Origin of the sequence: Chamaesiphon sp. VAR_48_metabat_135_sub (assembly GCF_031418915.1) — a bacterium.
Taxonomy (GTDB): Bacteria; Cyanobacteriota; Cyanobacteriia; order Cyanobacteriales; family Chamaesiphonaceae; genus Chamaesiphon.
Genome location: NZ_JANOJV010000212.1, coordinates 1 through 53,240, shown reverse-complemented (window position 1 = coordinate 53,240; position 53,240 = coordinate 1). Strand labels below are relative to the sequence as shown.

The 53,240-nt window shown below is 45.0% G+C and carries 40 protein-coding genes; 21 read left to right on the top strand and 19 right to left on the bottom strand.

All coding sequences use genetic code 11. The features are described from left to right. Positions 1-83: 83 nt before the first annotated feature. The 3 genes from RMO55_RS15490 to pgeF all read right to left on the bottom strand — a co-directional run bounded on the left by RMO55_RS15490 (position 84) and on the right by pgeF (position 2,553). Entirely contained in the window at positions 84-689 is a 606-nt protein-coding gene (locus RMO55_RS15490; protein ID WP_310427883.1) for a VWA domain-containing protein, read from the bottom strand. 292 nt (positions 690-981) lie between these two features. Then, positions 982-1,587, bottom strand: coding sequence for a VWA domain-containing protein (locus RMO55_RS15485; protein ID WP_310427881.1), 606 nt, complete (start codon positions 1,585-1,587; stop codon positions 982-984). Between the two features lie 186 nt (positions 1,588-1,773). Beyond that, positions 1,774-2,553 (bottom strand): peptidoglycan editing factor PgeF, encoded by a 780-nt coding sequence (gene pgeF / locus RMO55_RS15480; RefSeq protein ID WP_310427880.1) that lies wholly within the window; start codon positions 2,551-2,553, stop codon positions 1,774-1,776. A gap of 144 nt (positions 2,554-2,697) precedes the next feature. Here pgeF and RMO55_RS15475 point away from each other — a divergent pair, with 144 nt between their 5' ends. Further along, positions 2,698-3,684: an alpha/beta hydrolase gene (locus RMO55_RS15475; protein ID WP_310427878.1), complete on the top strand. Its 987-nt coding sequence runs from the start codon at positions 2,698-2,700 to the stop codon at positions 3,682-3,684. A 118-nt stretch (positions 3,685-3,802) separates the two neighbouring features. Here the strand turns inward: RMO55_RS15475 and RMO55_RS15470 are convergent, their stop codons facing one another. Further along, a complete protein-coding gene (locus tag RMO55_RS15470; RefSeq protein ID WP_310427877.1) occupies positions 3,803-4,426 on the bottom strand; it encodes a CPP1-like family protein in 624 nt (207 codons plus the stop codon). A gap of 259 nt (positions 4,427-4,685) precedes the next feature. Continuing rightward, positions 4,686-5,264, bottom strand: coding sequence for a phosphatase PAP2 family protein (locus RMO55_RS15465; protein WP_310427876.1), 579 nt, complete (start codon positions 5,262-5,264; stop codon positions 4,686-4,688). A 151-nt stretch (positions 5,265-5,415) separates the two neighbouring features. Here RMO55_RS15465 and RMO55_RS15460 point away from each other — a divergent pair, with 151 nt between their 5' ends. Continuing rightward, positions 5,416-5,949 (top strand): tetratricopeptide repeat protein, encoded by a 534-nt coding sequence (locus RMO55_RS15460; RefSeq protein ID WP_310427874.1) that lies wholly within the window; start codon positions 5,416-5,418, stop codon positions 5,947-5,949. Between the two features lie 135 nt (positions 5,950-6,084). On the opposite strand, the gene hemC is transcribed toward RMO55_RS15460, so the two are convergent. Next, positions 6,085-7,086: a hydroxymethylbilane synthase gene (gene hemC, locus RMO55_RS15455; RefSeq protein WP_310427872.1), complete on the bottom strand. Its 1,002-nt coding sequence runs from the start codon at positions 7,084-7,086 to the stop codon at positions 6,085-6,087. A gap of 207 nt (positions 7,087-7,293) precedes the next feature. On the opposite strand from hemC, the gene RMO55_RS15450 reads away from it, so the two are divergent. Continuing rightward, the gene (locus tag RMO55_RS15450) at positions 7,294-8,610 is read left to right on the top strand and encodes an ATP-binding protein (protein ID WP_310427869.1); all 1,317 of its coding nucleotides are present in this window, start codon (positions 7,294-7,296) and stop codon (positions 8,608-8,610) included. A gap of 290 nt (positions 8,611-8,900) precedes the next feature. Beyond that, positions 8,901-10,505, top strand: a complete 1,605-nt coding sequence (locus RMO55_RS15445) for a B12-binding domain-containing radical SAM protein (protein WP_310427868.1) — start codon at positions 8,901-8,903, stop codon at positions 10,503-10,505. Between the two features lie 386 nt (positions 10,506-10,891). Here the strand turns inward: RMO55_RS15445 and RMO55_RS15440 are convergent, their stop codons facing one another. Further along, positions 10,892-14,299, bottom strand: a complete 3,408-nt coding sequence (locus tag RMO55_RS15440; RefSeq protein ID WP_310427865.1) for a filamentous hemagglutinin N-terminal domain-containing protein — start codon at positions 14,297-14,299, stop codon at positions 10,892-10,894. Positions 14,300-14,740: 441 nt separating this feature from the next. Between RMO55_RS15440 and RMO55_RS15435 the strand changes: the two genes are divergently transcribed. The 3 genes from RMO55_RS15435 (at position 14,741) to cobQ (ending at position 20,365) form a co-directional block, all read left to right on the top strand. After that, entirely contained in the window at positions 14,741-17,194 is a 2,454-nt protein-coding gene (locus tag RMO55_RS15435; protein ID WP_310427864.1) for a DUF1574 family protein, read from the top strand. 81 nt (positions 17,195-17,275) lie between these two features. Next, positions 17,276-18,802, top strand: coding sequence for an MBOAT family O-acyltransferase (locus RMO55_RS15430; protein WP_310427862.1), 1,527 nt, complete (start codon positions 17,276-17,278; stop codon positions 18,800-18,802). Positions 18,803-18,889: 87 nt separating this feature from the next. Further along, positions 18,890-20,365: a cobyric acid synthase CobQ gene (gene cobQ / locus RMO55_RS15425; protein ID WP_310427888.1), complete on the top strand. Its 1,476-nt coding sequence runs from the start codon at positions 18,890-18,892 to the stop codon at positions 20,363-20,365. A 282-nt stretch (positions 20,366-20,647) separates the two neighbouring features. Here the strand turns inward: cobQ and clpB are convergent, their stop codons facing one another. The 4 genes from clpB to cobS all read right to left on the bottom strand — a co-directional run bounded on the left by clpB (position 20,648) and on the right by cobS (position 26,453). Then, positions 20,648-23,350 carry an ATP-dependent chaperone ClpB gene (clpB, locus tag RMO55_RS15420; protein WP_310427860.1) on the bottom strand — a complete coding sequence of 901 codons (2,703 nt, stop codon included), beginning with the start codon at positions 23,348-23,350 and terminating at the stop codon, positions 20,648-20,650. A gap of 141 nt (positions 23,351-23,491) precedes the next feature. Beyond that, the gene (gene tsf / locus RMO55_RS15415; RefSeq protein ID WP_310427859.1) at positions 23,492-24,436 is read right to left on the bottom strand and encodes a translation elongation factor Ts; all 945 of its coding nucleotides are present in this window, start codon (positions 24,434-24,436) and stop codon (positions 23,492-23,494) included. Between the two features lie 184 nt (positions 24,437-24,620). Continuing rightward, a complete protein-coding gene (gene rpsB / locus RMO55_RS15410) occupies positions 24,621-25,412 on the bottom strand; it encodes a 30S ribosomal protein S2 (RefSeq protein ID WP_310427857.1) in 792 nt (263 codons plus the stop codon). Between the two features lie 276 nt (positions 25,413-25,688). Next, positions 25,689-26,453, bottom strand: a complete 765-nt coding sequence (gene cobS, locus RMO55_RS15405; RefSeq protein WP_310427855.1) for an adenosylcobinamide-GDP ribazoletransferase — start codon at positions 26,451-26,453, stop codon at positions 25,689-25,691. A gap of 159 nt (positions 26,454-26,612) precedes the next feature. Between cobS and rsmA the strand changes: the two genes are divergently transcribed. The 3 genes from rsmA (at position 26,613) to RMO55_RS15390 (ending at position 28,995) form a co-directional block, all read left to right on the top strand. Continuing rightward, entirely contained in the window at positions 26,613-27,443 is an 831-nt protein-coding gene (gene rsmA / locus RMO55_RS15400; protein ID WP_310427854.1) for a 16S rRNA (adenine(1518)-N(6)/adenine(1519)-N(6))-dimethyltransferase RsmA, read from the top strand. Between the two features lie 243 nt (positions 27,444-27,686). Beyond that, positions 27,687-28,634 (top strand): 4-(cytidine 5'-diphospho)-2-C-methyl-D-erythritol kinase, encoded by a 948-nt coding sequence (gene ispE / locus RMO55_RS15395; protein ID WP_310427852.1) that lies wholly within the window; start codon positions 27,687-27,689, stop codon positions 28,632-28,634. Between the two features lie 61 nt (positions 28,635-28,695). Continuing rightward, positions 28,696-28,995, top strand: coding sequence for a DUF3082 domain-containing protein (locus RMO55_RS15390; protein ID WP_310427851.1), 300 nt, complete (start codon positions 28,696-28,698; stop codon positions 28,993-28,995). A gap of 28 nt (positions 28,996-29,023) precedes the next feature. Here RMO55_RS15390 and RMO55_RS15385 read toward each other — a convergent pair whose 3' ends face one another. Both RMO55_RS15385 and RMO55_RS15380 read right to left on the bottom strand, forming a co-directional pair. Continuing rightward, the gene (locus RMO55_RS15385; RefSeq protein WP_310427849.1) at positions 29,024-31,366 is read right to left on the bottom strand and encodes a DUF3488 and DUF4129 domain-containing transglutaminase family protein; all 2,343 of its coding nucleotides are present in this window, start codon (positions 31,364-31,366) and stop codon (positions 29,024-29,026) included. A gap of 311 nt (positions 31,367-31,677) precedes the next feature. Next, positions 31,678-31,863: a hypothetical protein gene (locus RMO55_RS15380; RefSeq protein WP_310427848.1), complete on the bottom strand. Its 186-nt coding sequence runs from the start codon at positions 31,861-31,863 to the stop codon at positions 31,678-31,680. 399 nt (positions 31,864-32,262) lie between these two features. On the opposite strand from RMO55_RS15380, the gene RMO55_RS15375 reads away from it, so the two are divergent. Next, positions 32,263-32,733, top strand: coding sequence for a VOC family protein (locus RMO55_RS15375; RefSeq protein WP_310427847.1), 471 nt, complete (start codon positions 32,263-32,265; stop codon positions 32,731-32,733). 12 nt (positions 32,734-32,745) lie between these two features. Here the strand turns inward: RMO55_RS15375 and RMO55_RS15370 are convergent, their stop codons facing one another. Next, positions 32,746-33,411: a hypothetical protein gene (locus tag RMO55_RS15370; RefSeq protein WP_310427846.1), complete on the bottom strand. Its 666-nt coding sequence runs from the start codon at positions 33,409-33,411 to the stop codon at positions 32,746-32,748. A gap of 108 nt (positions 33,412-33,519) precedes the next feature. Continuing rightward, a complete protein-coding gene (locus RMO55_RS15365; RefSeq protein WP_310427844.1) occupies positions 33,520-33,849 on the bottom strand; it encodes a hypothetical protein in 330 nt (109 codons plus the stop codon). Positions 33,850-34,024: 175 nt separating this feature from the next. Here RMO55_RS15365 and RMO55_RS15360 point away from each other — a divergent pair, with 175 nt between their 5' ends. Beyond that, a complete protein-coding gene (locus tag RMO55_RS15360) occupies positions 34,025-34,399 on the top strand; it encodes a hypothetical protein (protein WP_310427843.1) in 375 nt (124 codons plus the stop codon). Between the two features lie 110 nt (positions 34,400-34,509). Here RMO55_RS15360 and RMO55_RS15355 read toward each other — a convergent pair whose 3' ends face one another. After that, positions 34,510-37,632 (bottom strand): substrate-binding domain-containing protein, encoded by a 3,123-nt coding sequence (locus RMO55_RS15355; RefSeq protein WP_310427841.1) that lies wholly within the window; start codon positions 37,630-37,632, stop codon positions 34,510-34,512. Between the two features lie 343 nt (positions 37,633-37,975). Here RMO55_RS15355 and RMO55_RS15350 point away from each other — a divergent pair, with 343 nt between their 5' ends. Both RMO55_RS15350 and cbiB read left to right on the top strand, forming a co-directional pair. Beyond that, entirely contained in the window at positions 37,976-39,994 is a 2,019-nt protein-coding gene (locus RMO55_RS15350; RefSeq protein WP_310427839.1) for a penicillin-binding protein 2, read from the top strand. Positions 39,995-40,144: 150 nt separating this feature from the next. Then, complete coding sequence (gene cbiB / locus RMO55_RS15345) at positions 40,145-41,119, top strand: adenosylcobinamide-phosphate synthase CbiB (RefSeq protein ID WP_310427886.1); 975 nt, start codon at positions 40,145-40,147, stop codon at positions 41,117-41,119. 53 nt (positions 41,120-41,172) lie between these two features. Here the strand turns inward: cbiB and RMO55_RS15340 are convergent, their stop codons facing one another. From RMO55_RS15340 to RMO55_RS15330, 3 genes are all read right to left on the bottom strand, one after another. Beyond that, entirely contained in the window at positions 41,173-42,612 is a 1,440-nt protein-coding gene (locus tag RMO55_RS15340; RefSeq protein ID WP_310427838.1) for a RecQ family ATP-dependent DNA helicase, read from the bottom strand. Between the two features lie 354 nt (positions 42,613-42,966). Beyond that, complete coding sequence (gene cysE, locus RMO55_RS15335) at positions 42,967-43,722, bottom strand: serine O-acetyltransferase (RefSeq protein ID WP_310427836.1); 756 nt, start codon at positions 43,720-43,722, stop codon at positions 42,967-42,969. A gap of 177 nt (positions 43,723-43,899) precedes the next feature. After that, entirely contained in the window at positions 43,900-44,646 is a 747-nt protein-coding gene (locus tag RMO55_RS15330) for a DUF561 domain-containing protein (RefSeq protein WP_310427885.1), read from the bottom strand. Between the two features lie 393 nt (positions 44,647-45,039). Between RMO55_RS15330 and RMO55_RS15325 the strand changes: the two genes are divergently transcribed. The 7 genes from RMO55_RS15325 to RMO55_RS15295 all read left to right on the top strand — a co-directional run. Then, on the top strand, positions 45,040-46,950 hold the full coding sequence (locus RMO55_RS15325) for an ATP-binding protein (protein ID WP_310427834.1): 1,911 nt from the start codon (positions 45,040-45,042) through the stop codon (positions 46,948-46,950). A gap of 58 nt (positions 46,951-47,008) precedes the next feature. Then, on the top strand, positions 47,009-47,383 hold the full coding sequence (locus tag RMO55_RS15320; protein ID WP_396134340.1) for a response regulator: 375 nt from the start codon (positions 47,009-47,011) through the stop codon (positions 47,381-47,383). A 12-nt stretch (positions 47,384-47,395) separates the two neighbouring features. Then, positions 47,396-47,791: a VOC family protein gene (locus RMO55_RS15315; protein WP_310427831.1), complete on the top strand. Its 396-nt coding sequence runs from the start codon at positions 47,396-47,398 to the stop codon at positions 47,789-47,791. Further along, a complete protein-coding gene (locus tag RMO55_RS15310) occupies positions 47,788-49,719 on the top strand; it encodes a response regulator (RefSeq protein WP_310427830.1) in 1,932 nt (643 codons plus the stop codon). Before RMO55_RS15315 ends, RMO55_RS15310 begins: the two co-directional genes overlap by 4 nt. Positions 49,720-49,891: 172 nt before the next feature. Then, the gene (locus RMO55_RS15305) at positions 49,892-50,485 is read left to right on the top strand and encodes a DUF4360 domain-containing protein (RefSeq protein WP_310427828.1); all 594 of its coding nucleotides are present in this window, start codon (positions 49,892-49,894) and stop codon (positions 50,483-50,485) included. Between the two features lie 255 nt (positions 50,486-50,740). Then, positions 50,741-51,331: a DUF4360 domain-containing protein gene (locus RMO55_RS15300; RefSeq protein ID WP_310427826.1), complete on the top strand. Its 591-nt coding sequence runs from the start codon at positions 50,741-50,743 to the stop codon at positions 51,329-51,331. 521 nt (positions 51,332-51,852) lie between these two features. After that, a partial coding sequence (locus tag RMO55_RS15295) for a filamentous hemagglutinin N-terminal domain-containing protein (protein ID WP_310427824.1) occupies positions 51,853-53,240 on the top strand: 1,388 nt, incomplete at its 3' end.

Below are 53,240 nucleotides of genomic sequence, written 5' to 3'. Positions count from 1 at the left end.
GATTTTGAAAATACAACTAGCAACATGGCTCAATCGTCGAGTTTTCGTGCTCGAAAAATTGAAGTGCGGAATGTGGGTTATATCTAATCACCAATTGCACTGAGCAAGACTTCTTTGAGGGTTAGATCTTCCATATCGTTCATGGTAATGGTATCGACGATATCAAATTTTGCCCCAGCACGCCCGAGATCGTCATCGAGGATTTTTAGAAACTTAGTAGCTGATTCATCCATACCAACTTGAATGAAAGAAATTGCTAACTCTTCATCTCGATCGAGTTTCTGACTAGCATCCAGAATAACCTGCATTACCGCCTTACGATCGTCGGGTTCGCCATCGGTAACAACTAAAATAATCTCCCCATTAGCCGGAATTTGTCCAGCAGCTTTCCGCTGAAAAAAGTTATTTACAGCATCACCTAAAACCGCAGCTAAATCAGTTCTTCCCGAAGGATCGTTCTCCTGAAAAATTGCCCCAACTTTAGCAGCGGTGACATTATCGTAACGTTTGAATTTACCAGAAAAAAGATAAATCGTAATCCCATCGGGATCTAATTCTTCACACTTGCTAGCTAGAGCTAATGTCGATTCTTGCATGATTTGCCAGCGACTAGCACCACCCGGCTTATCTTTGGTTGCCATGCTACCGCTTTTGTCGATAATCAATGTATAGTCACGATTTTCTAACATAGGAAAATTTTGGTAATGCGATTGGTATTATTTTAACGTGCCCACAATGACAATGACATTCACCAATCGATCGAATCTTTGGTGTTGCTCAATTGAGATATGACTCATTATTTTTGCAGACGATTTCTTATTCTCCCCGCTCACCGCTGTCTTGATTCGCTGTCTTGTCGTTTTTTTATTCGGGGGGAAGCCCCGAATAAAAACGCCGCTAAACCGTCGGGGAACCCGACGAGCGCGAATCGCTCCCCCCCTTTCCTCTCTATCTTTTCATGCTTCAATCCAGCAACGCCAACTAATCGATAATGGCATTTAGTAAGACTTCCCGTAGAGTCAAATCTTCCATATCATTCATGGTAATGGTATCGACGATATCAAACTTTGCCCCAGCACGTCCGAGATCGTCATCGAGGATTTTTAGAAACTTAGTAGCTGATTCATCAGTACCGACTTGAATAAAAGAAATCGCCAATTCTTCATCTCGATCGAGTTTCTGACTAGCATCCAGAATAACCTGCATTACCGCCTTGCGATCGTCTGGTTCGCCATCGGTGACAACTAAGATAATCTCCCCATTAGCCGGAGTTTTCCCCGCAGCTTTGCGCTGAAAATAATTATTTAAAGCATCAGTTAAAACTCCAGCCAAATCGGTTCGCCCTGAAGGATCGTTTTCCTGGAAAATACTAGCAACTTTAGCTCCGTTGACATTATCATAACGTTTGAATTTGCCAGAAAAGAGATAAACTGTAATCCCATCGGGGTCGAGTTCCTCACACTTATTCGCCAGAGCCAATGCTGATTCCTGCATGATTTGCCACCGACTCAAACCACCTGGTTTATCCTTCGTTGACATACTGCCACTTTTGTCAATAATTAACGTATAATCGCGATTTTCTAGCATAATAAATTCCTCACCATTGAATATATATTAACAGCCTGCTAACGATTGAAATCGTAGCTAGTGGTGCAAAGTCTGCCTACGCGGACTAACTAATTTTTAGATTAACCGAGAAGTATTGATATTGCTGGGACATATCCCCGACTTCTCGAAGAAGTCGGGGACATAGCATTCTTGCGCTTTCAATTATCAATTATTAATTATTCCCGACCATTGGATTTTTTTAAGTTTCTCACGACGGTAGGAGAAGAAATATTCTGGTTCTTGATAAGTGCAGTGAGGCGCAATCGAAATGGCTTGCGGATCTACGCCTAATTGTTCGAGTTGAAGTTGATTGACTCGACGGACATCTAGCCTCACTCTCCCTACTTGCTCGTCCGGTAATAGGGGTGAATCGGGAATTGCTTGTAAACTAGTCAAATCGGTTTTAAGATCGCCTGAGAGCGGATTTAGGGCGATCGATCGACAGACTTCTAATCCCACCTGTTTAGTCACTTGATAGACTTTACCATCGATCGCGGGGCCGATCGCGACGATGATATCGGTTACACTTCCCCCCTGTGCCAATAATCGGTTTACTGCAACAGTAGCGATATTCAGAGATGTACCGCGCCAGCCAGCATGTACCGCCGCGACATTACCAGTGTGCCGATTGGCAATCAGAATCGGGTTACAATCAGCACTAGCCACCCAGACAGCTTGCTGTGGTTGCTCTGTCAACAATCCATCGGCGAGGGCATTTCCAGTTTCTACTTCTACCTCCGTAGCCGTGGCGATTTCGGTGGGAGTCAACACAATATTGCCATGTACCTGCTTGAGACGATGAGTACTCGCAGTAGCAGATAGAATGGGGGTAATCTCATGGGGTTCGCGGGGGGCAAACTGACGGGTAAAAAAGCCATGTTGCCAGTCAGAGAGTAGATCGCAGGTTAAATAAGGTAGTTCCGATCGAGTTTGCCACTGCCACATAAATATAAATAGTAATTGATTTATAGCGATAGTTATAGTTTTTTAGTGTGGGAGAGATGGGTGATGGGAGATAAGATGCTTGGCTTTGTTTCTTTTTCCCTCCCCGCTCCCCGCTCTCCATCCGCCAAAGAGTAACTAGTAACTATGTTTAATAGCTTATCATCCCTTCAGATCGTTGAGATTGTTGGTCTTACTGCTACGATGATTTATCACCAGATAGCCAGTTATCGCGAACGAAGTTATACAGCACCGCCAGGAAAATTAGTTACTACGGCTGATGGTAAAGTTAGACACTTATATACGAAAGGAACGGGCGATATTACTGTGGTTCTCGATGCTAGTTTGGGTGGAGTTGAGGGATATTTATTAATTGATGAGCTTGCCAAATTAACGAGGGTTTGTATTTACGATCGATCTGGTTATGGCTGGAGTGAGAGTTCATTCAAACCGCGTACTAGTCAACAGATTGTCAATGAATTGGATGAATTATTAACCATAACTCAAATCCCACCACCATATATTTTAGTGGGAGATTCTTTCGGTAGTTATAATATGCGACTGTACGCTCATCAATTTCCCAACTCGGTGAGGGGAATAGTTCTCACTGATGGATTGCACGAGGATGCGATGTTATCTTTGCCTATAGATGTGGGATTGCTCAAAGCATTCTTTACAATTAGTTTCGGCTTTGTCTCGATCGGGGCAGCGTTAGGTATAGTGAGATTATTAGGTACTTTAGGCATATTTGAGTTAATTAAACCCGAACTCAAAAAGTTTTCAGCACTCGATCGTCAATATGTCAAAAGATCGTTTTATTCTGCCCGTCATTGGCTAACAATGGGACGAGAAATGTGGAATTTAGATACTAGCGGCAGACAATTAAAAGTAGCCAATAATTTAGGCGTTCTACCGATAATTAGCATTAAATCTCAAACCTTTCTTCGACCTTTATTAGGGATTAAATTCTTATCACTAGCAGCAGCCGATCGAGTTCGCGATAAAATCCATCTCGATTTACTCAAACTATCAACCAATTGTCAGCAAGTATTAGCTAATCATAGCAGTCATTTTGTCTGGATTGATCGACCAGACTCGATCGTTACTGCTGTTACTACTTTACTAGAAGATTAGGCGACATCCCGCAATTTGAGGTAGGGGCAATTCATGAATTGCCCCTACCTCAAATTTTGAGGCCAATCTATACCCCAATTCCGCAATTATCAATTATCAATTATCAATTACTAAATACCTATTTCGTGAAACTGCTCACAACCCACAGCAGTAAAAAAGTCAACAAACTAGCAAAAACTTCGCCCTGAAGACCAATTTGAGCGACGGGTAGATGTAGATTATTTACCAGCACCCCAGCCACCACCGTACCGACGACGAGGGCGATTAAACTGCCCAATAGAGCGCGTTTAAACCGACGTTGCTTGTTATTGATAAAATATAGACTAAACCCAGTTCCTACGGCAACCAGTGTGGGTAATCCGGTAAAAGCGATACTTGGTACTAATGCCGCTCCAGCGAGTACCGTATAAACACCAGAAGTTGTTAAAATTTCCGATTGACTAGGGCGTTCAAAAGTATCCCCCATCCAACTGGGAGAATTAGCCATAGATGGTGCGGTAAATTTGGGTACAGCAATTGGTAGCTTTTCGGGAAATCTAATCCCGTCAGGTACCTTAATCTTACCTTGTTGACGGAGTTTGAGCCGTTCCATCAAGATTGCATCATAGGCTGCTTCGACATTATCTTGTAGCTGTAAGTCGCCACTAAATTGAGCAATGACACGTTGCTTGGCAGCTTGAATCTCTTCAAAGGTGGCATCTTCTGCTACACCTAGCTGCTCATAAGGACTCTGCTGACTCATTCACAACCTCCGATCGATGGTCTCCACCTACTACTTCCTACTCTAGACTGCTTTGGAAATATCCGCCACATTTACTTGCAAATATTAAGAATTAGGCTTTAGAAATTAGGCTTTAGGTCTTAGGCTTTAGGTTTTAGCAATTTCCCTAAAGCGCAAAGCGCACTCTCAACCAAAGTGTTGTAATTGAATCGAGAACTAATTTACACCATCTTAGACTAGTTCGTCTGCTTGTCCTAAAGCCTAAAGCCCAACACCTAATTTAGAAATCACCTTTGACTTGTAAACCAACAACGGTATTTCCTTGAGCATCTTGTCGAATCAGGGGAAATAGTAGCAAGCCGCGTTTTTGCCCTAGTTCGATTTCGCCGACTAAATAACCTAAACCCGCCCCGATTAGTACATCCGAGAGACGGTGACGATTGAGATCTACGCGGGAATAACCGATTAAAGCTGCGCCACCGTACCAGAGGATGGCATAGTCAGGATGGTAGTGACTTTGAACGCGGGCGAGCGCAAAGGCTGTCGTCGCATGACAACTAGGAAAACTATCGAGTTCCTTTTCGTTGTCAGGGCGAGGGGATTTAATCACTTCTTTGAGTCCATAGCATAATGCCGCACTCGTACCGACAGCATCTACTATCCGCAGCGTATGTTGTCCACCATCAGCTCCATCGGTCAGCAAGGGTAATAAGGAACCACCCCCAAGATATAAGATCGTACCCGCACCAGAGACAAAATCAGAAAATCCTTTATTTGTTGTTTGTGCTTGGACTCTAGGGGCAAAGGTTAGTCCACTCAGGGCGATAATAGTAAAGAGCGATCTATATTTCCAAGACATAACTTCGATCGGGGAGTTTTGGGCGGGGTGACTACACCAACAAGCATCAATATATCATGCAAATGTTTGCCATATTGACTGTTGGTCGATCGCCGAAAAACTACTACAATCAGTTGTAGATTGTTTCTAGTTCGATCTTGAATTAACGCCGATGATGAAATATCAATTTTCCAAACTAAGTATCCTCACCTCTATTGCTCTGCTGTCAATGCCACTTTTAGCCTTAGCAGCACCCAATCCGATCCCAAGTGAGACAGATCGAAAAACCATCGCTAGTCTAAATGCTACGCTGCAACAAAATCCCCGAGATGTAGATGCGCATATTCAACGGGGACTATTACATGCTAGACTCGATCAAAATTTGCCCGCGATCGCCGATTATACTGAGGTAATTCGGATCGATCCAAATCATGCCCTAGCTTACAATAATCGAGCGGTAGCAAAACTCAATCTTAAAGATTATTGGGGTGCTTACCTCGATTACTCTCAGGTTGTCCGCATTCGTCCAGAGCAAGCAATTACCTATAATAATCGAGCAACCGCTCGTCATCAATTAGGTGACTGCAAAGGAGCCATCGCCGATCTGCGGATTGCCGCAGAGTTATTCCGATTGCAAGGTGATACCCTTAACCAGCAGCGGACTTTAACCAATTTAAAATATTTTCAGAAATCGAAAAAACGATAATTGACGTGAGTTCGGGATGACGATCTTGGACGACAGAATGCGGATTGCAACAGTTTTATTTTGAAAAACTAGCATCAGTGGGTTGGTGCATTACGGCTATCGCCTAACACACCCTACCATCTAAAGCTATCAAGTCTAATTCGTCTGTTCGTCCAAGACTTTCTTCAATCCATCCCGTTGAACTAATTCAAAGATTTCATCGAGAATGGTTTGCGCACCTTTACTGCGGAGCAGATTAGCGAGATCTTTGCCGATTTGCTCGGCGTTGGTGGCTAATCCGGTAATTGTATCTGTCACGAGCCTTTGACCGTCGAGACTAGATACCATCCCAACTAGAGTAAGATTATCGCCATCGATGGTAGTATTAACCCCGATCGGTACTTGACAACCACCCTCTAGTTCCCGCAAGAAAGCCCGCTCGGCATAACAGCGGTAAGCTGTTGGTTGATGTTGTAAAGCTTGAAGGAATTCTAGAATTTCAGGATCTTCAGTGCGACACTCGATGCCTAATGCCCCTTGTCCGACTGCATGGAGCGATAAACTAGCAGGAATGAGCTGGTGGATGCGATCGCCAAAATCCAAGCGTTGTAAGCCCGCAGCGGCCAGAATCAGCGCATCATATTCACCAGCATCTAACTTCGCCAACCGAGTATTGACATTTCCCCGCACATCTTTGAATGCAAAGTGGGGAAAATGATGACGCAGTTGCGCCAAACGGCGGAGAGATGATGTGCCAATTACCGCACCTTCTGGCAGCGTATCGAGCTGACAGCCTTGGTGTTTAGCATTGACGACTAGTGCGTCGGCTGGATTTTCGCGTTCGGTAATACAACCAAGCATCAAACCTTCTGGTAAATTGGTGGGAAGGTCTTTAAGCGAGTGAACGGCTAAATCTGCCGATCGATCGAGCATTTTGACTTCCAATTCCTTGGTAAATAACCCTTTATCGCCAATTTTCGCCAGGGGTACATCGAGAATTTTATCCCCTTGGGTACTCATCATCTCGACTTCAAAGGTACGATCTGGAAAGTGCTTCTGTAATTCAGACTGCACCCAATAGGTTTGCACCAATGCTAGTTGACTTTTCCGCGAAGCGATGCGGATCGTCCGGTTTGAGTTAGTAATATTATCAGACATATATATAAAAGCGCATATAAATACCTAATCTAGGATACAGCGACTAGCGACTAGTGGCTAGGGGTAATGAAATTACCTTAGTTAAAGATTGAAAGAAATAAACGATCGATAACAAATAAAAAACTAAACTCTCAAATAGAAAAAATATATTTCTCATCCTAACACCCAAAACCTAAAGCCTAACACCTAACACCTAAAGCCTGACTCATGACTTCCTCCCATCAAGATCGACACACCCACGAACTACATCAGATGCAGCGGGCAATTGCTGGATTACTTGTCTATCAAGATATTTTAGACGGTGAGGTTGGTATCGCCTTAATTGAATTGCTCAGAGCGATCGTCGGCGGCGATCGCTCGCAAGGTAATGCTCTAATTTGTCTGACTGCTTACGGACGTTTTTTTAAAGCTTTAGCTACTAAAAATTGTAGTTGGGAAGAATATCTGATCGATCGAATATTACAAGCAGAAAATTCCTTTAGTCTCCAGGCTCAAAAAATAGATCTATCTCGATCGAACGAAACATTGCAAACCCGTTTATCACCAACTTTAGTTACAGCGGCGCGGCAAGATCTCAATTCATTATACATCCTTTATACTTGTGGACAGTATATTCCTCAGTGGGTAGAGCGGATTGGTGGTAATCCAGTCTGTTGGCTCGAATGCAGTATTGATAAACAACAATCATCGATCGTCAATGCCATCCACAACCAAAGCTGGGGCGAACTAGTTGACGATCTCGCTCGATACTACCAACAAGCTGGAGTTGGAATTTTTGGTAAATATCGAGCATTGAGATGGCAAAATGGACTGAGGGGAATTGCCAATCCCGATCGAGTCTCGATCGATAATTTGATTGGGTACGATCGACAAAAAGCCACCCTAATTAAAAATACTAAATCTTTACTTGCAGGTAATCCAGCCCTTAATATTTTACTATATGGTGGGAAAGGAACTGGTAAATCATCCCTAGTTAAAGGCTTACTAAATTATTATCCCGATAGTCAATTGCGGCTAATTGAAGTGAGTAAATCAGCAATGATCGACTTGCCGCTTATTCTCGATCGATTGACCGATTTACCGCAGAAATTTATTATTTTTGTAGACGATCTTTCCTTTGAAGCCGATGACGAAGCATTTAAAGCACTGAAAGTCGTCCTCGAAGGAAGTGTCACCGCCAAACCCGCTAATGTGGTAGTCTATGCCACCTCCAATCGTCGTCACTTGGTGAGAGAATACTTTGCAGACCGTCCGCGCCCTCAAGATGCCGATGAGATTCAGATGTGGGATACAGTCCAGGAAAAATTATCTTTTAGCGATCGATTTGGGATTACACTGACATTTGAACCTGCGGATCAGCCCAAGTATCTAGATATCGTTCGCCATTTAGCCGCTGAAGCGAGATTATCGAACGAGCCGGAAGATCTAGAAGCCCGTGCTCTACAATGGGCGACAAGACACAATGGACGTTCTGGACGCACAGCACAGCAATTTATCGATTATCTGCTGGGAGAGAGCACTTGATCTCTGCTTGAGTTGCTGCGTAGTCCCGATTACCCCACCCCAACCCCCCTTGTAAAGGGGGGCTTTGCTCCCTCCCCTTGTAAAGGGGAGGGCTGGGGTGGGGTAAAGATTTACGCATCAACTCAAACGGACTTGTGTATACAGGGCACCCCTCCGTGGAGGGGATTTTGCCGCCTAATCTCTAATTTAATAATGTCTGAAAGAAACAAAACCGACTAAAATAAAGTCATTAAGTGTTGCGCATCCATCATTCCACCTAGCTGGGAATGCCGTTATTTGGAGATTATATTATGAACGTTCTGCTCCTATATCCTCGCTTCCCCAAGAGCTTTTGGTCGTTTGAGAAAACCATCGAACTACTCGGTAGGAAAGCGATGTTACCACCACTAGGATTGATCACAGTAGCTGCAATCCTCCCCCAAGAGTGGAACTTTAAGCTCGTCGATCTCAATGTACGAGAGGTGACTGACGCTGAATGGAATTGGTCCGAAATGGTCATTTGTTCGGCAATGATCGTTCAAAAGCAAGATTTACTCGCACAGATTCAAGAAGCTAAACGTCGCGGTAAACGAGTCGCTGTCGGGGGACCTTACCCCACCGCACTACCACATGAAGTCTCAGACTTTGCCGATTATTTAATTCTCGATGAAGGCGAACTGACGATCCCTCTATTCGTCGAAGCAGTCGCCCAAGGGCAACTGTCAGGCACTTTCCGCGCTCCGAATGGCGAACGCCCTGATGTCACGACGACTCCAGTACCACGGTTTGAACTGCTGGAATTCGACGCTTATGCGGAAATGTCCGTCCAGTTTTCGCGGGGTTGTCCGTTCCAGTGTGAATTCTGCGATATTATCGTTTTATACGGTCGCAAACCACGTACTAAAGCACCAGAGCAACTCCTTAAAGAACTCGATTATCTCTACGAATTGGGTTGGCGGCGGAGTATCTTTATGGTGGATGACAATTTCATCGGTAATAAACGGAATGTTAAACTGTTCCTGAAAGAATTATTGCCGTGGATGGTCGAACATAAGTATCCCTTCTCCTTTGCTACTGAAGCTTCCGTCGATTTGGCAAACGACCAAGAATTGATGGACGAAATGGTTAAATGTAACTTCGGCTCTGTCTTCTTAGGAATTGAAACCCCAGATGAAGCAAGTCTGGCTCTGACCCAGAAACACCAAAATACTCGGAGTTCCCTCAGCGAAGCTGTAGATCGCATTGCAGCGTCGGGAATCCGCGTCATGGCTGGATTTATTATCGGCTTCGACGGTGAGAAAAAAGGTGCGGGACAACGCATCGTCCAATTCGTCGAACAGACGAATATTCCCACCGCCGTATTTAGTATGCTCCAAGCACTCCCAGATACAGCTCTATCCCATCGCCTAGAGCGCGAAGGACGACTGCGCGGCACATCTGGGAATATCAACCAAACCACGTTGATGAACTTCGTTCCGACTCGTCCGCTCGAAAAAATCGCCTACGAATATATGGATGCCTTCGATGAATTATACGAGCCATCCAAGTTCCTCGATCGAACTTACCGTCACTTCCTCACCCTCGGCGGAGCTACCTATCCCGATAAGGGCGAAGGTCGTCACAAACCAATTAGTTTAATGCTAATTAGTGCCTTCTTGACCATCTGTTGGCGACAAGGTTTCGTCCGCTCTACTCGTTGGCAGTTCTGGCGCAATCTCTGGAGCATGTTCCAGCTCAATCCAGGTGGGGTAAGTAGTTATTTGGCTGTCTGTGCCCAAATCGAACATTTCTTGGAGTACAGAGGGATTGTGCGGCAGGAAATTGAAGTTCAAGTCGCCGAGTTCCTCGTTGGTGAGGCTAAGGTCAAAGCAGCAGCGATGGAATCGGCTCCAGCTCTGGTGGAAACGGCGGTTTAAATCTGAGGGGGAGTGGCGGAGATCTACCCACCCCCCCTTCGGGTACCCCTCCGAGGAGGGGATTTCCCCTAGTTTTCTGCTTGTAAGGCGATAGTATTGGCACTATTTGAGTTGCTGCGTAGATCTTTACCCCACCCCAACCCTCCCCTTGTAAAGGGGAGGGAGCTAGAGCAACCCTTTGGGGGTTGGGGGGTAAACCAACCTCAAACGAAGACTAGCCGACTTGTCGGTACGCAGTAGCCTTTGCAAAAGCAAAGCTGGCGTGGAAAATCCCCTCCTCGGAGGGGTACCCGAAGGGGGGGGTGGGTAGATCTCCGCAGTAACTCTCTAAGACTTATTCGTATCGAGCAACCCCTAAGCGCATCGAGATTGACAGACATCTAAAACTATTTCCCCACATTCGGACACACCACCTTCGTTCCCGTCAGTTCTCCCACTGACTGAGCCGCAATCAATCGCGCTCGTCCATTCTTATCTAATACCAACCCGATCGCGGGCGGTGCATATTTCGGTGATAGACTTGCAGTAGTAGCGGGTTTATCCTTCACCGCACGAGCATCTGACCACAAAGCATCACTCTCCTGGGGTTCTCTGGCATTTGGCGGCAATCCACCGCGCCCAGTAATATAGAATTTGTTATCTCTCTGACTAGCTCCGCAGGATTGGGAGATTTGGTTACTCGCATCATTAGTCGCCACAGTTAATTCGCCCTTATCCTTGCCTGGATCTGTACCTGGGGTGGTAATCTGGACGCTTCCACTGAGTCCGAATTCAGAACTGGCAGTAATATCATTTGTGAAGCGCGAACCTTTCGGGCGGTATTGGATGCCAAATAATCCTTGACTGGTGATGTTAACGTTGCCACCTTTGCCAGTAAAGGCATTGGCGGTAATGTCATTACCAAAATTTACACTGGGTAAGGCAACAATTAGGGGACTATTAATGGTGATATTGCCACCATTGCCGCCACCAGTACCGCCACCGAAATCTTTGCCCAAATCTTCGCCGGAACTAGTTGATATCTCACTATTATTTCGTAATAGCAATTTGTCACTCAGGTTAAGGGTGATATTCCCACCAGAACCGCTAGTTGCTATCGAATAAATAAAACCAGAATTGAGATTTAAGCGTTCGCTTGATATCGAAATATTCCCAGCTTTTCCCTCACCTGTCGAACTAACCAATATATCGCTAATGCCAGGTACATTTAGCATCCGTGTTAATTTAACACTGCCAGCCTGGATCGAGCTATTCTTAATAATATTTATCGCCCCTTTAGCCGCGATTTCAATATCACCTCCTGGACTTTTACCCAACGTATCAGATGAGATCCCACCAAAATCAGTTAAATTTAATTCCCCAACATTAATTTTAATTCCCTTACTTGTGCCTTGGGCATCTTTAGCTACTTGACTCAAAATTACTCCAGTGCTATCTAATGACAACTTACCTGGAGTATTGATCGAGATTTTGCCACTATCGCCAATGCCACGATTGTTACTAGATATACCTGATATATTAAAGGGAGTCAATTTTAGAGGATCTTTATTATTACCAGAGATAGTGATATCACCCGTAGTCTTAATATCAATATTTCCAGCCTGACCTTTACCAACTAGGTCAGAAACAATCAAACTATTGTTTTTGATTTCCAATTCACGAGCATTAATAGCAATACCCTGACCGATACCAGTAGCATTCTTATTTTCAGAATCTCCGATGTTAGTTTGAATGTTGCTAAAGCTCAGAGATAATTTTCCAGACGGATTATCGATCGATATTTTCCCAGCATCCCCCACACCATAACTACTACTAATTATCAGGGATCTTTGAGGAGCATATAATTGGTCGTTAACAAGATTAGCTGTTCCTGATAATGCGATATCACCGCTAGATTTAATCCCAATATTCCCAGCATTACCAGTTCCAGAAGTTGAGGCGACAAGTCCAGCACCGTCTCGGAGCGAGAAAGAACCAGCATCAATCTCGATATTACCGCCCTTGCCAACTGTCCCCGTACCTACAAAACTGCGAATCCCACTGGGAAGTGTGCCATTGATGCCAGCAATATCGACAGCCCCACTCACCTTGACGATAACATTTCCCGCATCCCCTTGACCTGCTGGCTGAGTATCCGATGCACTACGAGTAATGGTTATCAGTTGAGCACCATCTTGGAGCGAGAGAGAACCAGCATCGATGGTAATATTGCCACCATTACCCACACCTCCTGCTTCGACAGAGCTGAAAATATTAGCATTGACTAGGGAAACAGCATCTTTAGCAGTCACTTTCACATTCCCAGCATTACCCTTTCCAGAAGTTGAGGCTTCAAGTTGAGCACCATCTCGGAGCGAGAAAGAGCCAGTATCAATGGTAATATTACCGCTCTTGCCAACTGTCCCCGTATTTACAAAACTGAAAATCGCACTGGGTAATCCATCCTTGGTGCCAGCAATATCGACAGCCCCAGTCACTTTGACTATAACATTCCCCGCATCCCCTCGACCTGCTGGCTGGGTAGCAGATGCCGAGCGTGTAATGGCTAACAGTTGAGAGCCATCTAGGAGGGAGAGCGAACCAGCATTGAGGCTAATATTACCGCCCTTACCCACGCCGCCTGCTTCTACGGTGCTGAAGATATTCGCATTGACTAGGGAAACAGTATCTTTCGCCGTCACTGTCACATTTCCGGCATTACCCGTTCCCAAAGTTGAGGCTGTAAGTCGAGCACCGTCTCGGAGGGAGAAAGAACCAGCATTAATAGTGGTATTGCCCCCATTCCCCTGGGAATTTGAGCGCACGCGATTAGCGATTGTCGTATCGGAGCCAGCGATGACTATTGCCCCTGTCGCATCGAGTTTGATGTCTCCCCCCACAGCTTGCGGCGTTCCTAATCCTTCTTCAATACCGCCCCTGATAACACTTGCGCCCAATATCTCTATATTCCGAGCAGTGATGGCAATATCGCCACCTCCAGAGCCAGCTACACTTAACCTCGCGCCATTAGTAAAAGATACATCCCCTCCCGCTACATTCGTCGGAAATTGCGCTCCGAGCATATTTCCCTCTACACCCAGCCCCACAGTTCCTGGTGCTGATAATCCCCCCAATTCTACTCGTCCACCAGGAGCGATTATTTGTCCACCATTAAAAGTGACATTCCCACCAATTAAACCAATATATTGCCCTGGATTCTGAGTTTCTAAAATCCCATAATTTTCGATTCCCCTACTCCCAGGAATACTCGCATTCATGATCAATCTCGCCGGATTGAAAGCGACATTTGGATCGATACTTAACAACGGCGCATCCCCCGCTCTATTCACCCCAAAATTATAATTCCGCCCCGCCGCATCGACGAAATCTACTCCACTCGCCGTACTCGTCACAAACGCCTTACCCATATCCAACTTCACACCCGTTCCGAATACCACCCCTTGGGGATTAATCAGTAAAAAATTTGCTCCATTAGTATTTAATAGCCCGTTAATATCGGAAAATGAATTTCCTGTGACGCGGGTAATAATCGATCGATTTCCCGCTGGATTAGTAAAGTTTGCCGCGCCGCCTGTTGGGATCGAGAAATCGCTAAAACTATGAAGTAAATTTTGTCCGCGCCGCAAGCCACCATCGATGTTGAAATTATTAGCTCCGGTGGGATTGACGATTGTCCCAATTTGACTGTTATCGGCTGCTGGAATGCGGTTAGAAGGCTGGTAGGTTTGAGCGTGGACGATGATGGTGGGGAGGAAAGCTAGAGCTGCTGTCAGGAGGGAGATGAAGTGCTTCATGACAAGGAGTGAGGGGATGAGAGGTGTCTCGATCGCCTACCTCGACTATGCTACTGCGGCTACGCTTAGTACGAGTCTGCGCGAGTAATGTCGCTGTTATCGAATCGATTTATGTAATATACAATCGTTTGGTTGCGATCGCAAATAGTTATAGTAGTTTTAGTTGTAATTCTTTACGGTAGAGGCTTCTACACCTTTAATAATTCTCTGTATCTCTCCAGATATTTTGGGGTGAATAGTATAGACAGATACTATTCACCCCTTCCCCTTTCCCCTTTCCCCTTGTCAATCAGATTAAATTATCACCATAAGTACGGGAGAGTCTTCGGTGTTTTTGGATCTACACAAATTGCGACACAGATCGATATGATAGGTAACGATTAGATTAATTCTCCCATGTGAGCATCACCCCTAATCGTTACAAGTTGTTTAGGTAAAATCTTGCTCGAACCTACTTACTTTGAACCAGATCGTGACGATCTGCCATTACCATTAATTAGGGTCAACCCTAATATTGTTGCTGAAACTACTCTAGTCGAGAGTGAGTCACCAACATCAGCGTCCGCACAGCAACGCCTAATTTTCCAAACCCTCTCACAGGTATTAAGTCCGTTGGGTGTGAGGTTCGAGTTTTCGATAGCACATCGCCCACAGATTCAAGCATTTACTGATGATGGCGAGCATACTGTTTTGCAGTCGATCGATTTATGCTTACAACCCCTAGAATATCGCCTGTGGGTGCGGTGTCATTCTCCTAAGAGTCTAGATTGCGAACTGCTCGCTGAACCCCTAGCGAGGACGCTGCGCAGCATCAATCTGGAGGGTTTTCAAGATGCGATCGTTCAATGTTCACGATTCTCTGCACCAGTAGGTACCCAAAATGCTGATTGGCGATTAAAAATCGATCTGACACCTCCAATAGTCAGACTAAAAAATTGGGCGCGATGGGGTGATGTCCAAGCGATTACCAACTTGCTAAATTTAGCTCTCGCGCCAGAATCAATTCAGGTGAGTGCTGTGTTAAAAAATCTCACTTTACAGATTTTTTGTACGCTCAAAAATCCGCAGTTAGGAAAATTCCCAACCAAGAAAATTGTCTTAGATCTGATTGCTCCGTTACTAATTTCACTTACGCCTCAAGGTATCCAAGGTGCAACTATTCATGGGTTGCAATCTCCAGCAAATTTAGACAGACAGGATGAACCACCTGTCTGGGTGTATTGGCTCGATTTACCTGGTTTAGGCGATCCCAAATATTCGCCGACACCGATAATTTTAGCAGCACGGGGCGATCGAGACGCACTCAATTTTATCCTCGAACGGTTGCTCAATCCAGATTTAGAGCGGTGTTTTACGATCGGGGGAATTGGTTTAGATTTAATGTATCGTCAGGATCTCATTCATGTGATGAGTGAAGCTCCGATTTGTCCGATTCAAAGTCAAGTTGCAACAACGGTTATTAAAGTAGTAAAACAATTGAAATTGCCAGGAATTAGAGGTGTGCGGGTTCATGGGCGGATATCGGGACAATCGATTTCAAATTGGACTGATGGGGTAGATTTCGATCGATCGCCGTTGGAGTTGCCTCCAGTGGCTCCAGAGCATCAATTTGAGGTAGAACCATCAGTTCCGAAGATCGGTTTGGGGCAAAAAATTAGCAATAGTTTGGCAGCAACAGGGATCTGGAAACATCAGTTTACAATGGCAAAAAATAGTCAACTATTCTATCAACCTCGCTTTCGGTGGGAACCATCACTATTATTGTTATTACTAGGATTAGGATTAGTTACGATCGGCGATTCTGCAATTAAGTTTAATTTGGAAGCCAGGCATCTCACGGCTGCTTCTAGAACAACTATTTCCCAAATATCATTTAATAATCCTCTGCTCGAACAGAAGTTAGCTCAATATCAATTGCGCTGCTTGAAACAGGGGGTGCCTGATGTCTTAATTGTCGGTAGTTCGCGGGCATTGAGAGGCGTAGATCCAGGCGAATTGCGTCAAGGTTTAATCGATCGCGGTTATCCGAATGCCACTATTTATAATTTTGGAATTAATGGTGCAACGGCACAAGTAGTCGATCTGATCTTGCGACAATTATTAACACCAGAACAGTTACCAAAACTAGTAATTTGGGCAGATGGAGCTAGGGCATTTAATAGCGGAAGAATCGATCGAACTTACGAAACAATTGCTTTATCCGATCGCTATCGACAGTTGGTTCCACTCTCTGGGTTGAAAAATAGTGACTCATCTATATTGCAAGCACAATCTGCTTTTCAAAATACTTATCAAGCGATCGATACCGCGATCGATCGACGGTTTGCAGATATTTCGCCAGCTTATCACCATCGCGATCGACTTAAAACTTGGTTGCAGGTTAAAGTGCCATTTGTGATGCAAATTGCCGATAGTAGTAATGCTATTTCTAGTACCGATCCATCTGCTAATATTAACGAACGAGAAATTGATGCTGACGGATTTTTAGCCCTAGAATTGAAGTTCGATCCTCATACTTATTATCAAAAATATAACAAAGTAACTGGCGATAGTGATGGTGACTATGCTAACTTTCAATTACTAGGCAGTCAACATCGAGCTTTACAACAAACGATCGAGTTATTAGCAAATCGCAAGATTCCACTAGTATTTGTAAATGTACCATTGTCGGATATTTATCTAGATAAAGTTCGCCGCCAGCATGAAGCGACGTTCGAGCAATATATGCAAAACTTAATGGACTCAAATCAACTTACTTTCATCAATATGAATAATTTACTCGCTCAAAAATACGATCTATTTTCCGATCCCAGCCATCTCAATCAATTTGGAGCGACTGAAGTTAGTAGATATTTAGCAACGACAGAAGGGATTCCGTGGCAAATATTAAAATAGAGATTTGTGATTAGAGATTAGGGATTAGAGTTGGGTCTAATTACCTGCTAAAACTTTGCTATCCACTATTCACTAATTAAAATGAAGTTTATATCACCTACTTATGTTATTTTCCTATTACTAACTTTGATTTGTTATTGGGGCATAGCTAAAACTCAAAGTCACAAGTTATGGGTAATCGTAATTTCTAGTATTGTATTTTATATTTCTTTTCTCCAGATTCAGTATTTTCCAGTCATTTTGACAATGATTTTGGTCAATTATTGGATTGGCAAAATATTGCTAGACAGCCAAATTATTGAATACAAAGAAGTTCAAGACCGACTAGGGGAAGAATATTTTTACCAATGGCTGCCAAGAGGAAAAAAACAACGACGACGAGTGTTGATTGTTGGCGTGGTGTTTAATATTGTCTTGTTAATTGCTGCAAAATATATTCCTTTTCTATTGAATATTATTGCACCATTAAACCCCTCAGCAATCGAACCCCTGGCAATGTCGGTGAAAACTAACTTTTTACCACCGTTAGGAATTTCTTTTCTAAGTTTTGAATCTGCGGCTTATCTCATTGATGTTTACAAAGGTAGCCCTGCGACAGGAAATCTACTCAAATATGCCGCTTATAAATCATTTTTTCCTAAATTAGTATCTGGTCCAATTACACATTATCATCAATTTGCTCCTCAATTAAATAATTTAAGATTTCCCTCGATCGAACGCTTAACTGAAGCGGGCTGGTTGATTGCAAGTGGGGCGATTAAGAAGACATTAATTGCAGATAATTTGGCAATATTTGTCAGATTAGTATTCGATCCAACCACGCTCGATCGAGCCGGAAGTATCGATTTATGGTTGGCAATTTTTGCATATGGTTTGCAACTATATCTAGACTTTAGTGGATATGTCGATATCGTACTAGGTACCGCAATTTTATTCGGGATTAATTTACCGACAAACTTTAACTTTCCCTACATGAGTACCAGTATCGCTGATTTTTGGCGACGGTGGCATATTAGTCTGGGCAATTGGTTGCGTGACTATATCTATATTCCTCTCGGCGGTTCGCGATTGGGCTTGGTACGTACCTGTTTGAATCTATTCGCACTAATGTTAATTTCGGGCATTTGGCATGGTGCTGACTGGGGCTATATTCTATGGGGAATAATTCATGGAATTGCCCTCGTAGTCCATCGGTTAACGCATATACTGTCGGAGAAGATCGAACCACTCGCTCTATTTTGGCGTAGCCGATTGGGACATATTTGTGGTTGGCTACTAACTCAAGCATTAGTATTTGTAACCTGGATTTGGTTTAGACTTCCCAATCTCTCACAGTCTAATTTGGTGTTCCAACATCTCTGGGGCTATCCCCGCGATGCTCAGTTTGCAACTAAGGTATATGTCGAAAATCTCAAGCTAGCCGATAGTCAAATTTTATTAATATTAGTCGGATTATCGATCGCCATGATGGTTGCTTATACATTCGATCGATTATTAAAATTAAATCTCAATTGGCATCTCAAGTTAACTTTAATTCCGCTCTGTTTATATATCGTGTGGCTGTTGTCGCCACTGCATAGTTTGGCATTCATTTACTTCGATTTTTAACAAACACCCGCTCTCTTTAGCTAAAAATGATTTAGGATTGCTATAACTGTACTTATTTCCACATTTTCTCACTTGACTAAATCCATCATGGTTGTGGGTACCACTTCCCACGCAGGTAAATCACTAATTACGGCGGCGATCTGTCGATTGCTGGTGCGCCAAGGTTTCAAAGTTACCCCGTTTAAGGGACAGAATATGGCTCTGAATGCCTATATTACTGCCGATGGGAAGGAAATGGGTCACGCGCAGGCGGTACAGGCTTGGGCTGCGAAAATAGAGCCGAGAATCGAGATGAATCCGATCTTGCTCAAGCCGCAGGGAGACATGACTTCTCAAGTGATTTTAATGGGTTCCGCTGTAGGGAGAGTACAGGCTGCGGATTATTATCGAGATTATTTCGATCGAGGTTGGGCGGCGATTACTAATTGTTTGGATAAATTAGCCGTAGAATTTGATTATATTGTCTGCGAAGGTGCGGGAAGTCCGGCAGAAATCAATCTCAAACATCGCGATTTAACTAATATGCGGGTGGCGAGTTATTTGCAGGCAAATACCGTCTTGGTTGCTGATATCGATCGCGGTGGAGTATTTGCCCATATAGTCGGGACGTTGGAACTATTAGAACCAGAAGAACGCGCTCTAATTAAAGGATTTATCATCAATAAATTTCGTGGACAAAGGTCGCTATTAGAGTCGGGAATTAGATGGTTGGAAGAACGGACGGGGATTCCAGTCATCGGTGTAATTCCGATGCTAGACCAAGTATTTCCATCTGAAGATTCGTTAGATTTATTAGAACGTCGATCGCGAAAACCGAATGCAGATTTAACAATTGGTGTAGTCAGATTTCCGCGTATTTCCAATTTCACCGATTTCGATCCGATCGATGCCGAACCGACAGTCAATCTTAAATATATTACGACTAAAGATGAATTAAGTCAGTGCGATGGGGTAATTTTACCTGGCTCGAAAACAACAATCGCCGATCTCAATTGGCTCCAACAAACTGGTATCGCCGCAGCTATCCCCCATTATCTCGCTAACGGCGGCACAATTATGGGAATCTGTGGCGGCTTCCAAATGCTAGGTAGCACCATCGCCGATCCTACAGGGATCGAAGGTATCCCTGGCGAATATCAGGGCTTAAACCTCTTCCCACTGCAAACAATTATTACCGAAGCGAAAATTACCCGCCAACGCGCTACTACCAGCAATTATCCCCAACAGGGCATCTCAATTTCTGGATACGAAATCCATCAAGGTACGACCAAATGGCACCCAGATTACTCTAATATCGATGACTATGAGTTATTATTTAGCGATCGAACCCTCGGTATTGTCGATCGAGAACTTACGCTTTGGGGCACATATTTACATGGAATCTTTGATAATGGCAGATGGCGTAGAAATTGGCTCAATCAGATTCGTTCCCAGCGTAATCTCGCCCTCATTACTAACGATGTACCAGACTATGCTAATCAACGAGAAGAGATTTTTGACAAGTTAGCCGATTCGATTTCTGACTACCTGGATTTAACCTCATTGACAACAGTGGAAAGTTGAAAGTGGTGTAGAGACTCAATGACTTTTGGCTCCGTTCCATTACCGCCCCGCCCGCGACTGAAGTGCGGGCTGATAGCGCAAGTCTGTTAAAACAGACTAATCAGAATCTATAGCACTAGCCAAGATCGTTAAGACGTTAATTAGGACTTTGCATCATGAGCGGTGATTTCAATCGCTGTTTTTGTCCTAACAGCCTTGGCGATGGCTATATCAGTCTGTTTTAAAGACTTGCGCTATTCGCCTGGGGATTAATCCCCAGGTGGGTAAAGAGCGGATCTCACGTTATTTCTCAACAGTGACTGTAGATAAAACGACTTCGGGGATAATTGCAGGGGTTAATTTTTTGGCCTTGAGTGGTTGTTTGTTAAAGGTTAATAGTCGATCTTCACAATCGACAAAAATCGTATCACCTTCCTCAAAGGTAGTTTCTAAAATTTTAGTGGCGATCGGATTTTGTAGTTCTCGTTGAATTGCTCGTTTTAGTGGTCTCACACCATAGATCGGATCGTAACCGACATCGGCGAGATAATCTTGCGCTGCTGTTGATAGTTGGATCTTAATTTTCTGATCTGCTAACATTTGTTCGATCCGGTGAATTTGAATCGTCACAATTTGACGAAGTTCAGTTTTCTTGAGTGGTTCAAAAATTGTTAGTTCGTCAATACGTTGGATAAATTCAGGACGAAAATGTGTGCGGAGAGTATTTGTTACTTGTTCGCGCAGATCGTTGGTTTGAGTATTATCGCGATGGGGATTTAGTAATGTCGTAATAATCTGTTCGCTCGCAATATTACTTGTCATCACAATTACCGTATTGCAAAAGCTGACGGTTTTACCTTTAGAATCGGTAATGCGTCCATCGTCTAATACTTGGAGCAGAATATTAAAAACATCGGGATGGGCTTTTTCGATCTCATCGAATAACACCACCGAATATGGATGACGGCGCACAGCTTCGGTGAGTTGTCCGCCATCTTCATGTCCCACATATCCAGGTGGGGCACCAATCAGACGGGAAACGGCGTGTTTTTCCATATATTCGGACATATCCAACCGCACCATTGCTTCGTCGCTGTCGAACAGAAATTCGGCTAGAGCGCGGGCGAGTTCGGTTTTCCCGACACCTGTAGGTCCCATGAATAGAAACGATCCAATTGGACGATTCGGATCTTGCATTCCCGCACGAGCGCGACGAATTGCCGCTGAGACTGCACTCACAGCCTCGTGCTGGCCGATCACGCGGTGGTGGAGGTGGGATTCGAGTTGGAGCAGTTTTTGCCGCTCAGAGGCGAGGAGACGGTTAACTGGGATGCCTGTCCATTTGGCGACGATTTCGGCGATGTCGTTTTCGGAGACTTGCTCGCGCAGAAGGGTGGAGCCTTGAACTTGAACTTCGGCGAGTTGGGATTCTTTGACGCTGCGTTCTTTTTGGAGTTTGGGGATTTCACCATATTGAATGCGTCCGACGGTGGCGATTTCGCCTGCGCGTTCGGCTTGTTCGCTTTGAACTTTGAGTTGTTCTTCTTGTTCGCGGAGACTTTTAATCCCATCGAGAAGTTGTTTTTCGCCTTGCCATTGATTGGTAAGTTCGGTTTGTTTTACTTTGAGAATGGTGATTTCAGTACCAATTTTTTCTAAGCGTTCTTGAGTGGGACGATGACTATCACTGTTGAGAGTTTCATCTCCGAGGGATAGTTTTTCCATTTCTAATTGCATTACTCGACGATCGATCGATTCGAGTTCGGCTGGTTTAGAAGTAATCTCCATCTTCAGTTTAGCCGCAGCTTCATCGACGAGATCGATCGCTTTGTCTGGCAAAAATCGATCGGCAATATAGCGACTAGATAAAGTAGCAGCGGAAACTAAAGCAGAATCGCTGATTTTCACGCCGTGGTGAACTTCATACCGTTCCTTCAATCCCCGTAGAATTGAAATCGTATCTTCGACACTGGGTTCGTTCACCTGTACGGGCTGAAATCGCCGCTCTAAGGCGGGATCTTTCTCGATATACTTGCGATACTCATCGATCGTCGTCGCACCGATACAGCGCAATTCTCCCCGCGCTAACATCGGTTTGAGCAAATTGCTCGCATCCATCGCGCCTTGATTTCCCCCCGCACCGACGACGGTATGCAGTTCGTCGATAAATAGCACGATTTGCCCAGCCGATTCGGTAACTTCTTTTAATACCGATCTCAACCGTTCTTCAAATTCGCCCCGTAGTTTAGCACCAGCAATCAGACTGCCCATATCGAGGGAAATTAATGTGCGATCTTTGAGCGATTCAGGTACATCGCCATTGACAATCCGTTGCGCCAATCCTTCCGCGATGGCGGTTTTCCCGACACCAGGCTCGCCAATTAATACCGGGTTATTTTTCTGGCGGCGCGATAGCACCTGTACGACGCGACGAATTTCTTCATCCCGCCCGATCACTGGGTCCATTTTCCCCGCTCTGGCGGCTTCGGTGAGATCTTTCCCATATTTAGGTAAAGCCTCACCACTGACCTCTGGAGCCTGAGTAGTAGTGGCTTTTGGGGTGGTGGTACTCCGCAACTGTTTGATCGCAGCTTCTAACTGAGATCGATCGAAATTGAATGCTTTTAATAATCGCCGACCGATGCGATCGTCCTCACTCAGGGCTAAAATTAGATGATCCACGCCGATAATCGGATCTTGCCAAGTTTCTCTGGCTGCATCAGCTCGATCGAGTAATACATCTAAACCTCTGCCTAAATATAAGTCTACAACTCGATCGAGCCTCGGCTGACGCTTAGTAAAATCTTGTAATTGCCGCGTCAACGTCTCAATATCCACCCCCACGCGCACCAAAATTTTTGGAGCTGAATCTTGCTGCTCTAACAGTGCAATTGCCACATGTTCGACTTCTAACTGCTGATTAGAAGATCTTCTGGCTACATCCTGTGACTTAATAATTGCATCCCAGGCTTGTTCGGTAAATTTGGTAGGATCTGTAGGCTGCATGTCTAGGGGATGGCGATGAGTCTGAGGGTGCCTGTCCAGTATATCAAACGAAGTTCGATTCGTTAGGGTGCTTTAACTGGATATACTAAAAAGGATAGGTCTAAATTTAGACCTATCCCAAACATTTGTTTCACTTAGAAATTACATTTTGCCCATTTGAGCGGCAACTTCATCAGCGAAATTAGATTCTTTCTTCTCGATACCTTCACCAAGAATAAAGCGAGTGAAGCGGCGGACTGTCACCTCTTCGCCCAACTGTTTGGTAGTTTGACCGATCAACTCAGTTACCGTGATATTCTGATCCTTGATGTAGGGTTGATCTACCAAGGTCATTTCTTTGAGACGTTTGTCGATGCGTCCAATCACGATCTTTTCTTTGATATTGTCTGGTTTGTTGGCAATATCATCGCGTCCCATCTCCATTTCTTTTTCCTTGGAAGCGATCGCTTCAGGAATTTCGCCAACGTTGATATACTCAACATTGGGACAAGCTGCAACTTGCATTGCCAAGTTCCGTGCTAAGGCTTTGAAATCGTCGCTATCGGCTACTTTTGCAGATGCACAGCCGAGTTCGATCAATACGCCAACTCTTCCGCCAGTGTGGATGTAGCAATCAACAGCACCTTCCGTACCCCCAGCAATTTTATAGTTAGCTAAGCGACGAACGTTGAGGTTTTCACCAATTCTGGCAATCGCCAGTTTTAAAGCTGCATCTACTGTGACATTATTATCCGCAGCATAAGGCTGTGCCATTAATGCTTCGACACTATCAGCAGTAATCGCCTGTTTGCTCAAACCTTGTGCTAAAGCTTTGAAATCATCATTCCGCGCTACGAAGTCAGTCTGACAGTTGACTTCAATTAATACACCAGCCTTACCATCAGCTTGAGTGAAATTTTCCACTAAGCCTTCAGCCGTAATCCGATCTCCTTTTTTCTCAGCTTTAATTGCTCCGGTTTTCCGCAACCATTCTGCTGCGGTTTCAAGATCCCCGCCTGTTTCGGTGAGGGCTTTTTTGCATTCCATCATTGGTGCGTCGGTTTTTTTCCGCAGCTCTTGCACCATCTTTGCCGTTATTTCAGCCATTTTCTTTTATCTGTGTTCGAGATGGTTTTTGGTAAGGGGTAAAGGTTAGAGGGCAAGGGGTAAAGGGTAAGGGGTAAAGGATAAATAAATGCTGTTAATTTATTCCTTTCCCCTTTCCCCTTTAACCTTTCCCCAATCTCACAATTAAATAAATAATTGCTACAACAATCCCTCTTGCCTAATTTTAGCCTTCGCCGCCTTCTTCACCAGTAGCTTCAGCTTCGCCGTCGTCTTCATAGTCGTCCTCTACGTCTTCGTAGCCGTCATAAGGATCGACATCTGCGCCTTCGAGTTGACCGTGACGACCTTCATAAATCGCGTCAGCGAGTTTACCGAGGATCAATTTGACGGAACGAATTGCATCGTCATTCGCGGGGATAGCTACATCGACCAAGTCGGGGTCACAATTGGTGTCGAGTAGCGATACGATCGGAATATTCAGCTTTTTGCATTCCAACATCGCGTTATATTCTCGTCGTTGATCGACGACAATCACGATATCGGGTACCTTGCGCATATTTTTGATCCCGCCCAGATATTTCTGGAGTTTTGCCATTTCCCGTCGCAAGACGGAAGCTTCTTTCTTGGGTAACAAATCTAGTGCGCCACTGGCTTCGCGACGTTCGAGATCTTTCAATCGTTCGACGCGAGTTTTGATCGTTGTCCAGTTGGTGAGCATTCCCCCCAACCACCGTTGGTTGATGTAGGCTGCACCACAACGGCTCGCTTCTTGAGCGATGATCCCTGCTGCTTGGCGTTTGGTACCGACAAACAGAAATCGTTTGCCTTGTTCGGCGGCTGTCCGCATGTATACATAAGCTTCTTCCATCAACTGGGCGGTTTGCACCAAGTCGATGATGTGTACGCCGTTGCGCGCAGTGAAGATGTATGGAGCCATTTTGGGGTTCCAACGTCTGGTTTGGTGTCCAAAGTGAACGCCAGACTCCATCATTTGCGCCAAAGATACTACTGGCATAAAACTATTTACTCCTAATCGGGTTTATCCTCCATCCAGGTTGTATTTCGTAATGAAACACCCGAATTCCTGAATGTGCGAATTTTTAGACAACCTTTTCATGATAGCGTAAATTGCTGGTGGTTGGAGTGCCTGCGATCAAAATCTTACCCACCCCGCCCTTTGGACACCCCTGTCTTGACGTTTTTTCATTCGGGGGGAACCCCTGAATAAAAACGTCGCTCCGTTCGCGCAGCGTCTCCTTCAGGAGAGGAGGGGATTTTCTAGAAGATGCCACTAGTTACTTGGAATAGTGAACAAGCAGAGAGTAACTGCTTCTGTCCACTCGACGACTGCGCCGTATGTGTCTCCAGTATGTCCGCCCAATTTGCGGTAAAAGTAATAGCCGACAAGAGCTGAAATTCCGCAGCTAGCAACAGATCTCAGTCCGATGACTAACCAATTTTGGGGTTGTAAATAAATCTGACACCCAGTGACGGCAAAAATGAATGCTAGCCCTAGTAATATGTCTTGGGGTAACTTCAGACCTTGACGGTGAAACGCGCCCTTTCCTTCGGCTTTGAGGTAGGGATATAGGGCGATCGAAAGTACTTGTCCCCACCGACTCCAGCCTGCGACTAACAATAATACCCAGACTCGATCGTGAGTAATTGCAGCTAGAGCGCAAGTTTTGAGTAAGATGATAACTACTGCTACCATCGCTCCAAATGCTCCAGTAACGCTATCTGTCATCACGGTTAAACGCCTGTCGGGATCTTGCACCGCCAACCCATCGGCGGTATCCATTGCGCCATCGAGGTGCAATCCACCCGTCCACCATATCCATAGCACTACGATGAGACTCGATCGAATCGATATGGGCATTTGCAGCCAATCCAAGCCCAGATCTACTAAACTTAAACCCCCACCTAATAACAGTCCGATCGCAGGTGCCCAGCGAGCAATTCTGCTAAAATCCAATTGTGATTTAGTCGGAATCGGACAGCAGGTGTAGAAGGCGAGTGCTGCAAGTAATGAGTTTAAGTTGTTGAGTAATAGCACAAATAGGGGATAGAAGATAGGGAGTAGAGGATAGTTAAAGAGATTGAATTCACATCTGAATGAAGAATGCTTTAGGAATTTTTATATTAGTCGATCAACAGAAGAATGCAATCATTATTGCTTTGCCCTAGCCTCTATCCCCTATCCCCTATCCTCTAGATGAAGACAAAGAAACAATTTGGACAACACTGGTTGCGGAACGAACAAGTACTCGATCGAATCATCACCGCAGCGAAGATTACCCCGACCGATCGCATCCTGGAAATTGGCCCTGGAACTGGTATTCTCACCCGTCGTTTGGTGGCGGCGGCGAGTGCGGTGGTAGCAGTGGAGATCGATCGAGATTTATGTGCGCTGCTGGTCAAAAAGATGGGGAATATTGACAATTTTTTACTATTGGAAAATGACTTTCTCAATCTGGATGTAGATAGTAATTTAACCGATTTCCCTAAATTTCAACAGGCGAATAAAGTAGTTGCAAATATTCCTTATAATATCACTGGGCCGATTCTCGAAAAACTGTTAGGTAATATCGTTCATCCAGCCGAGCGACCTTTTGATTCGATCGTCTTATTAGTGCAGCGGGAAGTAGGTGACAGGCTATATGCTAAACCTAGCACGAAAGCTTTCGGAGCATTATCGATTCGCGTCCAATATTTAGCCCACTGTGAATTAATTTGTCCCGTTCCCGCGCGTGATTTTTCGCCACCACCGAAAGTTGATTCCGCAGTCATCAGGCTCACACCGAGAAAATTAGAATTAACACCTACCAGCCCAAAACTATTAGATAATTTAGTCAGGTTGGGCTTTAGTACTCGTCGTAAGATGCTGAGAAATAATCTGCAAAGTGCGATCGATCGAGAAGCATTATCAGAACTACTCATATCGTTAAATATTAGTACTGAAACCCGCGCTGAAGATCTGAGTATCGAACAGTGGATAAAGTTATCTAACTTGGTAGACGCGCAAAAAACCATTGTAGAAAATTAGTCGTAGTCTTAGGGTGGGCAGTGCCCACCATCTAAGGTTTAAGCAATCTCTATCTCATGAACATTTTGACTTAAATATTAATATTTTAGAATTGCATGAAAAATATATGACTAGCTCCATATCAATCCTGCTCGTAGATAAATCACGGGCTAATAGAGTAGCGGGTGGGTATCGCCGAAAAAATAAATTTACGATTAGTTTCTTCCTCAGCAATGAACAAGCCACAAATATATAAAAAATAGCATGAAATCTTATACTTTAATTGCTCCAGCCAAAATCAATCTCCATTTAGAAATCGTTGGTATCAGACCTGATAATTATCACGAACTAGTGATGATTATGCAAACAGTAGATTTAGCCGATCGAGTCGAAATTAGATCTCTAAGTACCGATAATATTATCATCCATTGCGGACATCCAAATGTCCCACTCGACGAGACTAATTTAGCTTATCGCGCGGCGGAATTGATGCAACGTGAATTTCCCAATGCTTTTCTCGAATATGGTGGTGTTGAAATCACCTTACATAAACATATCCCGATCTCAGCGGGATTAGCTGGCGGATCGGGAAATGCTGCCGCTGTATTGGTCGGAATCGACCTATTATGGGAATTAGGATTGACTCAAAGTGACTTGCAAGGATTGGGGGCAAAATTAGGCTCTGACGTGCCATTTTGTATTTCTGGTGGAACTGCTATCGCCACGGGTAGAGGAGAAGTAATATCGCCTCTACCTAGCTTAGAAGGGATATATGTCGTGCTAGGAAAATATCAAAGTCTAGAGGTATCTACACCTTGGGCATATACTACCTACCGCCAGGAATTTGGGCATGAATACGCACACGATTTAGATAGTTTAGTCGAGCGTTCTCATCGTGTGCATTCAGGTGATTTAGTCAAGGCAATTGTCGCTAAAAATACAGTCAAAATTGGCAAGCTGCTGTACAACGACTTAGAAAAAGTGGTGTTACCTGCTTATCCACTAGTCAGTCAGTTACGGACAGAATTTCAGCATCACTCTAATTTAGGGACGATGATGTCTGGTTCGGGACCGACGGTATTTAGTTTAGCAAATTCACGGGAGCAAGCTGATGCAATCTATCATCAAGTTCGCGCCACGATTACCGATCCAGATCTAGAATTATTTGTCACTCAATTTTGCGATCGAGGCGTAAGAGTAATTGATAATTAAGCTATTTTAGAAGTCAATCTAGACTCGTAGACTATTCATCATCCACCATTCACCATCCACCATGACTACCTCTCCTGAAAATACCTTACCTACTCCCTTACGTTGTTTGACTGGTTCGCTGATTGCGGGAATAATGTCGATCGCCATGTATACGATGACCAGTAAAATTGCGACAACGTTTGCGACTAAACCGATGATTCAGAAAACTAATATGGCGATAAATATTGCCACAGCAGTACGTACTTTAGTAGTTGGTTCGACAGCCTTGGGTGCAGCGGTATGTGCGATTATTTCGATCGGGTTAATTGGGCTAGCAATTCAAGTAGCATTTAGCAAACAGCGATCGAATGCTGATTTATAGGCTCACACCTTACATCAAAACATAATCATTAGTGGATCTTTTCTTTTTTAAGATTAGTTAACAATTCCTGCAATCGATCGAGTCGTTGTGCTTCGGCCCCATATCGCCAAGCTGTATAAGCTTGCGAGATTTCTGTCACTAAAATACTAGTTGAAGACGATCGAGTCGCCTGGACTAATTGGGCATATTCTAAGGGAGTTTGGGCTGGATGTTTGGAGCTGCCTCGATCGACTAAATTGGCTAACATTTGTTGATAAACTCTCTCTACTGGTGAGAGCTGTTTCAACCATTGTCGCTGTCGCCATTTCTGCCATTGTTGCCATCCCCACCAACCGCAAAAAGCTACAGCAATGGCAATTGCACTACCTGTAAATATGCCTAACCAACCTTGGCTAAAGAGACCGAAAAACAACGCAATTCCAACTACCAACCAGCCCAGGGTTAACGACCAAATCTGGGCTAACCAAGCTGTCACAGGAGAAGGCAACCATCCCGCCACCCAGTTCCAAAGTTGCTGGAGCGTACTAAAAGTTTGGTCTTCATCCACTCCTGGGGGAGTCAAGGGGTGCCCTGGAATCGGATCGAAGGCAAACCAACCATAATCTGGAAAATAGACTTCGGTAAGGGCATGTGCATCGGTATTGGACACCTCATAGAATCCAGTAAAGGGATTAAACTTACCGGAATCAAAACCGACTACTAACCGAGCGGGAATGCCGATCGATCTTAACATCATCGTGTAAGTGGTGGCAAAATGATCGGCATAACCGCCAGCTTCACAACTAGTCGATTTGCCCTCACAGCGAAATAGAAACCAGCTTGCTAAATCTTCGCCATCGGGGACGCGGGCTAGTCCTAACGGATCTTGTGGGATGCGATAATGTTGCTTGAGATATTGGGCGAGGTACAGAGCCTTGGCATAGTTAGATTTCAACGGTTGGCTATCTTTGCCAACTTGTTGTTGGGGCGTATTATCGACTAAATCTTGAGTGTATTTTTGCAATTTAGCCGCAATTCGATCGGGAATTTGCAGATAATATGGGGGAATTGTTTCGGGATAATTGGTACTGGCTGAATCCAGTAATTGTCGATCTCGAAATGGCACTTGAGATACCACAGTGTAAGTCAAACCTTGTTGTAAACCTACAGGCGATCGAATCACACCTTCTCGATCTAGCGCGATTTCTGGAGTAGGAAAATACAACTCGGCGACATTTGACATCCCAGGAATAATATTTGGCAACTCTTCTAAGGCAGTATAACTTTGAATTACCTGCTTAGTTGGCATTTTGGTAGTTGCATAGCCGATCGTAAACTTATAATCCCACTCAGGACGACGCACTTTGCGAGTCTGAGCATTGCGAGAAATTTCCCAACCTTGTCCAGTATATCGATCGAATGCCAATGCCCGCCAAAATCCTGGAGCCTGGGAACGCACCCGCATCACCAGTTTAGGTTTCATTATCCCCCGCAGATTTTGATCGATCTGCGAGTTAAATCCATAATAGAAATTATCGTCTAATTTACCATCGCCCTTGCCATCTCCTTTGCCATCAATTTGCACACCTTTCCCATTCCCCGCCTTCCCCTGACGCTGATAGCCAGGATTGATAATTCCTTTGGCATCAAATTTCTTTTGCTCATACTGAATTGGCGCGCTGACGGGGAGCGCACCCTGATAGCCTGGAAAGCGCGGCATCAGTGCAAAAATAACCAAACCGATTGCCAGTACTATGCCCAACAATTGCCCCAATCGTTGCCAGGGTAGCCCAATCTTGCTAATCTGGGTAGAACTGGTAATAAGTATTGGTGAAAGATTGAGACGCGATCGATAATCGAGAAATAAGACAGGGATCGCGATCGTCAAAAACAACAACAATAGCGGTGCAAAAGCGAGAGTTTGACTCAAAGTACCAGCGACACTAATCAAGATTAACCCGATCGTCATTGAATAGCCCAAATCCTTTCTTCGAGGCAGATCGAAGGTATGAATCGTCTGCATCTGCACCAATAATTCCGCCAAAACCAGCCGAGTATCATTCAGACTCCCGACTAGGTGGGATACAAAATAACCCAATGCCCCTACCATTGCCAATGCCAAGCCAAATTTAGCCCCAATATTGCGACCGTGACGATGATACCAACTCCAGGTGGCACCGACAATACTCAACGGAATTGCCCACAAACTCATCTGAGTTTCTGCGGCTACATCTGTGGCAATAATGCCGACTACCACCATTAATTGCACCAATACCCGCAACATAATTGACTCCTCTGGCGGAGTTCTCGGCATCATTGCCATCTGCTGTTGAATATTCGCAAAGCTAGAATGCAGGCGGCTGAACGTGCCAGTAGTCGAAGATGTGGACATATGTTGAATCGGGGAGGGGGTGCGGGGGTGTGGGGGTGTTGGGCTGTTGGGGTGTCCATATCCACTATTTTCACCATTCACTATTTACTAAACACGAGCAACTGCTTTCTGACGCGAGATGTGAGTATCTCTATGTCTACCCACTAGCCACTAATCACGAGGCAGGGTGGATTAATCGTCGAGAAAGAAAATCTAGAACCCTAGTATTTAGTCTTCAACCGCCCTGAAATGAATTTCGGGCTAACGGCAAAAGTCCACTTCAGTGGACTCAAGAAAATCTTCTGATGACAATTAATCTACCCCACTAGCCACTAATCACGAGAGGGTTCTGGTGATAAAGTTGGGATATTAATAAGTTTAGGGTTCCCAGATTCGGTCTCGATTGTTTCATATTCATCATTTTCCGTTTCCCACGGAAAGAGTGGTGGATGTTGCTGAATTTCTGCTTGGAGTTGTTTTTGAATTAATAATGGTAATCGATCTTCCACGTTCGGCACTTACTCTCAAATTTATTTAGATATTAGTCATTAGCGTTGGCGTAAGACTGCCGTAGGCACAGCCTTTCGGAACGAGAATTGTAAATGCGCTGGATTTGACAGAAATTTAATGATATTATTTTCGACCGATCCGTGTTCGATCTGTGTAGATGCGATGGCTCAATCAAGCCAAGCATCTCCGCGTTCAGTCGGAGAGTGCCAATAGATCGATTGTTTTGACGATCTAGCAACCTAGGTAATGCACTGTAACTAGTTAAATCTTCATCTTATCTTGGTATATACACCATCGCTATCTATAAATCAGGACACTCCTAGGTCATAACTAGGGCTAAATTCATCCTGTTTTAACTGGCATAATGGTGTTATGACCTTCCTGTTTTAACTTTCAACAGATTTAACATGATTCTTGTCGATCTATCTAGCCCAAAGCTGCCTCTAGGGGCTTTGCGTCGCATCCACCACATTGCCCTCAATGTGGCAAATATGCAAGCCTCCCGTCACTTCTACGGTACAATTTTGGGTTTGCATGAATTAGCTGGAACAGAAATACCGTCTAGTCTAGTTGAATTAGTTCGACAAGGTCGAGTTGCAAATTTTCGCACTCCGGATGGTACCATTGTCGATCTATTTGCCGAGCCAGATTTGTCCCCGCCATCAATAGATCCCACTCAACAATTTACTCGTGTCAATCACCTCGCATTTGACATCGCCGCAAATTTATTCGACCTAGCAGTCGAGGTTTTACACCACCACCAGGTCAAAATCGAGGGAGAACCCGTCACCAGAACGACGGGCCGAGGGATCTATGTTTACGATCCAGATGGCTTTATGGTTGAAATTCGCTGCGATCCAGCGGATCGTGAATCGTAATTTTAGGATCGTTTAGTCGTCGTTGCTGCTGTCGTTGCTGTTATTGCCACAATTACCACGAACTTCGGAACGAACAGTACGTCCATTGACAGTAGATATTGATTGACTCACCGAACTACCCCCACCACTGCAATGAACCGACTGGCGGTTCTCGTTGACAGAGTGTGAACCATTGCTGGAATTGCGAATGGTAGAACTGCGAACTGTAGAATTCTGAATGGTAGAATTGTTCGCTGGTAAAGTCTTATTAATAATTGTTTGCACATTTGACTCTACTTGTGTCGAGGGTGCGGGAATAACACGTCGTCCACGAATAGTAGTGTTCTGAATCGTAGTACTCCGGATGGTCGAATTGTTAGTCGGGGAAGTCTTATTAATAGTTGTTTGGACATTTGACTCGATCTTCCGACGCATTGCTGCAGCAGGAAGAACGCGTGGGCGTTTGATCGCAGGAGTGCGTAACCGCCGACGACCGCTAATCAGGACTCGATTCTGTGCAGCGTTGGGAGTATCGATCTGGATCTTCGGGGTCCGCAGCGTCGTACCATTTTCGGTGGTGTGAATTTGAACGTTCCCAACGGACAAATGTGTACCTTCATCGAACGCACTAGCATTTACTAAAGTAGGTGATAGCAAGAAAGTTGCCATCACCAATAAACCAAACTGACGATTAAACATAAAAATTACCTCAGGGGTAAAGAGATTAGTAGATGCGAAGTTAAATTTTTCTAGGTATTAAACTTAGGAGTCGAGGAGCGAGCTGGCTCATCCGATCGACAATCGGACTTAACGAACCAATTGCGGCTGCTGATTTGCCGCATCGGACTTAACAGATTGCCGCACCTTGTTTCTGTCCCCATTCACATCAGCATTTTGACCGCTGCGAATCGAACTACCATTATGGCGATTACCGCGAATACTGCTCTTGCTGTGCTGATTGACTTTGTTGCGACTGCCATTGACGGTCGCGTTTTGCCCGACATCATTAGTAACAGGAGCAGGTTCTACTGCTGGAGCAGGTTCTACTGCTGGAGCAGCTTCGCCGGCACGAGCTGGTAAGGATAAACCGATTGTGGCAAAAGCTAGGACAATCGCGATCGAGTGTGAAGATTTCATATTTTTTCGGTGTGTAATAACCGCAAAAAGGAACGTTTTGGGCTAGTCATTAATAATTAATTTAGCGTTAGGATATAACTACAATGCCTATGGTATTAATTCCGCAAAACTCCAGTTTGTTTTTTTGCCGATTGCTACGACCTTTAAAAATCTAGCCTAAATATTATCTTAAATTATGTTCGGTAATTTCCAAAAAAGTGAATTGCGGATTGAAGTTCCGGCGACTGCACCCACAATTCGAGATCGATTATTATCGCCACCAGCACTAACCAAGTGGCTCTTTCCCCAGCAGATGAGTTTTCCCAGTCAAGATCTCCTCACTGTCGATACGAAATTTCAAACTAGTCTGGGTCTTGTATCGATCGAATCTCAAGTCGATCGAGTCAATTCCCAGTGTTTGAGACTCCTACTCAGTCAGGGGATTGATGGTTATCACGAATGGTACTGGGGTGAAGGTTGGGTACAGTCTCGACTGGAAGGAATTTCAGTTCTTCCACTCAATCTTTATCAAACGGCGATGCTATTAAGGTTGCGTCGATCGCTAAATTAGGCTTTGGGGTTTAGGGTTTAGGGTTTAGGCTTTAGGCTTTAGCAATAGAGTTGATTTCATACCTAATACCTAATACCTAATACCTAACACCTAAACCTAACACCTAACACCTAGCCATGAATCGATCCGATCGATAATGGGGCCGAACGTGCCAACATTAACCAGCGTCCATCTTCGGTTACATAACCAATTTCAGCTAAATAACGATTGTCGCTGTTAGTGATGGGTAGCTCCAAGTCCCAATCTGAATCACTGCACTCAAACGACTGGAATGTAGTTGGTAACTCGATATTAGAGTCAACATTGGTGACGTTATACAGCCGCACCACCAATTTTGTACCACCTTGTTCGCGTAGCTGCCGTTTTAACCGGACAGGTATTTCCCAGTGAGCATAGGCTTGAGTGGGACTGGGCGAGACAAGTGTAATTTGACCTTCGCTGTAGAGATTACCAGAGATATCGCCGCCAACGTTAGCTGGAGCTTCTTTCCCCTTATTGAAGAAAGATTGGACTGCTTGTCCCGCTCCGACTGTTGCTGCTGCACCACCAGCTAAAGCTGCACCGCCGATATTCTTACCATCTTCGAGTAGATCGGTAGCTTTATCTTGGAGACTGGCAAGGAAGCCACTAGTATCAGGCTTTGGGTCATCTTTTTCGATGTCCCCAGTTTCTTCACCGAGCAGATCGGATAAACCAGCAAAGGGATCTTCATCTAAACCATCAAAGGTAATTTCCTCCAAATCGCGGTCGAAGGTATCCAGTTCTAGATTTGGTAGTTCTAAACCTGACTCCTGTGTTTTTTTGTCACCACTAAATAGGGCTGCACCGCCAGCAAGTGCGGCGGCACCAGCGGCTGTGGCTGCAGCACCACCACCTTTAAAGAAGTCACCACCTTTATCGCTGAGATCTCCAAATGGATCGTCGAGTTCGAGATTCATCCCGTCGGGAATTAGATCGATAGCCTTGTCTTGAAGATCGGCAGCTCGATCTTTAATCGCATCCACAGGATTGCCAAAATCAAAGGGATCGTTGCCAATTCCGTCGGGAATTAGATCGCTAGCCTTGTCTTGAAGATCGGCAGCTCGATCTTTAATCGCATCCACAGGGTTGCCAAAATCAAAGGGATCGCGGTCGATCTCATCAACTCCATCTAGCCAAAGTTCTTCCGCTGGCGCAGCATCTTCTTCATTGGTGGGTCCACCGAAGAAGTCAGATACCGATTTACCTGCACCGCCAGCTAAGGCAGCACCACCTGCTAATGCAGCACCACCTGCGGCAATAGTTGCACCACCACCATCTTTGAGGAAGTCCCCAACTTTATCGACAATTCCCCCATCTGGTCGATCGAGATTGACATCTGGAAGATTGACATCTGGAATTAAATCTGCAGCTTTGTCTTTGATGCCCTCAAACGGATTATTGAAGTCCAGATCGGGTACTTCCAGGCTGAGATCTGATGATTCGGGATGGTCTTTACCGCCAAAGAAATTGCCTGCGCTACCCGCGAGCGCGGCACCACCAGCCAGAGCTGCACCGCCGACAGCGGTTGCGGCTGCGCCACCATCTTGAATAAAGTCACTAGCTTTGTCCTTAACGGTCTCCAGCGGGCTGCTAATGTCTAAATCGGGGATTAGATTAGAAGACTTGTCTTTCAACCCTTCTAGGGGATTGGAGAGGTCAATGTCGGGAGCTTTGATTTCGGGAGGATGTAATTGACCGAATGAGTCTTCGTCCCGTTCTCGTTGTGTCGAATCGAAGATACCTTTACCCAGAGCGGCGGCGGCTGCGGCACCGCCTGCTATAGCGGCACCACCAGCGAGGTTAATGTCATCGGCTTTGTTTTTAACGGTATCAACAACCCCATTAAAATTAACATTGGGGGTGTTAATGGTTGGGGGAGGGGGCAAAGTACCCGAGAGATCGCCCGATCGCAGATCGCCCGATCGCAGATCGCCCGTAGGACGGTAGCCACCCAGACCGGAAGACAAGTCGCCGGAGAGGTCGCCTGATAAACCATCACCTTTAGCAGTTCGAGCTGGTGGTGGTGGATATAGTGGTTTAATACTGGGTACTGTTTCCGATGCCGTACTAAGCGGAGCAGCGGTTTCGGTGTTTTTATTTTTCCCCAGTAACCATAGTAGCCCTCCACCTAAAACACCGAGACCAGCTAGAGGTAAGAGCCACCCAGGTAGTCCACCTTTGGCTGTAGCCGTTGTCGTGTCATTGGGAGTCGTACCGGTCGGATTGCCCTCGCCAGTGGTTGCGGGAGTCCCTGTTGTATTGCCATCACTACCACTAACATTGGTAGTCGGGCTGGTGCTTTCGACTGGAGTGGGAGTGGTACCCGCAGCCACGGGTGCTGAACCAGCCGCAACAGATTCTTTAATGGCAAGTTGACCAGCAGGATCGCTGGCATAACCAAGAAATGCCTTTGCACCTTCGCGTACTTGTCCGCCTTTATTTTTGTAAGCGTAGACTAGCGGCTGCGAAAAAGGATATTTTGGATTATCCGGTTGGGTACCGTGGAGCGTGACAGCTCTAATGCCAGGAATACTTTTGATTTGGTCGGCAGGTGCATAACCAATTCCATCGTCACCTAACTTATCGACAACTGATTGGGTCGAATCTTCGGTGAGTTTCTGAGCATTACTGCCAGTTTTGAGTTGTCCTTTCTGAAAAACTGGATAGTTGGCAAACGCCCGTCGGGTATCGCTAGTATCTGGTCGATCGATGACCTTGATTTTCCCTTTAGCTCCTTTGGCACTGGGTAGTTGAGACCAGTCAGTAACTTCACCCCGATAAATTCTCGCAAAATCTTTGAGGGTGAGATTGCCAGTATATGGGTTGTTGCTTTTGACGATGATGGCGATTTTCGATCTACCGATCGTTTTGGAGGCAATGCCTTGAGCTTTTTCCTCTTTTGTCAGCAATCGACCGATGCCAGCGAGATCGTCTTTGTCTTGAGCGACTGCTTTGACGGCACTGTCGCTACCTTGGTATTTTGTCGGTACGGTGACATCCGCACCTGGGAACTGCTTTTGGAATCTTTCTTTGAGACCTTGATTGACAGATTGCAGACTACTAGAACCATCAATCTGCACCTTGGTTCCCGCCGCCACAGATGTGGGTAGGGGGAAGCTATCAGCAGCAGATTGGGCACTAACATTACTATTAGTAGCACCAGCAGCTAATAGTAGTGCTAGAGTTACGATTAAACTATTTTGCTGTTTCATTTGTAACAACTAGTTTTTTGTGGATATTGTAATCAACAATAGCTTAGATGTTCGCTGTCTGAATAGATACTCACTAAAATGCTCTGTAAAGCAAATGTATAATCAGCAACTGAAAATAAGCTAGCGATCGGATCGCTTGAACATGCTCTAAACTTTTTGGGGAATCGATCTGAATCTCGATCTGTCTTAGCTTTGTAGACACTTATTTTAAAAACCGCTGGCAGCAGCTTGTTCAGATCCTAACCGATTTTTTCAGTCCGATCGAGCGAAATGTTACGTTTTCGTTAAGATACAATCGAATCATCAATTTTTTCCGTGCCTTTTATCACCAATGTATAATTGAATGAGCAATATCCGCAGGAAGAAGTCTAAACAATTTGGCAATAATCATGGGGATAGCGTCCGCCGTCGTTCGTTCGTGGGCGCACTGCGGCACTCTATCTCCACAGACAGGGCTGCGCCAACAGGCGGAACTCCCTCGCCTCGGCAGCAACAGACGCGGCATCGCCCAGATCCGACTAATCGCATCGCTGGAGTGTGGATCGTCTTGGGGCTGGGATCTTTCGGTTTGTTATTGAGATTAGTCTGGTTGCAGATTGTGGACGCGCCCAACTTGCAGAAAAAAGCACAGGTGCAGCAGGTGGTGAGCGTGCGCCCATTCGTACCTCGGCGGACGATCCTCGATCGATCGAATAATCAAATCGCCATCGATCGACCCAGCTATACAATTTACGCTCATCCCATCCAATTTAGCAAAATTGTGAAGGGGGAAGGTCTATCAAAAACTCTACGGAAAGTCAAAGTTACGCCATCAGAGATGGCTCAACAACTAGCACCAATTTTAGGCCGAGATCCGCAGGAGCTACTGGTCAAATTTCAACAGCGTCAGACGGGAGTGCTCATCGGCTCTGGTTTACGCGAAGATATCAAGGAGCGGATTATCGCCTTGAAACTAGATGGCTTAGATATCCGACAGGGCGAACTCGACTATACACGGTTTTATCCTCAAGATGACATGATGGCAGAGGTGTTGGGATATCTTGATTATCAACGCAAACCCCAAGCTGGAGTGGAGTATAGTCAATCATTGCTATTGGAACGCAAAGTTCCTGAATATCCGCTCACAAAAACGGCAAAGGGCGAAATTTTATCCGATTTAGTCACCCCAGATTTTCTGCATACTGATGACTTGAAACTCCGTCTGACAGTCGATCTTCGCTTGCAACGCGCAGCCAGACAAGCCTTGCGGCAGAAGATGCGCGAATGGAATGCCCCACGAGGGACTGTCATCGTGATGGATGCTGAGACGGGAGCTTTACGAGCCTTGGTAGTCGAACCCACCTACAATCCCAATTATTACGGTAGAGATGTCTATAACTATGGCAAAATTGTGGGCAAAAATCGCGCTACCAGCCTACTCCAAAATTGGGCTGTTTCTAGCCCCTGCGAGCCAGGATCGACCTTTAAACCGATCGCGGTGGCAATCGCGCTAGAAAATGGCGTAATCGATCCGCACACGACGATCGAGGATAATGGATCGGTGATTGCAGTTCCTGGCACAAAGCCGATTAAGAACTCCCATCACGAAAAAAATGGCACGATCGATATCGCCCAAGTACTCCAAAAATCGAGTAATGTGGGGATGGTAAAAATCATGCAACGTTTGAAACCAAGTCTCTACTATGACTGGCTCCAACGGATCGGGCTAGGTCAAAAATACGGGATCGACTTGCCGCTGGAAAGACAAGGGAGCATTACTAGTCGGCAAGAGTTTCTCTCATCACCACTCTATCCCGCCAATAATGCCTTCGGACAAGGTTTTACACTAACACCGATTCAACTAGTGACTTTGATTGGGAGTCTTGCCAATGGTGGTAAATTGGTTACGCCTCATGTGGTTGAAGGCTTATTCGATAGTGCGGGAGTGCGGAAAGACAAGCCCACTTTGCCCGAACCCAGTCAAATCTTCTCACCTACCAATGCCAAAGTCGTGCTAGAAATGATGGAAACCGTCGTCACCAAAGGTTCTGGCACGAAAGCTCTAATTCCTGGCTATCGGATTGCAGGTAAGACTGGTACCGCTCAACAAGTTTATCAAGGTGGCTATGGCCGCGATGATAAAAAAATTACCAGCTTTGCGGGAATTTTACCTGTCGATAAACAACATCGCTACGTCGTTTTTGCCGCAATCGATGAACCAAAAGGAAAGGAACAAGCCTTGGGGAGTAATGTCGCCGCACCAATTGTCAAATCAGTGATGGAATCATTAATCTTCATCGACGGCATCCCCCCCAGTAATCCCGCTGAAATCGAGAAGGCTAAAACAGATAAAAAAACAACAGACAAAACAGATGGTGGATAAATTTGGGTAAAAGTTGATTGGGATTCGGGATTCGGGAAGAGAGGAACGCTAATTTTGCTCAGAAGTACAGAATCATACCCGAATGCTTTGCCTCCTGATTCAGCAACCCCCTATTTTTCACTATTCACCATTCACCATTCACTAACCCCTATCCTCTACCCTCTACCTTCTAACCTCTACCCCCTAATAATTGCTGCTTATTTAGACTATCTGATTGGCGATCCGTGGGGCTGGCTGCATCCCGTTCAGGTCATGGGATGGTCGATCGATCTGTATACTAAAATTGCCCTCAAATATCTCGATCGTCCCTACTTACGTCGCGTTGCTGGAGTGGTTTTATGTTGGGGATTAATTCTCGGTACATGGGGAATTAGTTGGCTGGTAATTTATGCTTGTGAATGGATACATCCCTGGTTGAGTATCGCCGTTCGATCGATTCTCTTAGCAAGTTGTTTTGCAGGTAGAAGTCTGCGTCAAGCGGCTGAAGATGTATTAGCTGCAATTGAAACTAAAGATCTCGATTTGGCTCGATCGAAACTGAGGCTGTATGTGGGTAGAGATACTGAAAAATTAACTATTCCCGAAATTAATCGCGCTATCTTTGAAACCGTTACCGAAAACGCAATCGATGGTGTGATGGCTCCATTATTTTACGCGATCGTCGGTGCATTTATCCCCTCAGTCGGGGCTGCGCCGCTGTCAATGGCATACAAAGCAGCCAGTACGCTAGATTCAATGGTCGGCTACCGTCGCGAACCTTATGCCGATTTAGGCTGGTGTAGTGCCAAATCTGAAGATATCCTTACCTGGCTACCCTGTCGGCTGGCGGTGCTCACACTGAGCATCATTTCTGGCAAACCCCTGACTGTTTGGCGGCTATGTTTTCGAGATGCAGTCAAAGATCCCAGTCCTAATTCTGGTTGGAGTGAATGTGCTTATGCAGCAGCATTAGGCGTACAAGTTGGGGGTCTGAATTACTATCGAGGACAATTACAAGAAAAGCCATTGTTGGGTGACGATCTGCAACCGATTACTTCAGATATTATTCAGCAGGCTTTGAAGTTAACTCGTTATAGTTTTTTACTATGGTTAGGGTTGGGATTGTTGACGTATTCTCTCTCCTAGAAAATTGCGTGAAGTTTAGTTTAACGTGAGTTCCGGTTAAGAAAATCAATAATTTAACGTTTACGACAAAAATCGCAATTACCACACCGCCAATCTTTAACTTGTGGCTTACAGCCAAATGCAGTCAATAAATATTCCCATCGACAACCAGAATACTTAATATAAGTTGGAACACCCCGAAAAAGTAACTGTTGCTGTGCTTGTAATGACTGCCAATTTGGGGGCTTACTGGTCTTCGATCGGCGATAATGAAATGGTGTTTCCCAACCTAATTCGCCCACGCTATGTAATAGAGATAAAGCGGTTGAACTCTGGGGGAAATTACGCTCGATTTCCCTGACATCTCCAGTCGGAGGAAGTTGTTTTGCTAAAGTTGTTGCCAAATCGTAATATTGATCGATACTCTCAGTAAAAAATCTCGATCGCTGGCGATCTTCTGGATATAATAAACCTGTTTGCTCACATACCAATAATAACGCCTCCGCAGGTTTACCATCTCGTCCCGCTCGACCGATTTCTTGGATATATTCAGCCAACAATACTGGCGGATGAAAATGGGCAATCCACCGCACATTCGCTTTATTAATTCCCATTCCAAAAGCGCAGGTACACACCACATATTGCAGCTTTCCACTCAACCATTCACCCTCAACCCGACGACGAGCTTGGGGACTCAAACCAGCATGATAAGCCGCCGTTGCATCGCCACGTTTTGCCAACCAATCTGCCAATTCTTCACTAGTATCGCGAGTTCGGACGTATACCAGTCCAGATTGACGCGGATACTTATCGATAAACTTAGTTAATTGCTCTCTTCTTCCCCGTGGAGTCCAGATTTGTTTGACGGATAACCGTAGATTCTTGCGGTGGGGATTGAGGATAAATTCGGCTGGCTGTTCGAGTTGTAAGACTTTTTTAATCGTTTGCTGGGAGAGGGGGTCAGCAGTCGCGGTAAAGGCCGCGATCGAGATTGTGGTACCTATGGGCTTGTACTGGAGCAAAGTAGCGCGGATCGCTCCCAATCGCCGATAGGTGGGACGAAAGGTTTCCCCCCAATGCACGAGACAATGAGCTTCATCGAGGATGAGTCGATCGATCTTGAGTTCGGGATCGCATAATCTCGACCAAACTGCTGGAGTTAATAGGGTTTCTGGGGAGAGATATAATAACCTCAGTTGACGATCGGCTAAAGTTTGAAGTGTCTGTTTGCGTTTGGTTGCAGGGATTTCGCTATGCAATAAACCAGCGGCTACTCCTTTCTCGGTTAATTCCTGCACTTGATTTTCCATCAAGGCGACTAAGGGCGAAATCACCAAGGTAACGCCAGTACTCAATAAAGCTGGAAGTTGGAAACATAAAGATTTACCACCCCCAGTCGGCATGACAATTAGTGCATCCCGATGCGCGAGCAAGCATTCAATTATTTCCCTTTGGGGCGATCTCAGTTCGTCGTATCCCCAAATTTCCTGTAATTTTGCTTTAATCCGATCCATTCGGCTAGGCTTTAGGTTTTAGGTTTTAGTTTTAGGCTTTAGGTTTTAGGCTTTAGGTTTTAGGTTTTAGGTTTTAGGCTTTAGGTTTTAGGTTTTAGGCTTTAGGCTTTAGGTTTTAGGTTTTAGGTTTTAGGTTTTAGGCTTTAGGCTTTAGGTTTTAGGTTTTAGGTTTTAGGTTTTAGGTTTTAGGTTTTATGTTTAGTTTTAGGTTTTAGGTTTTAGGTTTTAGGTTTAGTTTTAGGTTTTAGGTTTAGTTTTAGGTTTTAGGCAATCCCTGAAATTTATAGTAGGGGCATTTCATGAAGTCCCCCTACTCTAAATTTCGGAGGCAAATCATACCTCACTTCCCAACGATTAAATTCCCGAACCATCTAAAAATTGACGAATTACTCGATCTTCTAAATGACAGCTCGGCGGGACTTCTATCCCTTCGGCTGAAGGAGTTTCGACTCCTTGGATAATTGCATTGCAAGTTTGTTCGGTTTGAAATTTCTGCACTTGTTGCTCTAAACTTTCGATCCGATCGACTAATGCTCGAATTACTTCCGCCTCAGTATCTGGTAGACTACCATGTTCCAACGGCCCAACTCGCTCGCCCGCTCGATATAATATCCGTCCAGGAATGCCGACTACCGTACAATCTGATGGTACGTCCCGCAAGACGACAGAACCCGCCCCAATCCGCACATTACTACCAATTTGCAGATTGCCTAATACTTTCGCACCCGCGCCAACTACGACATTTTCGCCCAGCGTCGGGTGACGTTTACCACTTTCTTTACCAGTACCACCTAAAGTCACGCCTTGATAAATCAGGGCATAATCGCCAACAATTGCTGTTTCACCGATTACCACACCCATCCCATGATCGATAAATACACCCTTACCGATTGTCGCACCTGGGTGAATCTCAATCCCCGTAAAAAATCGCGCCAAATGAGAAATTAGGCGAGGGATAAAGGGAATACCCAAGACATATAGCCAATGGGCAAAACGGTGGAGCGATAATGCTTGCAGCCCTGGATAGCAGAAGAGAACTTCTACCCAGTTACGCGCAGCCGGATCGCGATCGAAAATGATGCGGAAGTCAGCAATTAGTTGTGAAATCACAGCCAGTGTTCCATTGTCGCTAGGAGACTATTAAGTATTTTAGCTGGTATTTGTCGATCGATGTTAGTTCGGCTAACCCAATCTAGGGAGTAGAGGGTAGAGGGTAGGAAGGAAGGGGGGAGGGGAAAGGGGGAAGGGGACGCTTGCATCCAAAATCTACCCTCTACCCTCTACTCTCTACGCTCTAACAGTAGCAGGAGTAGCAGCCAGAGCTTCTACCAGGCTGCGAACTACCGCAATCATCGCCAACTCATCATTGAGCTTGTTAATTGCCGAACCCACGCCGATACCCGCAGCACCAGCAGAAATTGCTAGGGGTGCCGTGACACTGGACAAGCCAGAGGCACAAAGCACTGGAACAGTGACAGCGCGGGAAATTTCATAAGCAGCAGCTAGAGTGGGTGCTGCTTTTTCGATTAAACCGAGGGTACCTGCGTGAGTGGGAGCACTGCTAGTACCACCTTCAGTTTGAATGATATCCGCACCCGCAGCTACCAGAGCTTGAGCCAATTCAACTTGCTTGTCGAGCGTTAAGATGTGGGGAACGGTCACAGATAGGGTAATCTGGGGCAACAAGGCACGAGTAGCTTGAGTTAGGGCGAGAACTTCATCGGCTTCAAATCGGATGCCTTGAGCGTAGAAACTATCGAAGTTACCGATTTCGATTAAGTCGGCACCAGCTTCGACACAAGCAACGAAGAGTTCGGGTTCGACAGCAGAAACACAAATTGGCAAATTGGTGAGCTGACGCGCCATTCGTACTAAGTCAGCATCAGCAGCAATATCTAGAAATGTAGCACCACCCCGATCGGCTGCTCTGACTACAGCAGCAACTCGATCTCGATCGAAATTATTTAACCCACTGATGACTTTGAGGACTTGGTTACTAGCAAAGGCTGTTTGCAGGCTATTCAACATATTCATCACTTGACGAAGGGACACATAAATCTTTATCTGAACCATTTTGACATCGATCGGGCTGAATTGCCCAAACAGTGACACTAAAGTCAACAAGATGATTTATCCTCACCCCAGCTATTTCTCGCTCGATCGTCTTCTCGTAGTTCCTGTTTGAGACGATCGCTCCTCGACTCTGTGCAGGTGCCAATATCCCCAATGTCAAAGGCTTAACCCCCGCCCAAACTGTTGCCCTTCTTGCCTTGGGTGCGATCGACCATCACAAATGAATCTTGCGTCATGGGTTGCCAACTAGGTAACGTAAAGTAACTTATCGATTCGACGATCGAGCACTTGCCAAACGATCGTGTCCCAGGCATATTAGGAAGTAGGCACTGTCTAATGAAAGTATTGTGACGAATGACAGGTAAACCTTCCCAACCACCAAACCGAAAATCTGGTTCGCGCCATCAACCGATGGCTGCAAGTCCGGTGGTGACAGCACCACCAGCCCCAGAATTACCTCGCAATGTGCCAGAGCCGCACCGCAGCCAACTACAAGGGGTAGAATTATTTGCGGAAATTAGCTTCAAGATTCGTCAGTCACTACAGTTAAAGGAAATTCTCCGCACGATCGTGACGGAGGTGCAGCAGGTATTACAAGCCGATCGAGTGTTGATCTATCAAGTACTTCCCGATGGTACGGGGACACCAATTAGTGAAGCGGTATTACCAGCATATACCGCAATTTTGGGGATGGAATTTCCAGAGGAAGTATTCCCGCTAGAGTACCAGCAACTATATGCCAAAGGGCGAGTGCGGGCGGTAGCAGATGTCCGCGATCCGAGTGCCGAAGTTGCTGATTGTTTACTGGAATTTGTCGAACAATTTGGCGTAAAAGCCAAATTAATCGTCCCAATTTTACATAGTTTGAACGTCCACCCGCCGCAAAAATTACCGCCGCAAACGGCGATCTGGGGACTATTAATTGCTCATCAATGCGATCGACCCCGCAAATGGGCTGAATTTGAGCTAGAACTGATGCAACAGCTCGCCGACCAAATTAGTATCGCTTTGGCACAAGGAGAGCTGTGGGGGCAATTAGAGGCGGTTGTAGCGGAACGTACAGCAGAACTCCAAGCGGTAAATTCGAGTTTACAACAGGAAATAATCGATCGCAAGCAAGTAGAAATCGCCCTCCGTCAAAGTGAGGAGCAATTGCGCCTAATTACCAACGCGCTCCCAGTCCTAATCGCCTATGTAGACGATCGAGAGTGCTATCAATTCAACAATCCAGCTTACACCAACTGGCTCGGAAAATCTCTACAGAATATCCATGGTTCTCCCATGCGCGAAGTTTGGGGCGAAGATTGTTATCGCCGAATGCAGCCCCATATTAATCACGCCCTTGCGGGAAATATTGTCACCTACGAAAATGAAATTGGGCTTCACGATGGGACAACTCGCTCGGTTAGTATTAATTATATTCCCCACATCGATAAAGACGATCGAATCATTGGTTTCTTTGCCCTGACGAGTGATATTAGCGATCGAAAAGCGATCGAACGGATGAAGGATGAGTTTATCTCCGTCGTTAGTCACGAACTTCGCACCCCCCTAACATCGCTGCATAGTGCTCTGAAAATTTTGGTAACTGGACGTTTGGGAGTTCTCACCAAAGACGGACAACAATTCCTCGAAATCGCCGACGAAAACACCGAACGCTTGGTACGTCTAGTTAATAGCGTGCTCGATCTGCAACGAATCGAATCTGGCGCAGTCACGATGGAAAAACAAGCTTGTACGGCGACAGAATTGATGATTCAAGCTGTAGAAGCAATGCAAGCAATGGCGCAGCAGCACGAAATTACCCTCGTCAATCAGCCGCTAGATATTCAGCTCTGGGTAGATGCCGATTATATCGTCCAGGCGTTGACTAATTTAATTAGCAATGCCATCAAATTTTCCTCCCCTGGGGGAAATGTCTGGCTGACAGTAAAGCGTCAAGAACAGCCTTCTATACCACCGCAGAAGGGTCGAAAATCGACGAGATCTAAAGCCGCAAAAGTAGCCGCCTTGGGCGCGGTACCGATCGAGATCTTATTTCAAGTACGTGACGAAGGGCAAGGTATCCCCGATCATAAGTTAGAAACTATCTTTGAGCGATTCCAGCAGGTAGACTCTTCCGATTCTCGCAAAAAAGGTGGTACGGGCTTAGGCTTAACAATTTGTCGCAAAATTATCGAGCAACACGGCGGTAAAATTTGGGTAGCTAGTACCATAGGTGTTGGCAGTACCTTCTCGTTTACACTACCAGTTATTGATAATTAATTATTAATTATCAATTATCAATTATCAATTACTTGTACTGAGCGTAGCCGAAGTATTAATTATGAACAAACGTCTATTAACGATCGATGATGAAGAGTCTATCCAAATAGTCATCAAATTTGGGATTAATATGGTGGCGGGATGGGAGGTATTATCTGCTAGTGGTGGTAGGATGGGTATCGATACTGCCCAGCGAGAACTTCCCGATGCAATTCTGCTCGATGTCATGATGCCAGAAATGGATGGAATTGCTACATTTAAGGCATTGCAAGCTAATCCCATTACTGCTGGAATTCCCGTCATATTTCTGACAGCCAAAGCTCAAACCGCCGAACGAAAACAGTTTAACGATCTCGGTGTCAGCGGAGTAATTACGAAACCTTTTAATTCTTTGGATTTACCCGATCGAATCTCCAAAATTCTTAATTGGTGAAAACAAGACACTATGCTCCGAACAAAGACTGTGCGGATTGCGCGTCCAACAGATAAACTAGATGAAGTTGTCCGGTTTTATACGGATGGTTTAGGATTGCAAATTCTCGATCGATTTGAAAATCATGAAGGTTTTGATGGTGTCATGATTGGGCTACCAGGCGAAATTTATCACTTTGAATTCACACATCAACAGGGGCATTTTGTCGGGAGTGCCCCCACTCAAGATAATTTAATTGTTTTTTATCTTCCAGATCGATCTGAATGGGAGCGGGCAGTAATTCAAATGAACAGTATTGGCTATGGAACTATCCCATCTTATAATCCATATTGGGATATTAATGGAGCAACATTTGAAGATCCAGATGGATATCGTGTTGTTTTACAAAATGCTGAATGGGAAATATGAAAATTCTGTTAATCGAAGATGATGATACTTTAATCGCCCTATTAACTCGGAGCCTGAGTTCTCAACATCATATTGTTGATGCAGTCAAGGATGGAGAGATGGGATGGACTTATGCATCTACCTTTGATTATGATGCGATCGTCTTGGATATTATGTTACCCAAATTAGATGGGATTAGTCTCTGTAAAAAGTTGCGTGGGGCAGGCTGTACGACACCAATTTTGCTTTTGACTGCTCAAGATAATACCACGGCAAAAGTACAAGGATTAGATGCAGGAGCAGATGATTATGTGGTTAAACCTTTCGATCTTGCCGAACTGACAGCGCGAGTGCGCGCGTTGCTGCGGAGAGGTAGTACTAACCCATTGCCGCTATTGAGTTGGGGCGATCTGATGCTCAATCCTAGTAGTTGTGAAGTTAGTTATAATGGGCAACCATTAGCTCTAACTACGAAGGAATACGATCTCTTAGAACTATTTTTGAGAGATAGTTATCGTGTTTTTAGTAATGATGAAATTATCGACAGGTTGTGGTCGTCTGATGATTTCCCCGCAGAAGCAACGGTGCGATCTCATTTACGCCGACTCCGCCACAAACTCCAATCTGCAGGCGCACCCCACGATTTTATCGGTACTATTCATGGGCGCGGTTATTACCTCACATCGCCACAAAATTTACCTCAGTCTCTAATTCCTTCTAATCATTTGGCAGGGGCAATTTATGAATCGCCCCTACCAAACGATTGCGATTTTCACCCCATTAATTCCAACCAACAACAAGCAGAATATTTAGCATTTCTTCAGGAAACATGGGTAAAGACAAAACCCCAATGCCTGGAAAATGTAGCCGAAATAGCGAAGGTAGTCGATCGAATATTATTAGGCAACTCCAACTATCCCGAACAACAACAAGCACACCAAAAAGCCCATAAATTAGTAGGCACATTGGGAGTATTTTCCTTGGTGTCATCGATGGAAATTGCCCGTCAGATCGAAAGATTATTAAATCGATCGATCCTATTATCTCCTGCCGAAGCATCACCCTTACAAAATTATCTCAGCGAACTAACAAGCGCAATAGAATCCAGATTACCCAGTCAAAAAATAGATGTTCCCAGTCCAGATTTACCCTTATTATTACTCATCGATCTCGATCCAACCTTGACTCAATCATTGACAGAAATCGCTGAAAATAACGGATGTCGATCGATCGCCTTACCCACAATCGAAGCTGCAGATCGATATCTGTTCGGTGACTCCAATCCTTATTTACCCACATTAATATTAGTCAATCTCCGAGATACTAGCTCAACATTAAACTTCATCCACAACGTTCATTTGCGGTTGCCCGATCGAGTTATATTAGGATTAAGCGATCGCGATGAATCGATCGATCGTCGATTAGCCGTCGTCAGACATGGCGGGAAATTTCTGTGCACCACCAACCTCACCACCGAGCAAATCTTCACCGCTGCAACCTCTCTAATTCCATCGATTACCACCACCCCAAAAGTAATGATAGTCGATGACGATCTCGACTGGCTCCGCACCATCCCCAAATTATTACAACCCTGGGGGCTGAAAATAACCACCCTTGCCGATCCACAGCAGTTTTGGAGCGTATTACAATCAGTTCGACCCGACGCGATCGTTTTGGACGTACAAATGCCCGAAATCAACGGTTTAGAACTCTGCCAAGTCCTGCGTAGCGACCCCCAGTGGCAAAGTTTACCAATTTTGTTTCTGAGTGCCAGTAAAGACTCGATCGACCAGCAAGAGGCATTTAAGGTCGGTGCAGACGACTATTTGTGCAAGCCGATGATGGGTGGCGAACTCGCCCAGCGCATCCGCCATCGGTTAGCGCGACTACACGCGAGATCGGCGACTAGGGTCGGACAACGACTAGAAGTCGTCGCTAGCGATCCATAGTCCGAGAAGGCGGACTAATACATTTGGTGTCGATCTCGATCGAAGATTTCAATTAATCTACGCTTTGAGATAGAACGATTGTGCGTAGCATCATCGGTTCGTGAATAACTTTTACAAGTCCATCGTAAAGATTAGTAGAAACAAAATCACTACTTACTCTGAGGAAATAACGATGAAATCCGCAAAGAAACTTGTAAATACCTTATTAATTGGATCTGCATTAATGACCGCTATTAGCCCTGCATTTGCTGCAGAAAAAGTGGAGATTCAAGGTGCCACATATGGTGGTAGCGGTTGTCCCACAGAGTCTGCCAAAGTAAATGTTAGCCCCGACGGACAAGAGCTAACGATCTTATTTGATAAATTTATCGCTCAGGGGAGTAACCCAGCAGACAGCCGCAAAAGCTGTAATTTAAGTATTCCCGTCAAGGTGCCTCAAGGCTTTCAAATTTCCTTATACGAAGCTGATTATCGAGGATATGTCGCTCCTGCCACAACTGGTAAATTACGCGCCGAACACTTTTTTGCTGGTCAAAAAGGCCCCGTGTTCGAGCGGATATTCCAAGGGGACAAAGACTATAACGTTCGACAAGCCTTCGAGACTGCGGCTGATGTCTGGTCTGCCTGTGGTGACAGTTTAAATATGCGAGTGAATGCTTCGATGGTTGCCAGTGGTAAAGGAACAGCCACGGTAGACTCCTTCGATTTAGCTCACCGAGGTTTGGTTTATCACGTTAAATATCGTGCCTGCCAAGCGAAAGGTTGATTTAAGTAAATAAGTAATAAGTAATAAGTAATAAGTAATAAGTAATAAGTAATAAGTTTTAGGGTGGGCACAGTGTGACTATCGATCTCTGACCACCATCTAAATTTTAGGCATTATCTATTTGACAGATAATTGTCCCAGCCTACTTAATACCAATTTCTCATCATCGCTCTAGACATTTAAATGAATAACTTTTACGAGTCAATCGTAAAGATTAGTAGAAACAAAATCACTATTCACTCTGAGGAAATAACTATGAAACTTGTCAATAAACTTGCAAATACCTTACTAGTTGGATTTACATTAATCGCCGCTGTTAGCCCTGCATTTGCAGCAGAAAAAGTGGAGATTCAAGGTGCCACATATGGCGGCAGCGGTTGCCCCACTGATTCCGCTAATGTGAGTATCAGCCCCGACGGTCAAGAATTAACCATCTTATTTGATAAATTTGCCGCACTGGGCAGTAACCCAGCGGAAAGCCGCAAAAGCTGTAACTTGAGTATTCCTGTCAAAGTGCCTCAAGGTTTTCAAATTTCGTTATATGATGCTGATTTTCGAGGATATGTTGCTCCTGCCACAACTGGTAAATTACGCGCCGAGTACTTTTTCGCTGGTCAAAAAGGCCCCGTGTTCGAGCGACAGTTTCAAGGCGAAACAAACTATAACGTTCGAGATTCCTTAACGACTCAAGCTAATGTGTGGTCGGGCTGTGGTGATAGTCTAAATATGCGGGTAAATGCTTCGATGGCTGCTGCTGGTAAAGGATTAGCCAGTGTGGACTCACTCGATTTAGCTCACAGAGGCTTGATTTATCACGTCAAATATCGCACCTGCCAAGGGAAATAAGATCGCCAGCAATATCTACCACCAAGCTGGTTAGGACAAATACCCGACTTCTTGGAGAAGTCGGGTATTTAGCAGTAATTGCGCTCTTTCCAAAATGCCAAGATTCTAGTTTTCCGACAGCTTTTGAGATCGCTTCTGTGCGGCTGAATACCCCAAATTAAACCAGGATTTTTTGATGTTTTTAATCAATTGTAACGAAAACATCACGATCGGGTTAGTCAAATGACGAATTGATTTCCAAGTATACATAATGTATCCTAAATCTAACCGCATTCCGACGATCGAGAACCAGGGTGGTTTCAGACAAGGAAAGAAAAATCTTGTAGTCCACTTTTGTGGACTTTTGCCGCGTGCAAGGAATCGATCGGGTGGCGATTGATGAAGAAATACGAGGGTTTGATAATTTTCTTTCTCCGTATTAAACCATCTCGCATTCCGAAGATTGAGAACGGAGGAGCTAGCCGAGTATTTGGATATTCCCCCGTCCAGGTTTCCATCTATTACTCTACCCGCTAACCACCATGAAGCAGCTCCTCGCTTTCCTCTCTTGCACGGCTTTATGTTTGTTACCGAACATCGTCCAAGCCCAGACTTACACCCCTTCCAACCGCCGTCCCGCAGCCGATAATAGTCAAATTGGGACGATCGTCAATCCCACCGGAGCGAATAACTTCAACATTACTGGTGGACTGCAACGCGGACAAAATTTACTTCATAGTTTTAGCGATTTTTCCGTACCGACAAACGGCTCGGCTAACTTTACCAATCCACAGGGAAATCAAGCGATTATTACCCGCGTGACGGGAAATAATTTTTCCGATATTAATGGGCTGTTAAATACTAATGGTGCAAATTTCTTACTAATCAATCCGCATGGAGTGGTATTTGGAACAGGTGTAAAGTTGGATGTGGGTAAGGCATTTGTGACGAGTACGGCGAGTGGGGTGGATTTCGTCGATGCGGCGGGGCGGAATTATAATTTTGGGGTGAATAGAGCGGGTGATGTACCGTTATTATCGATCGATCCAAATGTCGCTTTTAATCCAGCGCGATTGATAATGAATGCGAGCATTCCTGGGAGTAGGGGAATCGAAAATTATGGGATTTTGCAAAATAAGAATCCAGGGCAATATATCGGCTTGATTGGTGGAGATGTCAACTTTTATGGCGGACAACTAATCGCCCCTGGTGCGAAGGTGGAATTAGGCGGCTTGAAGCAAAGTGGCACAGTTGGGTTTAGTCTTGAGAATGGCGTACAGTTTCCAGCTAATGTCGATCGAGGGAATGTATCATTGGTGACAAGTGGAACATTACCCAGTGTGATAAATGTTGAATCTAGTGGCGGTGGTAGTGTCGGGATTTTTGCTAGAGATATTGCCGTGGAAGGAACAGGAACAATAATCAGCGCGGGTATTGCACCCAGATTGGGTTCTCCAACTGCTACAGCAGGAAATATCAAACTTAATGCGACAGGAAATATCAAGCTTTCTGATGGGGCTGCTATTAGAAACAGAGTACGCACTGGAGCAGAAGGAAACGGTGGTGGAATTGAGATCGTAGCTAGCAATCTAGCTGTCACAAAAGGTTCCTTTGTCGAGACTCGTACTTTCGGACAAGGAGATGCAGGTCAAATTACGATCGATACCAATGGTAAGTTATTGATGGATAGCAGTCGGATTGAAAGTACAATTGGCAGTGCTGGAGTCGGGAATAGCAAGGGAATTAAAATCGATGCGCGTGAATTAGAGCTAACTAATGCAAGCCGCATTAGAAGCAATACATATCAATCTGCGCTAGTGAACGGCAATGGTAATGCGGGAGATATCGATCTGAAAATAAAAGGAAATATAACTATTTTGAAAGATTCCTTTATCGATACTAGTACTTATGGACAAGGAGATGCAGGTCA

What these genes read in the sequence shown, in the direction of transcription:
- RMO55_RS15490 (WP_310427883.1), bottom strand. Translation starts at nt 689, where the DNA reads ATGTTAGAAAATCGTGACTATACATTGATTATCGACAAAAGCGGTAGC.
- RMO55_RS15485 (WP_310427881.1), bottom strand. Translation starts at nt 1,587, where the DNA reads ATGCTAGAAAATCGCGATTATACGTTAATTATTGACAAAAGTGGCAGT.
- pgeF (WP_310427880.1), bottom strand. Translation starts at nt 2,553, where the DNA reads ATGTGGCAGTGGCAAACTCGATCGGAACTACCTTATTTAACCTGCGAT.
- RMO55_RS15475 (WP_310427878.1), top strand. Translation starts at nt 2,698, where the DNA reads ATGTTTAATAGCTTATCATCCCTTCAGATCGTTGAGATTGTTGGTCTT.
- RMO55_RS15470 (WP_310427877.1), bottom strand. Translation starts at nt 4,426, where the DNA reads ATGAGTCAGCAGAGTCCTTATGAGCAGCTAGGTGTAGCAGAAGATGCC.
- RMO55_RS15465 (WP_310427876.1), bottom strand. Translation starts at nt 5,264, where the DNA reads ATGTCTTGGAAATATAGATCGCTCTTTACTATTATCGCCCTGAGTGGA.
- RMO55_RS15460 (WP_310427874.1), top strand. Translation starts at nt 5,416, where the DNA reads ATGATGAAATATCAATTTTCCAAACTAAGTATCCTCACCTCTATTGCT.
- hemC (WP_310427872.1), bottom strand. Translation starts at nt 7,086, where the DNA reads ATGTCTGATAATATTACTAACTCAAACCGGACGATCCGCATCGCTTCG.
- RMO55_RS15450 (WP_310427869.1), top strand. Translation starts at nt 7,294, where the DNA reads ATGACTTCCTCCCATCAAGATCGACACACCCACGAACTACATCAGATG.
- RMO55_RS15445 (WP_310427868.1), top strand. Translation starts at nt 8,901, where the DNA reads ATGAACGTTCTGCTCCTATATCCTCGCTTCCCCAAGAGCTTTTGGTCG.
- RMO55_RS15440 (WP_310427865.1), bottom strand. Translation starts at nt 14,299, where the DNA reads ATGAAGCACTTCATCTCCCTCCTGACAGCAGCTCTAGCTTTCCTCCCC.
- RMO55_RS15430 (WP_310427862.1), top strand. Translation starts at nt 17,276, where the DNA reads ATGAAGTTTATATCACCTACTTATGTTATTTTCCTATTACTAACTTTG.
- cobQ (WP_310427888.1), top strand. Translation starts at nt 18,890, where the DNA reads ATGGTTGTGGGTACCACTTCCCACGCAGGTAAATCACTAATTACGGCG.
- clpB (WP_310427860.1), bottom strand. Translation starts at nt 23,350, where the DNA reads ATGCAGCCTACAGATCCTACCAAATTTACCGAACAAGCCTGGGATGCA.
- tsf (WP_310427859.1), bottom strand. Translation starts at nt 24,436, where the DNA reads ATGGCTGAAATAACGGCAAAGATGGTGCAAGAGCTGCGGAAAAAAACC.
- rpsB (WP_310427857.1), bottom strand. Translation starts at nt 25,412, where the DNA reads ATGCCAGTAGTATCTTTGGCGCAAATGATGGAGTCTGGCGTTCACTTT.
- rsmA (WP_310427854.1), top strand. Translation starts at nt 26,613, where the DNA reads ATGAAGACAAAGAAACAATTTGGACAACACTGGTTGCGGAACGAACAA.
- ispE (WP_310427852.1), top strand. Translation starts at nt 27,687, where the DNA reads ATGAAATCTTATACTTTAATTGCTCCAGCCAAAATCAATCTCCATTTA.
- RMO55_RS15390 (WP_310427851.1), top strand. Translation starts at nt 28,696, where the DNA reads ATGACTACCTCTCCTGAAAATACCTTACCTACTCCCTTACGTTGTTTG.
- RMO55_RS15385 (WP_310427849.1), bottom strand. Translation starts at nt 31,366, where the DNA reads ATGTCCACATCTTCGACTACTGGCACGTTCAGCCGCCTGCATTCTAGC.
- RMO55_RS15375 (WP_310427847.1), top strand. Translation starts at nt 32,263, where the DNA reads ATGATTCTTGTCGATCTATCTAGCCCAAAGCTGCCTCTAGGGGCTTTG.
- RMO55_RS15370 (WP_310427846.1), bottom strand. Translation starts at nt 33,411, where the DNA reads ATGTTTAATCGTCAGTTTGGTTTATTGGTGATGGCAACTTTCTTGCTA.
- RMO55_RS15365 (WP_310427844.1), bottom strand. Translation starts at nt 33,849, where the DNA reads ATGAAATCTTCACACTCGATCGCGATTGTCCTAGCTTTTGCCACAATC.
- RMO55_RS15360 (WP_310427843.1), top strand. Translation starts at nt 34,025, where the DNA reads ATGTTCGGTAATTTCCAAAAAAGTGAATTGCGGATTGAAGTTCCGGCG.
- RMO55_RS15355 (WP_310427841.1), bottom strand. Translation starts at nt 37,632, where the DNA reads ATGAAACAGCAAAATAGTTTAATCGTAACTCTAGCACTACTATTAGCT.
- RMO55_RS15350 (WP_310427839.1), top strand. Translation starts at nt 37,976, where the DNA reads ATGAGCAATATCCGCAGGAAGAAGTCTAAACAATTTGGCAATAATCAT.
- RMO55_RS15340 (WP_310427838.1), bottom strand. Translation starts at nt 42,612, where the DNA reads ATGGATCGGATTAAAGCAAAATTACAGGAAATTTGGGGATACGACGAA.
- RMO55_RS15330 (WP_310427885.1), bottom strand. Translation starts at nt 44,646, where the DNA reads ATGAATATGTTGAATAGCCTGCAAACAGCCTTTGCTAGTAACCAAGTC.
- RMO55_RS15325 (WP_310427834.1), top strand. Translation starts at nt 45,040, where the DNA reads ATGACAGGTAAACCTTCCCAACCACCAAACCGAAAATCTGGTTCGCGC.
- RMO55_RS15315 (WP_310427831.1), top strand. Translation starts at nt 47,396, where the DNA reads ATGCTCCGAACAAAGACTGTGCGGATTGCGCGTCCAACAGATAAACTA.
- RMO55_RS15310 (WP_310427830.1), top strand. Translation starts at nt 47,788, where the DNA reads ATGAAAATTCTGTTAATCGAAGATGATGATACTTTAATCGCCCTATTA.
- RMO55_RS15305 (WP_310427828.1), top strand. Translation starts at nt 49,892, where the DNA reads ATGAAATCCGCAAAGAAACTTGTAAATACCTTATTAATTGGATCTGCA.
- RMO55_RS15300 (WP_310427826.1), top strand. Translation starts at nt 50,741, where the DNA reads ATGAAACTTGTCAATAAACTTGCAAATACCTTACTAGTTGGATTTACA.